The organism is Streptomyces sp. NPDC016677 (genome assembly GCF_055562815.1).
Map to the genome: position 1 here is coordinate 283,234 of NZ_JBVHEO010000001.1, position 55,133 is coordinate 338,366.

The 55,133-nt window shown below is 72.5% G+C and carries 53 protein-coding genes and 2 pseudogenes (2 of these 55 only partly in view); 29 read left to right on the forward strand and 26 right to left on the reverse strand.

Annotation, left to right across the window (positions count from 1 at the left end; genetic code table 11):
• The 3 genes from ACZ3IG_RS01215 to ACZ3IG_RS01225 all read right to left on the reverse strand — a co-directional run.
• Positions 1-390 carry the start of an ArnT family glycosyltransferase gene (locus ACZ3IG_RS01215; RefSeq protein ID WP_467427864.1) on the reverse strand. The gene continues 1,695 nt to the left of window position 1, outside the view, so 390 of the gene's 2,085 nt are visible here — the first part of the coding sequence; its start codon is at positions 388-390; its stop codon lies off the left edge, out of view.
• An 82-nt stretch (positions 391-472) separates the two neighbouring features.
• On the reverse strand, positions 473-865 hold the full coding sequence (locus ACZ3IG_RS01220; protein ID WP_467427866.1) for a hypothetical protein: 393 nt from the start codon (positions 863-865) through the stop codon (positions 473-475).
• A 127-nt stretch (positions 866-992) separates the two neighbouring features.
• Entirely contained in the window at positions 993-1,769 is a 777-nt protein-coding gene (locus tag ACZ3IG_RS01225; protein ID WP_467427867.1) for an alpha/beta fold hydrolase, read from the reverse strand.
• A gap of 112 nt (positions 1,770-1,881) precedes the next feature.
• On the opposite strand from ACZ3IG_RS01225, the gene ACZ3IG_RS01230 reads away from it, so the two are divergent.
• Both ACZ3IG_RS01230 and ACZ3IG_RS01235 read left to right on the forward strand, forming a co-directional pair.
• Entirely contained in the window at positions 1,882-2,754 is an 873-nt protein-coding gene (locus ACZ3IG_RS01230) for a helix-turn-helix domain-containing protein (RefSeq protein WP_467427869.1), read from the forward strand.
• Positions 2,685-2,963 (forward strand): annotated as a pseudogene (locus ACZ3IG_RS01235) (IS701 family transposase); the annotation flags it as partial. The gene ACZ3IG_RS01230 and the pseudogene ACZ3IG_RS01235, both read left to right, overlap by 70 nt.
• Positions 2,964-3,029: 66 nt before the next feature.
• Here ACZ3IG_RS01235 and ACZ3IG_RS01240 read toward each other — a convergent pair.
• Positions 3,030-3,758 carry an SDR family oxidoreductase gene (locus tag ACZ3IG_RS01240; protein ID WP_467427870.1) on the reverse strand — a complete coding sequence of 243 codons (729 nt, stop codon included), beginning with the start codon at positions 3,756-3,758 and terminating at the stop codon, positions 3,030-3,032.
• Between the two features lie 75 nt (positions 3,759-3,833).
• On the opposite strand from ACZ3IG_RS01240, the gene ACZ3IG_RS01245 reads away from it, so the two are divergent.
• Positions 3,834-4,211, forward strand: coding sequence for a MerR family transcriptional regulator (locus ACZ3IG_RS01245; protein WP_030584718.1), 378 nt, complete (start codon positions 3,834-3,836; stop codon positions 4,209-4,211).
• A gap of 185 nt (positions 4,212-4,396) precedes the next feature.
• Positions 4,397-4,882, forward strand: coding sequence for a GNAT family N-acetyltransferase (locus ACZ3IG_RS01250; protein ID WP_467429147.1), 486 nt, complete (start codon positions 4,397-4,399; stop codon positions 4,880-4,882).
• A 17-nt stretch (positions 4,883-4,899) separates the two neighbouring features.
• Here ACZ3IG_RS01250 and ACZ3IG_RS01255 read toward each other — a convergent pair whose 3' ends face one another.
• A complete protein-coding gene (locus tag ACZ3IG_RS01255; protein WP_467427872.1) occupies positions 4,900-5,127 on the reverse strand; it encodes a DUF397 domain-containing protein in 228 nt (75 codons plus the stop codon).
• Entirely contained in the window at positions 5,120-5,914 is a 795-nt protein-coding gene (locus tag ACZ3IG_RS01260) for a helix-turn-helix domain-containing protein (RefSeq protein ID WP_467427873.1), read from the reverse strand. Before ACZ3IG_RS01260 ends, ACZ3IG_RS01255 begins: the two co-directional genes overlap by 8 nt.
• A gap of 131 nt (positions 5,915-6,045) precedes the next feature.
• On the opposite strand from ACZ3IG_RS01260, the gene ACZ3IG_RS01265 reads away from it, so the two are divergent.
• Together ACZ3IG_RS01265 and ACZ3IG_RS01270 are read left to right on the forward strand one after the other, a co-directional pair.
• Positions 6,046-6,255: a hypothetical protein gene (locus ACZ3IG_RS01265; protein WP_467427875.1), complete on the forward strand. Its 210-nt coding sequence runs from the start codon at positions 6,046-6,048 to the stop codon at positions 6,253-6,255.
• Between the two features lie 8 nt (positions 6,256-6,263).
• Positions 6,264-6,533 carry a hypothetical protein gene (locus ACZ3IG_RS01270; RefSeq protein WP_467427878.1) on the forward strand — a complete coding sequence of 90 codons (270 nt, stop codon included), beginning with the start codon at positions 6,264-6,266 and terminating at the stop codon, positions 6,531-6,533.
• Positions 6,534-6,535: 2 nt separating this feature from the next.
• Here ACZ3IG_RS01270 and ACZ3IG_RS01275 read toward each other — a convergent pair whose 3' ends face one another.
• Positions 6,536-7,180, reverse strand: a complete 645-nt coding sequence (locus ACZ3IG_RS01275) for a dihydrofolate reductase family protein (RefSeq protein ID WP_467427880.1) — start codon at positions 7,178-7,180, stop codon at positions 6,536-6,538.
• A 160-nt stretch (positions 7,181-7,340) separates the two neighbouring features.
• On the opposite strand from ACZ3IG_RS01275, the gene ACZ3IG_RS01280 reads away from it, so the two are divergent.
• From ACZ3IG_RS01280 to ACZ3IG_RS01295, 4 genes are all read left to right on the forward strand, one after another.
• Complete coding sequence (locus ACZ3IG_RS01280) at positions 7,341-8,393, forward strand: esterase-like activity of phytase family protein (RefSeq protein ID WP_467427882.1); 1,053 nt, start codon at positions 7,341-7,343, stop codon at positions 8,391-8,393.
• An 87-nt stretch (positions 8,394-8,480) separates the two neighbouring features.
• The gene (locus ACZ3IG_RS01285) at positions 8,481-12,200 is read left to right on the forward strand and encodes an ABC transporter ATP-binding protein (protein ID WP_467427884.1); all 3,720 of its coding nucleotides are present in this window, start codon (positions 8,481-8,483) and stop codon (positions 12,198-12,200) included.
• A gap of 87 nt (positions 12,201-12,287) precedes the next feature.
• A complete protein-coding gene (locus ACZ3IG_RS01290; protein WP_467427885.1) occupies positions 12,288-12,677 on the forward strand; it encodes a hypothetical protein in 390 nt (129 codons plus the stop codon).
• Between the two features lie 53 nt (positions 12,678-12,730).
• Positions 12,731-14,161, forward strand: a complete 1,431-nt coding sequence (locus ACZ3IG_RS01295; protein ID WP_467427886.1) for a S28 family serine protease — start codon at positions 12,731-12,733, stop codon at positions 14,159-14,161.
• A 19-nt stretch (positions 14,162-14,180) separates the two neighbouring features.
• On the opposite strand, the gene ACZ3IG_RS01300 is transcribed toward ACZ3IG_RS01295, so the two are convergent.
• From ACZ3IG_RS01300 to ACZ3IG_RS01310, 3 genes are all read right to left on the reverse strand, one after another.
• A complete protein-coding gene (locus ACZ3IG_RS01300) occupies positions 14,181-14,840 on the reverse strand; it encodes a hypothetical protein (RefSeq protein ID WP_467427888.1) in 660 nt (219 codons plus the stop codon).
• 168 nt (positions 14,841-15,008) lie between these two features.
• Positions 15,009-16,856: a glycoside hydrolase family 3 protein gene (locus ACZ3IG_RS01305; protein ID WP_467427890.1), complete on the reverse strand. Its 1,848-nt coding sequence runs from the start codon at positions 16,854-16,856 to the stop codon at positions 15,009-15,011.
• 498 nt (positions 16,857-17,354) lie between these two features.
• Entirely contained in the window at positions 17,355-18,272 is a 918-nt protein-coding gene (locus ACZ3IG_RS01310; RefSeq protein WP_467427893.1) for a LysR family transcriptional regulator, read from the reverse strand.
• A gap of 89 nt (positions 18,273-18,361) precedes the next feature.
• On the opposite strand from ACZ3IG_RS01310, the gene ACZ3IG_RS01315 reads away from it, so the two are divergent.
• From ACZ3IG_RS01315 to ACZ3IG_RS01330, 4 genes and pseudogenes are all read left to right on the forward strand, one after another.
• On the forward strand, positions 18,362-19,351 hold the full coding sequence (locus ACZ3IG_RS01315) for an EamA family transporter (protein WP_467427895.1): 990 nt from the start codon (positions 18,362-18,364) through the stop codon (positions 19,349-19,351).
• Positions 19,281-19,578 (forward strand): annotated as a pseudogene (locus ACZ3IG_RS01320) (GNAT family N-acetyltransferase); the annotation flags it as partial. The gene ACZ3IG_RS01315 and the pseudogene ACZ3IG_RS01320, both read left to right, overlap by 71 nt.
• A 219-nt stretch (positions 19,579-19,797) precedes the next feature.
• Complete coding sequence (locus ACZ3IG_RS01325) at positions 19,798-19,986, forward strand: hypothetical protein (protein ID WP_467427896.1); 189 nt, start codon at positions 19,798-19,800, stop codon at positions 19,984-19,986.
• A gap of 106 nt (positions 19,987-20,092) precedes the next feature.
• On the forward strand, positions 20,093-21,169 hold the full coding sequence (locus ACZ3IG_RS01330; RefSeq protein ID WP_467427897.1) for a DUF2637 domain-containing protein: 1,077 nt from the start codon (positions 20,093-20,095) through the stop codon (positions 21,167-21,169).
• An 18-nt stretch (positions 21,170-21,187) separates the two neighbouring features.
• Here the strand turns inward: ACZ3IG_RS01330 and ACZ3IG_RS01335 are convergent, their stop codons facing one another.
• From ACZ3IG_RS01335 to ACZ3IG_RS01345, 3 genes are all read right to left on the reverse strand, one after another.
• Positions 21,188-21,988: a sugar phosphate isomerase/epimerase family protein gene (locus tag ACZ3IG_RS01335; protein WP_467427898.1), complete on the reverse strand. Its 801-nt coding sequence runs from the start codon at positions 21,986-21,988 to the stop codon at positions 21,188-21,190.
• A gap of 106 nt (positions 21,989-22,094) precedes the next feature.
• Positions 22,095-22,688 carry a dihydrofolate reductase family protein gene (locus ACZ3IG_RS01340; RefSeq protein ID WP_467427900.1) on the reverse strand — a complete coding sequence of 198 codons (594 nt, stop codon included), beginning with the start codon at positions 22,686-22,688 and terminating at the stop codon, positions 22,095-22,097.
• Positions 22,689-23,016: 328 nt separating this feature from the next.
• Positions 23,017-24,063 carry a LacI family DNA-binding transcriptional regulator gene (locus ACZ3IG_RS01345; protein WP_467427901.1) on the reverse strand — a complete coding sequence of 349 codons (1,047 nt, stop codon included), beginning with the start codon at positions 24,061-24,063 and terminating at the stop codon, positions 23,017-23,019.
• A gap of 178 nt (positions 24,064-24,241) precedes the next feature.
• On the opposite strand from ACZ3IG_RS01345, the gene ACZ3IG_RS01350 reads away from it, so the two are divergent.
• From ACZ3IG_RS01350 to ACZ3IG_RS01360, 3 genes are read left to right on the forward strand one after another with little or no spacing between them, the layout of a single operon-like run.
• Positions 24,242-25,393, forward strand: a complete 1,152-nt coding sequence (locus tag ACZ3IG_RS01350; RefSeq protein WP_467427903.1) for a Gfo/Idh/MocA family protein — start codon at positions 24,242-24,244, stop codon at positions 25,391-25,393.
• Positions 25,390-26,544 carry a dihydrodipicolinate synthase family protein gene (locus ACZ3IG_RS01355; RefSeq protein ID WP_467427905.1) on the forward strand — a complete coding sequence of 385 codons (1,155 nt, stop codon included), beginning with the start codon at positions 25,390-25,392 and terminating at the stop codon, positions 26,542-26,544. Before ACZ3IG_RS01350 ends, ACZ3IG_RS01355 begins: the two co-directional genes overlap by 4 nt.
• Positions 26,545-26,576: 32 nt before the next feature.
• Positions 26,577-27,374: a sugar phosphate isomerase/epimerase family protein gene (locus ACZ3IG_RS01360; RefSeq protein WP_467429148.1), complete on the forward strand. Its 798-nt coding sequence runs from the start codon at positions 26,577-26,579 to the stop codon at positions 27,372-27,374.
• A gap of 204 nt (positions 27,375-27,578) precedes the next feature.
• Here ACZ3IG_RS01360 and rbsD read toward each other — a convergent pair whose 3' ends face one another.
• From rbsD to ACZ3IG_RS01390, 6 genes are all read right to left on the reverse strand, one after another.
• Positions 27,579-27,965: a D-ribose pyranase gene (gene rbsD / locus ACZ3IG_RS01365; RefSeq protein ID WP_467427907.1), complete on the reverse strand. Its 387-nt coding sequence runs from the start codon at positions 27,963-27,965 to the stop codon at positions 27,579-27,581.
• Positions 27,962-28,864 carry a ribokinase gene (locus ACZ3IG_RS01370; RefSeq protein WP_467427908.1) on the reverse strand — a complete coding sequence of 301 codons (903 nt, stop codon included), beginning with the start codon at positions 28,862-28,864 and terminating at the stop codon, positions 27,962-27,964. The genes rbsD and ACZ3IG_RS01370 overlap by 4 nt, the downstream gene beginning before the upstream one ends.
• A gap of 66 nt (positions 28,865-28,930) precedes the next feature.
• Entirely contained in the window at positions 28,931-30,871 is a 1,941-nt protein-coding gene (locus tag ACZ3IG_RS01375; RefSeq protein ID WP_467427910.1) for an ABC transporter permease/substrate-binding protein, read from the reverse strand.
• On the reverse strand, positions 30,861-32,441 hold the full coding sequence (locus ACZ3IG_RS01380; RefSeq protein ID WP_467427911.1) for a sugar ABC transporter ATP-binding protein: 1,581 nt from the start codon (positions 32,439-32,441) through the stop codon (positions 30,861-30,863). The genes ACZ3IG_RS01375 and ACZ3IG_RS01380 overlap by 11 nt, the downstream gene beginning before the upstream one ends.
• Positions 32,438-33,472, reverse strand: a complete 1,035-nt coding sequence (locus tag ACZ3IG_RS01385; protein WP_467427914.1) for a LacI family DNA-binding transcriptional regulator — start codon at positions 33,470-33,472, stop codon at positions 32,438-32,440. Before ACZ3IG_RS01385 ends, ACZ3IG_RS01380 begins: the two co-directional genes overlap by 4 nt.
• Before the next feature lie 112 nt (positions 33,473-33,584).
• Positions 33,585-34,334, reverse strand: coding sequence for an SDR family NAD(P)-dependent oxidoreductase (locus ACZ3IG_RS01390; RefSeq protein WP_467429150.1), 750 nt, complete (start codon positions 34,332-34,334; stop codon positions 33,585-33,587).
• A gap of 102 nt (positions 34,335-34,436) precedes the next feature.
• Here ACZ3IG_RS01390 and ACZ3IG_RS01395 point away from each other — a divergent pair, with 102 nt between their 5' ends.
• From ACZ3IG_RS01395 to ACZ3IG_RS01405, 3 genes are all read left to right on the forward strand, one after another.
• A complete protein-coding gene (locus ACZ3IG_RS01395) occupies positions 34,437-35,051 on the forward strand; it encodes a TetR/AcrR family transcriptional regulator (protein ID WP_467427915.1) in 615 nt (204 codons plus the stop codon).
• An 84-nt stretch (positions 35,052-35,135) separates the two neighbouring features.
• Complete coding sequence (locus ACZ3IG_RS01400; protein WP_467427917.1) at positions 35,136-35,645, forward strand: pyridoxamine 5'-phosphate oxidase family protein; 510 nt, start codon at positions 35,136-35,138, stop codon at positions 35,643-35,645.
• Between the two features lie 12 nt (positions 35,646-35,657).
• Complete coding sequence (locus ACZ3IG_RS01405; RefSeq protein ID WP_467427919.1) at positions 35,658-36,530, forward strand: hypothetical protein; 873 nt, start codon at positions 35,658-35,660, stop codon at positions 36,528-36,530.
• Between the two features lie 55 nt (positions 36,531-36,585).
• Here ACZ3IG_RS01405 and ACZ3IG_RS01410 read toward each other — a convergent pair whose 3' ends face one another.
• Positions 36,586-36,903, reverse strand: coding sequence for a hypothetical protein (locus ACZ3IG_RS01410; protein ID WP_467427921.1), 318 nt, complete (start codon positions 36,901-36,903; stop codon positions 36,586-36,588).
• A 231-nt stretch (positions 36,904-37,134) separates the two neighbouring features.
• Positions 37,135-37,566 carry an ATP-binding protein gene (locus ACZ3IG_RS01415; protein WP_467427923.1) on the reverse strand — a complete coding sequence of 144 codons (432 nt, stop codon included), beginning with the start codon at positions 37,564-37,566 and terminating at the stop codon, positions 37,135-37,137.
• Positions 37,567-37,781: 215 nt separating this feature from the next.
• On the opposite strand from ACZ3IG_RS01415, the gene ACZ3IG_RS01420 reads away from it, so the two are divergent.
• On the forward strand, positions 37,782-38,618 hold the full coding sequence (locus ACZ3IG_RS01420) for a helix-turn-helix domain-containing protein (RefSeq protein ID WP_467427925.1): 837 nt from the start codon (positions 37,782-37,784) through the stop codon (positions 38,616-38,618).
• An 8-nt stretch (positions 38,619-38,626) separates the two neighbouring features.
• Positions 38,627-38,821, forward strand: coding sequence for a DUF397 domain-containing protein (locus ACZ3IG_RS01425; protein WP_467427927.1), 195 nt, complete (start codon positions 38,627-38,629; stop codon positions 38,819-38,821).
• A 30-nt stretch (positions 38,822-38,851) separates the two neighbouring features.
• On the opposite strand, the gene ACZ3IG_RS01430 is transcribed toward ACZ3IG_RS01425, so the two are convergent.
• Together ACZ3IG_RS01430 and ACZ3IG_RS01435 are read right to left on the reverse strand one after the other, a co-directional pair.
• Entirely contained in the window at positions 38,852-39,532 is a 681-nt protein-coding gene (locus ACZ3IG_RS01430) for a hypothetical protein (protein WP_467427929.1), read from the reverse strand.
• Between the two features lie 120 nt (positions 39,533-39,652).
• The gene (locus tag ACZ3IG_RS01435) at positions 39,653-40,240 is read right to left on the reverse strand and encodes a Uma2 family endonuclease (RefSeq protein WP_467427930.1); all 588 of its coding nucleotides are present in this window, start codon (positions 40,238-40,240) and stop codon (positions 39,653-39,655) included.
• Between ACZ3IG_RS01435 and recD2 the strand changes: the two genes are divergently transcribed.
• Positions 40,170-42,431, forward strand: a complete 2,262-nt coding sequence (gene recD2, locus ACZ3IG_RS01440; RefSeq protein WP_467427931.1) for an SF1B family DNA helicase RecD2 — start codon at positions 40,170-40,172, stop codon at positions 42,429-42,431. The two genes, ACZ3IG_RS01435 and recD2, sit on opposite strands and share 71 nt — an antisense overlap.
• Before the next feature lie 204 nt (positions 42,432-42,635).
• Complete coding sequence (locus ACZ3IG_RS01445; protein WP_215165928.1) at positions 42,636-43,925, forward strand: citrate synthase; 1,290 nt, start codon at positions 42,636-42,638, stop codon at positions 43,923-43,925.
• A 597-nt stretch (positions 43,926-44,522) separates the two neighbouring features.
• Here the strand turns inward: ACZ3IG_RS01445 and ACZ3IG_RS01450 are convergent.
• From ACZ3IG_RS01450 to ACZ3IG_RS01460, 3 genes are all read right to left on the reverse strand, one after another.
• A complete protein-coding gene (locus ACZ3IG_RS01450; protein WP_467427935.1) occupies positions 44,523-46,826 on the reverse strand; it encodes a heavy metal translocating P-type ATPase in 2,304 nt (767 codons plus the stop codon).
• Between the two features lie 115 nt (positions 46,827-46,941).
• Positions 46,942-47,190 carry a heavy-metal-associated domain-containing protein gene (locus ACZ3IG_RS01455; RefSeq protein ID WP_467427936.1) on the reverse strand — a complete coding sequence of 83 codons (249 nt, stop codon included), beginning with the start codon at positions 47,188-47,190 and terminating at the stop codon, positions 46,942-46,944.
• A gap of 116 nt (positions 47,191-47,306) precedes the next feature.
• Entirely contained in the window at positions 47,307-47,507 is a 201-nt protein-coding gene (locus tag ACZ3IG_RS01460) for a helix-turn-helix transcriptional regulator (protein ID WP_467427938.1), read from the reverse strand.
• 300 nt (positions 47,508-47,807) lie between these two features.
• Here ACZ3IG_RS01460 and iolC point away from each other — a divergent pair, with 300 nt between their 5' ends.
• The 5 genes from iolC to ACZ3IG_RS01485 all read left to right on the forward strand — a co-directional run.
• A complete protein-coding gene (iolC, locus tag ACZ3IG_RS01465; protein ID WP_467427940.1) occupies positions 47,808-48,758 on the forward strand; it encodes a 5-dehydro-2-deoxygluconokinase in 951 nt (316 codons plus the stop codon).
• Positions 48,759-48,932: 174 nt separating this feature from the next.
• Positions 48,933-50,435, forward strand: coding sequence for a CoA-acylating methylmalonate-semialdehyde dehydrogenase (mmsA, locus tag ACZ3IG_RS01470; RefSeq protein ID WP_467427941.1), 1,503 nt, complete (start codon positions 48,933-48,935; stop codon positions 50,433-50,435).
• A 294-nt stretch (positions 50,436-50,729) separates the two neighbouring features.
• Positions 50,730-52,145 carry an APC family permease gene (locus ACZ3IG_RS01475; protein ID WP_467427942.1) on the forward strand — a complete coding sequence of 472 codons (1,416 nt, stop codon included), beginning with the start codon at positions 50,730-50,732 and terminating at the stop codon, positions 52,143-52,145.
• A 177-nt stretch (positions 52,146-52,322) separates the two neighbouring features.
• A complete protein-coding gene (locus ACZ3IG_RS01480; RefSeq protein ID WP_467427944.1) occupies positions 52,323-54,944 on the forward strand; it encodes an alpha/beta fold hydrolase in 2,622 nt (873 codons plus the stop codon).
• A gap of 3 nt (positions 54,945-54,947) precedes the next feature.
• Positions 54,948-55,133, forward strand: partial view of an ABC transporter permease gene (locus ACZ3IG_RS01485; RefSeq protein WP_467427946.1) — the 5' portion only. Its footprint extends 678 nt past the window's final position; 186 of the gene's 864 nt are visible here — the first part of the coding sequence; it begins with the start codon at positions 54,948-54,950; its stop codon lies off the right edge, out of view.

Consider the following 55,133-nt stretch of genomic DNA (forward strand, 5'->3'; position numbering starts at 1 on the left):
CCGCTTCACGGACGCGTGCAGGATCCAGACCGTCGCCAGCGCGGCCACGATCATCGGCGCCATCATCTGCCAGGTGCCGTATCCGAAGACGCGGCACGACAGGCCCATGACCATCAGGGCCAGGGGTGGCTTGTCGACGGTGAGGAAGTTCCCCGCGTCCAGCGACCCGAAGAACCACGCCTTCCAGCTCTCCGTGCCGCTGAGCACGGCCGCGCTGTAGAAGCTGTTCAGGCCGGAGGAGGACAGGTTCCAGGAGTACAGCGCCGCCGCCAGGACGAGGATCGCCAGGAGGGCGGGCAACGGCCAACGGGGCGCGGCGGGCCCGTCGCCGGATACCGAGGCGGGGGCGGGCGTGGGGGCCGGGTGGAGTGGATCGGTGGCAGATGTCACCAGAACACCCTCCACGGACGCGATGGGCGCGGACTGTCCCCCGCCTGGGAGCAGTCTGTGAATCGCGCCGTGACCGCGGTGGTCACCCGGTGGTGTCCCACGGGGCGAGCAGGTCGCGCAGCAGTGCGCCGAAGGCTCCGTCCAGGACGCCCTCCGCCTCCTCGTCCCCCGCGGCCGCGGGGCTGAGGGCTGCGGGACGCGCGATCCAGAGAATCTTCCAGGCCCGGGACTCCAGCGCGGGGTCCCCGCCCACCCCGCCGTACCGGACCAGCGGAGACAGCAGATCGCGGACCAGACCCGTCGCCGCGTGGACCAGCGGACCGTCGGTCGCGGTGTGCGCCCGCGCGAACGCGGCGGGGGAGGACCGGGCGACCGCCGCCGTCGTCGGATGACGGCGGACGAGCCGTACGACCTGCGACAACTGCCCGGCGATACTCGGGGCAGTGCCGTCGCTGGGGTGGGTGTGGTCCGCCACGGTGAAGGCGTGCGCCAGTTCGGCCCGCAGCGCGGGTGAATGTCAGGAAGGCGCTCAAATGAGTGAGGAGAGGACGGTGGGAAGGGACTTGTTCACGTTTTTTGGCCCGGAGTAAGGAAGCCGACGCTCAGGTCGCTGGTGCGAAGGCCGTGATCGCGTCGGCGAGGTCGGCCGGAGCTTCCAGCGGGATCAGGTGACCCGTGTTCGGGATCACCGTGAAGTCGCCTTCGGACAGGTAGGGCATCAGGTTGCCGACGAGCACGTCGACGGGCTCGACACGGTCGTTCTCTCCGGCGACGACGAGGGCGGGGACGCTGATCCTGCGGGTGTGCTCGCTGATGTCCTCCGCGATGCCGCGCAGCGGCCACTCCGCGCGGGCGGCGTCGGTGCCGGCCCGCGAGTCGGCCGCGATCCGCGACTTGATCGCTTCGGGCAGCTGGGTCGCGGTGAGGACGTGGTCCCGCGCGCCGGCGACGGACTCGTCGGAGTCGTAGGCGTGGGAGAGGGTTTCCCGGTACTCGGGAGTGACCCCCGCGGCGGGCTTCGCCGGAGCGGAACCGACGAGGACGATCCCACGGAGGCCGACGGGCCGGGTCGCCGCTACGAGCTGCGCGACCTTGCCGCCCATGGAATGTCCGACGAGGACGTGGTCGGTGACGCCCGCGTCGGCGATCACGGCGAGCGTGTCGTCGGCGAGCCGGCGCAGGGTGCAGGGGCCCGCCAGGTCGCGCGAGCGGCTCCACCCGCGGAAGTCGACGGTGAGCGTGTCGCGTCCCGCGAGGCGGTCGACGACGAGGTCCCACGTGCGGGCCGATCCACCCCAGTAGTGCAGGAAGACCAGGGTCGGTCCGGTCCCCGGCCGGTGGTCATAAGCGGGCAGCGACTGCTGCTGTGCCGTGTTCATCGTGACTCTCCCTGTCGGTGTTCCGGGGCGGTTGTGCTGTGTGTTCATCGAACCTCCCCCGCCGTGCCGGGGCATTGGCGCGACTGGTCGCCCGATGGTGGAAACTGGACACATGACCGTGATCCGGCACATGACCTACCAGCCCGTCGGGCGCCGTGCCGCCACGGTCGAGACCATGACGTTCGACCGCCTTCGCGAGCTGAACGACGGCGGGACACAGCGCGCCGACTTCCATGTCCTCGCCGTCGTCGACGCCGGGCACGGATCCGTCACCGTCGACTTCCTCCGCCACCCGCTCCAGCGGCGGTCCGCCGTGTGGGTCGTTCCTGGAGCCGTGCACCGCTGGGACGACATCGCCGGTGTGGCCGGTGACGTCGTGCTGTTCGTGCCGACCGCGCCGGTCACCCGCGCCACCCGGGAACTGGTCGCGTCCCCGGACCCGGTCGCCCACTGGAGCGTTCCCGACGCCGACTGGCCGTTCGTGGACACCGCGCGCGACCATCTGCTCCTCGAAGCGTCCGCCCCACCCGGGGACGTCTCGCCGGAGCTGCCCGGGATCCTGCTCTCCGCGCTCATCGCCCGGCTCCGGCCTCCCCACGCCGAGGAACGCTCGGTCGATCCGGTGTTCCGGCTGTTCCGGACCAGCGTCGAAGCGCACTTCCGGGAGCATCACGACGCCGGCTACTACGCCCGGGCACTGGGATACGCGCCCCGCACCCTCTCCAGAGCGGTGCAGCGGGTCACCGGCCGCAGCGCGAAGGCGTACATCGTCGACCGGATCGTCCTGGAGGCCAAACGCCTCCTCGCACACGACCGCCTCACCGCCGCCGCCTGCGCCCACGCGCTCGGCTTCCCCGACGCGTCCAACTTCTCGGTGTTCTTCCGGAGGGCGACCGGCATGCGCCCGGGGGCGTGGCAGGCGACGGCGACCGTCGAGTGGACGAGCACCAGGTCCGCCGCCGTACTCCCTGGCCGCGCCGGGTGACCCTCGCGATGCTCGCCCACGCCTTCCTGGCCGTCATCCGTGCCGACGAGCACCGTGAACACCCCGCCCCCGCCGGACTCGTCCCCCTCACCCGCAACGAAATACAGCGAGTATTCGCCCTGCCCGCCGCATACCCGAACGACCAGCGCGACCACCGCCTGCGCCGGTCCCTAGGGCGTCGCCGGCACCGGGCCCGCGCCCGCGACTGCGGACGGAGTATTGATCGACCGCCCGTGAGAAGCGATACACCGAAGTCGGCGCGGCCCGAGGGCCCCTCAGGCCGCCATCAGCGCCGCCAGGGCGCGGTCCATCGCGGCGTTGAACTCTTCCGGCGTCAGCGGCAGCCGGGACTTGACGTCCCGACTCCATTGGTCGGCAAGGACCTCGGCGGAGCCCGCCTCGACACCGTCGAGCGCCGCGTCGGCCAGGTCCGGCGGAGCGATCTTGTCCACGGGCCAGCCCGCCGCCATGTCGGTGTCGGCCAGGCCGAGGTGTACCGCCGTGACGAGCGTGCCCTGCTCGGCGAGCTCCAGGCGGACGCCGTTCGTCATGGCCCAGGCGGCGGCCTTGGTCAGGTGGTAGGCATTGGCGCCCGCGCCCCCGAACCACGACATGGCGGAGAGGACATTGACGATCGCGCCCCCGCCGTTCCTGGCGAGCGCCGGCGCGAACTCCCGGATCATTCCCAGGTGGCCGAACATGTTGGTCTCCAGCTCGTGCCGCACCGCGTCCAGCGAACCGGTCACCAGGTCGGTCCCCGTATTGATGCCCGCGTTGTTGATGAGTAGCGAGACGTCCGGGGCGGCCTCGGCGGCGGCCCTCACGGATGCCGGATCGGCGATGTCGAGGGGCAGCACCTCGACCCCGGGCAGGTCTACGGTCTCCGGTCGGCGGGCCGTCGCGTAGACCTTGTGGGCGCCCCGTTCGAGCAGGCGCTGGGCGAAGGCGCGGCCCAGGCCGCGGTTGGCTCCGGTGACAAGGGCGACGGAGTTGTTGATGTCCATGCCCGGTACGCTAGAACCTGACGCTGACGTCAGAGGCAAGTGCTGGCCGTCAGGACCGGGGCGAGAGGAATCACCATGACCGTCACGGAGGCTGCGGCCGAGCGCCTGATCCGCATCGGCGAGGTGGCGCGGGGCGCCGGTGTCTCGGTACGCGCCGTGCGCTACTACGAGCAGCAGGGGCTGCTCATCGCGGAGCGCAGCCCGTCCGGCCAGCGCCTCTACCGGCAGGACACCGTCACCCTGGTGCGCTTCTTCCAGCAGATGTTCGCCGCCGGTCTGACCAGTCGAAGGATCGCGGAACTCCTTCCCTGCTGGGACACCGGGCACACCGACGCCGAGCAACGAGCCATGCTGCGCGCCGAGCGCGACCGCATCCAGGCCAAGGTCGACGACCTGCAGGCCGCCCTGGACCGCCTCGACGAGGTCATCGCGATCACGGACACGCACCCGTAGGCGCGGTCGGTCGGGGTGGGAAGTGCTCACGTTTTTCGGGGGTGGGGGCCGGGCTGCCTCGAAATAGGTGGACGCCCTACGGGTCGGTCGGCGAGCATCCGCGGGTGACAGACGACGCTGATGACCGTGGCCCGGTCGTACGGAGCCCGAAACGTGTCCGCTTCGCAGAGCTGTCCGGCGAGGCGATGTCCGCCCTGCTCGACGGCGATCTGTCCGAGGCGGGCAGGCTGGCCGGGGCCCCGCTGACCGAGTACTTCGTGACCGACAGGGCACGGTGGCTGTGGCGCTACCGGCTCGGCCAGATGGCCGCCGATCCGCGCCGTGCGCGGTGGATGGTGCGGCAGGCGGTCATCGGCGACGGGGGCCTCGTCGTCGGCCACGCCGGGTTCCACGGACCGCCCGACGGCTCCGGCATGGTCGAGATCGGCTACTCCATCGCTCCCCGCTTCCGCCGCCAGGGATACGCCCGTTCCACGCTGACCGAGCTGCTCCGCAGGGCGGCGGCCGAACCGGCGGTGACGACCGTACGGGCGACGATCAGCCCCGACAACGTGGCCTCCCTGGCCACGATCGCGGGCTTCGGCTTCGTCGAAACCGGAGAACAGTGGGACGAGGAGGACGGCCGCGAACTCGTCTTCGAGGTCCCTGCCCGCCGGTTCCGATCCGCTTGACGCCGGTGCCTGCGGCGCTACTGGGGCCTGGGCAACCGCCCGTCTGTCACGGCCCCGACGAACGCCGTCCATTCCGACGGCCGGAACACCAGGGCGGGGCCATCAGCCACCTTGGAGTCACGCACAGGGACGCCGCCGTCCCAGCCGTCCAGTACTTCGAGGCAACTCCCGGCGGTGGAATCGCTGTAGGAGGACTTCCGCCACCCCTTCAGTGCCGTTGCGTTCCGCGTCGTCTTGTCAGTCATGGCGTGCGTAATCCTTTGCAGTCGCCTTGAGCAGAGCCAGGGTTTCTCTGAACGGAAGAGCGTTGCCGAGTACACAATCGTAGCGGTGCTTCAACACCTGTACCACGGACGGGATGTCGTGCAGCCTGCTCATGAACATGCCTTCGCCGTACGCCACCGGAGGCTGGTCCGCGAACCACAGCAGCGTCAGCATGTTGGTCAGAAGCGGATGCCCGCCGCCGGCGAACGGCACCACATGAAGCCGAACCCGTCCGCTCTCCGCGAGCCGGATTAGATGCTCGACCTGTTCTGCCATGACGTCCGGACCGCCGATATGACGGCGTAGCACGGCTTCGTCGAGCAGGGCCCATACTGCGGGAGTGACGGGGTCATCAAGGACCTTCGCGCGCTCAAGGCGTGTGACTACGTTCCTGTCACGCTTCTCCTTGCTCACGCGGGGGTACTCCGGTGTCAGAACCGCACGCGCGTACCTCTCGGTCTGGAGGATGCCCGGGACGTACGACAGGGCGAACTCGCGAATGATCACCGCTTGTTGTTCGAGCACGCGCACCGCCTCGAAATATTCGGCGACCGGCGGCTCCTCACCGGGCAGAAACGTACTCAGCACATCCCCCGTGTTGAGGACCGCGTCAAGGCGCCGCGCGTCCTGCAGTGAGGGCATGCGACGGCCCGCCTCGATATGCGCGATGTGCGACCGCGTCATCAGGGCCAGATCGGCCAGTTGCTGCTGCGTCAGCCCGGCCGCCTCCCGCTGCTGCCTGAGCCAGTTGCCGTAGGTGTTGCTCATCCGTGCGACCCCCGTGTGACAAAGGAACCGGCACATCCGTACCCCTGGCGAGCCTAGCCGCCCCCGCTCCACTCTGTGAGGGCTTCGCTACACAAAGCGAACCCCTGCGACCGCTCACGGAGCCGATCAACGTGCGTCACCGAACCGCCCGCCGGGCCTGGCTGCCCCTGCTTCTGCTGCTCGACCTCCTCCTCCCCGCCACGGGACGGCGCCGCCGCCGACGCCCCGCACCCGCGAAGTACGCCCCCGCCCCCACCCCACCCCGACCCCGCCCCGCGGAACCGCTCCTGCGCGGCGAGGACAACGCCCTGGTCCGCCCCTACCTGGAGGCGCTGCGATGACTGGCACCATGCCTACGCCCCGCCGACTGCCCTGGACCGGCCCCGACGGCAAGCCCGCCTACCTGCTGACCGACGGGACCGGCCCCCTGTCCCGGCTCGTCGATGCCGTCGACGCGCAGCAACTGGACATGGCGGGGCGGTTGCTCGGCCACGCCGCCGACCTCTTGGACGACGCGGACACGACCTCCGACCAGCTCCGCTACCTGCTGACGTGCATGTACGACGCGCTGACCGACGTACACCGCATCGCGGAGAACCGGCACGCAGCGGACCGCTGACCTCACCTCCGCCAGAACAGGTGGTGCGTCACGCCGCTCGGACTCGGCACCACCTCCAGGTGGTACCGGTCGAGCAGGTCCTCGGGGGAGTCCCACAGCCGCAGGCCGGAGCCGAATTCCACCGGTGAGACGGCCACGTGCAGCGTGTCGACGAGACCGGCCGCGAGGAACTCCCGCACGGTGGTGACCCCGCCGCCGAGCCGGACGTCCTGGCCCCGCGCGGCCTCTCGTGCCCGTTCGAGGATCGCGGCCGGGTCGCCGGCCACGAAGTGGAACGTGGTGTCGGAGAGGGTGATCGAGGGGCGTTCGTGGTGGGTGAGGACGAACACCGGGGTGTGGAACGGCGGCTCGTCGCCCCACCAGCCCCGCCAGTCCAGGTCGGTCCACGGCCCGCGCTGGGGGCCGAACTTGTTGCGGCCCATGATCTCGGCGCCGATGTTCCGCGCGAAGTCCCGGGTGAAGCAGTCGTCCAGTCCGCGGCTGCCCCCGGAGTCGGTACGCATCGGCCAGCTCGCCGTGGCGCCGGCCCAGGAGAACAGCCGCTCGGCCCCGGGCAGCCCGAACGGATTCTCCAGGCTCTGCCGCTCCCCGGCGGCGATCCCGTCGGCCGAGACGTTGAAGTTCATGACTCTCAGCAGTTGGCTCATCTGTTCTCCTCCGGTTCCGCGCCCGTACGCGCGCCCTGGTGCCACCACCCGTACGTCGAACGGCGGCGCACCGGATCGACAACGGCCCACACGTTTCTTTTCGCGCACACCCGACGTCACCCGATCACCCGACGTCGCCCGATCGCCGTACCGTGCCGCCATGCACTCGAAGACTCTGCGCACCGCGCTCGCCACCGTCACCGCCGGCCTGGCCGCCGCCACCTGTCTCACGGCCGCCGGACCCGCGGCCGCATCACCCGCGGCGTCCGGCGTCGCGGCACGCAACGCCTGCTCGTCCTCCGTGTCCCTCACAGGCTTCTCCGACGCCCTCGACAAGACGACCTACGAGGGCACCTACGTCGGCAACTTCTCCGCGCTGGCCACCGACCGCCACGGCACGGTCGCCGCGCTGTCCGACCGTTCCTCCCTCTTCCGGCTGGACGCGGACACCCTCCGGCCGGAGTCCGTCGTCGCGCTCGCGGACGAGAGCGGCGCCGCGCTGGACAGCGAGGGACTCGTCGTCGACAGGGACGGCACGTACCTCGTCTCCTCCGAGACGGAGCCGTCGATCCGCCGCTACTCCCGTACCGGCGAGATCCTCGACACCCTCCCCGTGCCGGACGCGCTGCGCACGACGCCGGCGGGGCGGGGGCAGTCCAACGGGACGTTCGAGGCCCTCACCCTGCTGCCCGACGGCCGGACCCTGGTCGCGTCGATGGAGTACGCCCTCTCCGGTGACGACACGAGGCTGGTCCGGGTCCAGACCTGGCAGCGGAAGAAGGACGGCGGTTTCCGGCTGGGCGCGCAGTACGCCTACCAGGCCGACGCCGGTCTCGGCGTGCCCGAGGTGACCGCGGTGCCGGACGGGCGGCTGCTGGTGCTGGAGCGCGGCTTCACCTCCGGGGTCGGCAACACCGTCCGCCTCTACCTGGCGGACGCGCGCCGCGCCACGGACGTCGGCGGGACCGAGACGCTGACCGCCGGGCAGCGCGGCCTGCGGACGGTGAGGAAGACCCTGCTGGCCGACATCGCCGCCTGCCCCTCCCTCGGCGCCACCGCCAAGCAGCCCCAGCCCAACCCGCTCCTCGACAACATCGAGGGCATGGCGGTCACCGGCCGCACCAAGGGCCGTCTCGACGTGCTCCTGGTCAGCGACGACAACCAGAACGCCACCCAGACCACCCGCTTCTACCGGCTGCGCGTGCGGGCCTGACCGGCACGGAATTGTTACGGCGGGATGAAATCCCGCCCGGTCCGCGTTGGTGCCTTCCGGCAGATCAGGACAACCGGAAGGCACGGCGTGGACGCGCGACGGGGATGGGCACGACGACTGGCGGGCTATGCCTGGCGCTACCCCAAGGACGTCGTGCTGGCCCTCGGTGCCTCACTGGGCGGCATGGCCGTCATGGCACTGGTCCCGCTGATCACCAAGGTGATCATCGATGACGTCATCGGGGACAAGAGCAGGTCCATGGCCACCTGGGCCGGGCTGCTGGTCGGCGCGGCGGTCGTCGTCTACGGGCTGACCTTCCTGCGGCGCTACTACGGCGGGCGGCTCGCCCTGGACGTCCAGCACGACCTGCGGACGGACATGTACGACGCCATCACCCGGCTGGACGGGCGGCGGCAGGACGAGCTGTCCACCGGGCAGGTGGTCGGGCGGGCGACCAGTGACCTCCAGCTGATCCAGAGCCTGCTGTTCATGCTGCCGATGACCATCGGGAACGTGCTGCTGTTCCTGATCTCCCTGGTGATCATGGCGTGGCTGTCGCCGCCGCTCACCCTGGTCGCGCTCGCGGTGGCGCCGGCGCTGTGGTTCATCGCCCGCCGCAGCCGCTCCCGGCTGCACCCGGCCACCTGGTACGCGCAGGCCCAGGCGGCGGCCGTCGCGGGCGTGGTCGACGGCGCCGTCAGCGGCGTACGCGTGGTGAAGGGGTTCGGGCAGGAGGAGCAGGAGACCGGGAAGCTGCGGCGGATCGGGCGGAAGCTGTTCGCGGCGCGGCTGCGGACCGTCCGGCTGAACGCCGCCTACACCCCGGCCCTCCAGGCGGTGCCCGCCCTCGGCCAGGTCGCCATGCTGGCCCTCGGCGGCTGGCTGGCCGTGCACGGGCACATCACGCTGGGCACCTTCGTCGCCTTCTCCACCTACCTCGCCCAGCTCGTCGGCCCGGTCCGGATGCTCGCGATGGTCCTCACCGTCGCCCAGCAGGCCCGCGCCGGCACCGAACGCGTGCTGGAGCTGATCGACACCGAGCCGGTGATCGAGGACGGCACCCTGGAGCTGCCGGCCGACGCGCCGGCGACCGTCGAGTTCGACGGCGTGTCCTTCGGGTATGCCCCGGAGCGGCCCGTGCTCGACGGGCTCTCCTTCGAGATCCGGGCCGGCGAGACCCTCGCCGTCGTCGGCGCCTCCGGCTCCGGCAAGTCCACCGTCTCCCTCCTCCTGCCGCGCTTCTACGACGTGACCCGCGGCGCCGTCCTCGTCGGCGGGCACGACGTGCGCGAGCTGACCCTGCGGTCGCTGCGGGCCGCGATCGCGCCGGTCCCGGAGGACTCGTTCCTCTTCTCCGACACCGTCCGCGCCAACATCGCCTACGGCCGCCCCGACGCGACCGACGAGGAGGTCGAGGCCGCGGCCCGCGCCGCGCAGGCCGACGGGTTCATCCGGGAGCTGCCCGACGGGTACGACACCACCGTCGGCGAACACGGCCTGACCCTCTCCGGCGGCCAGCGCCAGCGCGTCGCGCTCGCCCGCGCGCTGCTCACCGACCCCCGGCTGCTGGTCCTGGACGACGCCACCTCCGCCGTCGACGCCCGCGTGGAGCACGAGATCCACGAGGCGCTGCGGGAGGCGATGCGCGGCCGGACCACGCTGCTGATCGCGCACCGCCGCTCCACCCTGAACCTCGCCGACCGCATCGCCGTCCTCGACGCCGGCCGCCTCGCCGACATCGGCACCCACGAGGAGCTCCAGGAGCGCTGCGCCCTCTACCGGCGGCTGCTGACCGACCCCGACGAGCTGGGCGCCGTCTCTCCCGGCCACACCGTCCGCGCCGCCGGGCCGGTCGAGGACACCTCCGTACGGGACGAACTGGACGCCGAGTTCGACGCCGAACGCGGCATCACCCCCCGCCTGTGGACGGGGGAGCGCGAGCCGCGCGACGCCGCCCTCGCCGGCACCCCGGCCACCCCCGAACTGCTCGCCCAGGTCGAGGCGCTCCCGCCCGCCACCGGCACCCCGGACATCGACGAGAAGCAGGCGGTGCGGCCCGAGGAGTCCTACGGGCTGCGCCGCCTGCTGCGCGGCTTCGGCCGCCCCCTCCTGGTCAGCCTCGCCCTGGTCGCCGTCGACGCCGGCATGGGCCTGCTGCTGCCGGTCCTCATCCGGCACGGCATCGACGACGGCGTCACCCGGCTCGCCCTCGGCGCGGTCTGGGCCGCCTCGCTGCTCGGCCTGCTCGCCGTGCTGGCGCAGTGGTGCGCGCAGAGCGCCGAGATCCGGATGACCGGACGGACGGGGGAGCGGGTCCTGTACGCGCTGCGCCTGAAGATCTTCGCCCAGCTCCAGCGCCTCGGCCTCGACTACTACGAGCGTGAGCTGACCGGGCGGATCATGACCCGGATGACGACGGACGTGGACGCGCTGTCGACGTTCCTCCAGACGGGGCTGGTCACGGCGTTCGTGTCCGTCGTCACCTTCTTCGGCATCATGGTCGTGCTGCTGGCACTCGACCTCCAGCTCGCCCTCGTCGTCTTCGCGACCCTGCCCCTGCTGGTCGTCGGCACGTACTTCTTCCGCCGGGCGAGTGTGAAGGCGTACGAGCTGGCCCGCGAGCGGGTCTCGGTGGTCAACGCCGATCTGCAGGAGACGGTGGCGGGGCTGCGGATCGTGCAGGCGTTCGGGCGGGAGCGGGACGGCGGGCGGCGGTTCGCCGAGCGCAGCCGCAGCTATCGTCAGGCGCGGGTGCGGGGGCAGTTGCTGATCTCCGTCTACTTCCCGTTCGTCCAGCTGCTGGCGTCGGCCGCCGCGGCGGCCGTGCTCGTCGTCGGCGGCGGACGGATCGACGACGCGACCCTGACCACCGGCGCGCTGGTGGCGTACCTGCTCTACATCGACCTGTTCTTCGCGCCCGTGCAGCAGCTCTCCCAGGTCTTCGACGGCTACCAGCAGGCGTCGGTCTCGCTCGGCCGCATCCAGGAACTGCTGCGCGTCCCGACCTCGACGAAGGCCGCCGAGCAGCCTCTGGACGTGCCGTCCCTGCGGGGCGAGATCGCCTTCGAGGGGGTGCGCTTCGCGTACGGCGCGGAGGAAGAGGCCATCAGCGGCGTGGACCTGCGCATCCCGGCCGGGCAGACCGTCGCCTTCGTCGGCGAGACCGGCGCCGGCAAGTCGACGCTGGTCAAGCTGGTCGCCCGGTTCTACGACCCGACCGAAGGACGGGTCACCGTCGACGGGCACGACCTGCGCGCCCTCGACCTGGCCGCCTACCGGCACCGCCTCGGCGTCGTCCCGCAGGAGGCGTACCTCTTCCCGGGCACCGTCCGGGACGCCATCGCCTACGGCCGTCCCGACGCCACCGACGCCGAGGTGGAGGCGGCGGCCCGCGCGGTCGGCGCCCACGAGATGATCGCCACCCTCGACGGCGGCTACCTCCACGAGGTCGCCGAACGCGGCCGCAACCTCTCCGCCGGGCAGCGTCAGCTGATCGCGCTGGCCCGCGCCGAACTCGTCGACCCCGACATCCTGCTCCTCGACGAGGCGACCGCCGCCCTCGACCTGGCCACCGAGGCCCAGGTCGACCAGGCCGCCGACCGGATCGCCGGACGGCGCACGACCCTCGTCGTCGCCCACCGGCTGACCACGGCCGCCCGCGCCGACCGGGTCGTGGTGATGGACGGCGGCCGGGTCGCCGAGGACGGCACCCACGAGGAACTCCTCGCCCGCGGCGGGCGGTACGCCCGGCTGTGGCGGGCCTTCGTCGGCGCCGCCGAGCCGGAGGAACCGGTCGGGGTCGCCTGAACGTCGTACACCCGTACGTCAGTGAGGGTCATACGGAGTCGTAGAAGGTCGCACAGAGTCGTACAGAGTCGTACAGAGGGGACGGCCATGGGCAAGGGCCCTGGTATACGCAGACGGCTGGCGCTCGGCACGGCGGTACTGACCGCGGCCGGGCTGCTCACCGTCGCCGCACCGCAGGAGGCCCGGGCGGCGGCCTCCTGTCCGGGCCGCAAGGTCCGCACGCTCCCGTTCGCCACCGGCTCCGCCGTCGTCTACAAGCGCGGCGGATATGTCTGCGCCGTCACCCTCCCGAAGAAACCCGGCACCAAGCGCGCGATGTCGGTGAGCCTGCGGGCGCGCGGCGGCCGGCCGGTCGTCGACGAGGGGCGGTACGCCTACCGGGCCGGGCCCGTGACGGTGTACGCCGGGCAGCGCTGTGTGTGGGTGAAGGGCAAGGTGGGGTCCAAGTCGGTCAGCTCGGGCTGGATCCTGTGCTGACACACAGGCTTCTGCTAGCTTCCGGCGGACGTCAGTTACCCAGGGGAGGGTGCATGCGCAAGGCGCTCAGATGGCTGCTGGCGCTGGCGGTGCTCATAGGCACCGTCAGCACGGCCCAGGCGGCCGCCGCCCAGCCGGGAGCCACGGCCTCCGCCGACATCAAGGACCGGCTTCTCTCCGTACCGGGGATGAGCCTGATCGAGGAGAAGCCGTACCCCGGTTACCGCTTCTTCGTCCTGAACTACACCCAGCCGGTCGACCACCGGCGTCCGTCCCGGGGCACCTTCCAGCAGCGGATCACCGTGCTGCACAAGGACACCGCCCGTCCGACGGTCTTCTACACCGGCGGCTACAGCGTCTCCACCACGCCCAGCCGCCGCGAGCCGACCCAGATCGTGGACGGCAACCAGGTCTCCATGGAGTACCGCTACTTCACCCCGTCCCGGCCCGAGCCGGCCGACTGGTCGAAGCTGGACATCTGGCAGGCCGCCAGCGACCAGCACCGCGTCTTCAAGGCCCTGAAGAAGATCTACTCCCGGAACTGGATCTCCACGGGCGGCTCCAAGGGCGGCATGACCGCCACCTACTACGAGCGTTTCTACCCGCGCGACATGGACGGCGTCGTCGCCTACGTCGCCCCCAACGACGTGGTGAACGGCGAGGATTCGGCGTACGACCGGTTCTTCGAGACGGTCGGCACGGCGGAGTGCCGGGCCCGGCTGAACGGCGTACAGCGCGAGGCACTGGTGCGCCGGGCCCCGCTGGAGGAGAAGTACGAGGCGTACGCCGCCGAGAACGGCTACACCTTCGACACCATCGGCAGCCTGGACCGGGCCTACGAGGCGGTCGTCCTGGACTACGTCTGGGGATTCTGGCAGTACAGCACCCTCGCCGACTGCGCGGACATCCCGGCGGACGCGGCGAACGCCACCGACGACGAGATCTGGACCTCCGTCGACACGATCTCCGGCTTCTCCTTCTACACCGACCAGGGCCTGGCCCCGTACACGCCGTACTACTACCAGGCGGGCACCCAGCTCGGCGCGCCCACCATCCACTTCCCGCACATCGAGAAGAAGTACATCCGCTACGGCTACCAGCCGCCGCGCAACTTCGTGCCGCGGGACATCCCGATGCGGTTCCAGCCGTTCGTGATGGACGACGTGGACGCGTGGGTGAAGCGCAACGCCGACCAGATGCTGTTCGTGTACGGCGAGAACGACCCGTGGGGTGCCGAGCCGTTCCGGCTGGGCCGCGGCGCGCGTGACTCGTACGTCTACACGGCCCCCGGCATGAACCACGGCGCCAACGTCGCCGGGCTGGTCGCCGGGGAGAAGGCGGCGGCCACGGCCCGCATCCTCGACTGGGCCGGTGTCGCCCCGGCGTCCGTGCGGGCCGACCCGTCGGTGGCGAAGCCGCTGGCGACGTTCGACGCCCGCCTCGACCGCCGGGACGTCGAACGCGAGCCCGCACTGCGCCCGTGACGCGGTAGGGCGGCACGGCTCACACCGGCCGGGCGCAGCCCACCGGACGCTCCCCGCCGAGACGGACGTACAGCGCCGTCGCGGCGGGGCAGCGGGACCGTTCGGTCACCGCGTCGACCACCTTGTACTGCGGGGCCCGCTCGCCCGTGCCGGCGCAGGCGGTCTCCCGGACCTCGTCGCCGCCGGCCTCGTAGACGCAGTCCCCGACGATAGTGCGCGGGCCGCCCCCGCCGCCGGGATCGCCGGGGTGCGGCGGCTGGAGGTTGCGCATGCAGGCGTAGCCCCGGGGCACCGCCCCGTCGCCGTCCTCGTCGGAGGAGGGCCGCTGCTCGCTGATGTGCAGCACGAAGTCGGTGGTCGCCGGGCACGGCGGACCGCCCTCCTCCCGGCCGTCGTGCCGGGCCACGACCCGCGCCGCCGCCCGCTCACTGGCGCACGCCACCTCGGTGAAGCTGGTCGTGCCGAACGAACTGCACTCGTCGACCGCGAGGAACACCGCCCCGTACCCGGACGGCCGGACCGTCGTCGCGGCCCCCGCCGTGCCGCCGCCCAGCCGCCCGTCCGCCGCGGTCGTCGCGCCGGGCGTGCTCTGGCAGGCGCTCAGCAGCACGGCGCTCAGCAGCACGGCGCACAGCGCGGAGAGCGTCACCGGCGCCCCCGCGGACCCACTCCGACGCATCGCCGCCCCCGCATTCCCCCCGTACGGCCCCGCGTTCTCCGGGACCACCGTCCAGCGTGACCCGCCGCGGCGGGCGCACGCCAGACGCGCGGGGGTGTATTGCGCCGCGTGCGGGGCCCGCGACCGGCGCGTGTCGTACGCGCGCTACGCCCGGTACGACAGCACGCGCTACGCCCGGTACGACAGCCCGTGCCCGGCCGGCAGGAGCACCGCCGTCGGGTCGTCCGCCCGTGGCACCGGCACCGGCAGCCTGCCCCGGGGCCGTACCCGCCCGGCGAGGACCCGGGCCGCCGCGCGCACCTCGACGTCGGTCCAGCCGTAGGCGGCCAGCACGGCCGCCGCGCCGGGCAGATGGGCGACGTCGTACGGGTTGCGGACGGCGACCACCGCCACCGGCTTCCCGGCCGCCGCCACCTCCCGCACCAGGACCGCCTGCCGGCTGCCCGCGGTGACGTTGTAGGTGACGGCGACCACCGCGTCGGCGTCCCCGGCCGCCGCGACCGCCCGCGCGACGACGGCCGCGGACGGGGAGGTGCCGGTGGACAGGGCGGTTGCCGTGAAGCCCAGTCCGGTGAGCGCGTCCGCGAGCACGCCGGTCGGCGGGCCGGTCGTGCCCGTGGGGGAGGCCGGGTCCGCGCCGACGACCAGGAGCCTCGGGGTGCGGCGCCGCTCCAGCGGCAGCAGCTCCCCCTCGTTGACCAGCAGGGTGGTCGTCCGCTCGGCGATCCGGTCGGCCGCCGCGCGGTGCGCGCGGACCCCGACCGTGCGGTCCACCTCCCGCCGCGAGGTGTACGGGTCCCGGAACAGCCCCAGCTTCCGTTTCAGCCGCAGCACGCGCAGGACCGATTCTTCGAGCCGTGCCTCGGTGAGTTCCCCCTCCCGTACGGCGGTCAGCACCGCGTTCCAGGCCAGGTCCAGGTCGGGCGGGTTGAGGAGCTGGTCGACGCCCGCCTTCAGCGCCAGCACCGGCACCCGCGCGTCGCCGTACTTGGTCCGTACGCCCTCCATGGCGAGGGAGTCGGTGACGACGACCCCGTCGTAGCCCAGCTCGTCGCGGAGCAGGCCGGTGAGGATCGGGCGGGAGAGGGTCGCCGGGTCACCGGAGTCGTCGAGCGCCGGGACCATGAGGTGAGCGGTCATGATCGCGTCGATGCCGGCCGCGATGGCGGCCCGGAACGGCGGCGCGTCCAGCTTCTCCCACTCCTCGCGGCTGTGCGTGATGACCGGGAAGCCGGTGTGGCTGTCGACGGAGGTGTCCCCGTGCCCCGGGAAGTGCTTGGCGCAGGCGGCGACGCCCGACCCCTGGTACCCGGCGACCTCGGCGGCGACCAGCCGGGCCACCGCCTCCGGTCCCGAACCGAAGGAGCGGACGCCGATCACCGGGTTGGCCGGGTCGACGTTGACGTCGGCGACGGGCGCGTAGTCCTGCCGGATGCCCATCGCGCGCAGCTCGGCGCCGGCGATCCGGCCCAGGGTGCGGGCGTCGGACCGCGAACCGCCGGCCCCGATCGCCATCGCCCCCGGGAAGAGCGTGGCCGGCGCTCCCACCCGGGCCACCGCGCCGTGCTCCTGGTCGGTGGAGACGAGCACGGGCAGCCCGCGTTCCAGCTCCAGGGAGGCCCGCTGGATGCCGTCGGACAGCTCGGCGATCTGGTGCGGGTCGCGGGTGTTGTGCGCCCAGGTGAAGTAGAGGACGCCGCCGACCCGGTACCTGGCGACCAGTTCGGCGGCGGTGCGCACGCCCAGTTCCTTCAGGTTGGCGTCGATGTCGGCCTGGTCGGGGGCGGTGGCGGAGTGGCCGTAGACCCGGGAGACGAAGAGCTGGCCGACCTTCTCCGCCAGGGACATCCGGGCGACGAGGGCGCGGAGCCCGTCGCCGTCGGGTACGGCGGTCCGCGCGGACGCGGGGCCGGCGGCCGCGAGGGCCGCGGTGACGCCGGCGCCGGCGGCGAGGAGGGTGCGTCTGGAGGGCTGTGCGGCGGACTGTGCGGCGCTTTCCGTGCTGCTGTCGGGCACGTGCGCTCCTTTGCGGACCGGGGACGGCTGACGGAAACTTCCGGGAAGTCAGCAATATCCGGGAAGTTTCCGCCGGTCAAGGGAGCGCACGGGCGCGGCGGGGCGGGGCCGCCGCCGGCGCTGGGAGGGAGGGCGCCGGCGGCGGCGCGGTGCCGGCCGGGGTGCGGCGGAGAGGGTGGGTCAGCGATCGCAGCCAGCAGCGAGGGCCGACACCGCACCACGGAGACTCGTCCGGCAACGCGGGCATTGGACGGGCGGGCCCGGCCCCGGGTTCCCGTCCGGGCCGGGTTGGTGCCGGTGTGCACGAGGGGGCCGACGGGCCCGGACCGCTCCGGCCGCCGAGGGGGACGTACACGCGGAAACCCGATGACACTTCGGCCTTATGTGTCATCCGTTCCGGGCGACACCTCGGGTCCGGCGCGTCGGACCGCTCCGAAGGGGCAGGGGGCGGGGCCCGCCCGGCGTCGGCGGCCCGACCCGCGGCCGACGCCGGCGGGGTCAGTCCCGCGCGTGGGCCGAGACCGCCGGCCAGTGCGCGCGCAGCGCCCGTACCGTCTCCGCGATCGCCGGACGCCGGGCCGCCCCCGTCCGCCACAGCGCGTACAGCCGCCGTACCGGCATCGGGTCGAGCGGCACCTCCACCACCCCGGCGGGCAGCGGCCCGCGCCCGAGGCGGGGGATGAGCGCGACGCCGAGCCCGGCGGCGACCAGCGCGACCAGCGTCGGGTTCTCGTCGGCCTGGTGCACGAGGTCGGGCTCGTGCCCGGCGGCGCGCAGCGTCCGCACCAGCCAGTCGTGGCAGACCCGGCCCGGCGGCTGGCAGATCCACCGCTCGCCGCCCAGCTCCTCCCGCCGTACCGCGTCCCGCCCGGCGAAGGGATGCCCCTCGGGGACGAGCAGATCGCACAGGTCGTCCCCGATGACCGCCTGCTCCACCCCGGCCGGCGCGGGCAGCGGCGCGATGTCCCAGTCGTGCGCCACCACCAGGTCGACCGCCCCCTTGGCCACCAGCCCCACCGACAGATGCGGGTCGACCTCGGTCAGGCGGGCGTCCAGCGCGGGGTGCTCCCGGGCCAGCTCCGCCAGGACGCCGGGCAGCAGCCCGCGCGCCGCCGACGCGAACGCGGCGATGGCCAGCCGCCCGGCCGGCCGCCCCCGCCGCTCCTCCAGTTCCGTCTCGGCCCGCTCCACGATGGCCATCAACTCGCGTGCGGTGTCGGCCAGTCGACGCGCCTCGGCGGTGAGCCGTACGCCTCGCCCCTCCCGTTCGAGGAGCACCGTCCGGGTCTCCCGCTCCAGCTTGGCGATCTGCTGGGAGACGGCGGACGGCGTGTAGCCCAGCGCGGTGGCGGCGGCGCCGACCGTGCCGTGCACCGAGACCGCGTGCAGGGCGCGCAGCCGCTGGAGATCGAGCACAGGCCCGCCCCTTTCATCAGAGTCGCTTCATCCAACCATGCAGTATTCATCGCTGGTGCTTCACGGTCCTCGCCGGTCATCCTCGGCGTATGCGACCGTCCCACCTCTTCCTCGCCGTCCTCGTCGCCGCCGTATGGGGCGTCAACTTCACCGTCATAGAGATCGGCCTCGCCCACTTCCCGCCGCTGCTCTTCTCCGCCCTGCGCTTCCTGGTCGCCGCACTCCCCGCGGTGTTCCTCGTGGGCCGCCCCAAGGTGGCGTGGAAGTGGATCGTGGCGGTGGGGCTGGTGCTGGGCGTGGCCAAGTTCGGCCTGCTGTTCGTGGGCATGGACGCGGGCATGCCGGCCGGGCTGTCCTCCCTGGTGCTCCAGATCCAGGCGGTGTTCACGGCCGTGATCGCCGGGGCGGTCCTGGGGGAGCGGCCCACACGCGTGCGGGCGGCGGGCATGGCGGTGGCCCTGGCCGGCATCGGCGTCGCGGCCTGGGACGAGGGCACCTCCGGCCCGCTGGGCGCCTTCGCCCTGGTGATCGCGGCGGCGGCCTGCTGGGGCGTGTCCAACGTCCTGACCCGCAAGGCGTCCCCGCCCGACTCGCTGAACTTCATGGCGTGGGTGAGCACCGTCCCGGTACTGCCCCTGCTCGCCCTGTCCCTGCTCACCGAGGGCCCCTCCGCCGACTGGGCCGCCCTGCGCGCGCTGGACTGGCGGGGCGCGGGCACGGTGGTCTACGTCGCCTGGGTCACCACCGTCTTCGGCTTCGGCGCGTGGGGCTGGCTGCTGCGCCGTCACCCGGCCTCGGCGGTCGCGCCGTTCTCGCTGCTGGTGCCGGTCTTCGGGATGTCGTCGGCGGCGCTGTTCCTGGGCGAGCCGGTCTCCCCGGCCCGCTGGTGCGCGGCGGCGCTGCTGGTGGGCGGGGTGGCACTGACCTCGTTGCCGTCCCGGCGCCGGCCGGCCGGAAAGCCGTTCGACGGTCCCGTCGGCGGTGGGGACAACGCGGCCGGTGACCTTCATGACGCGGGCGCCGGCCCTCGACGGCACGCTGGTACGGCTGGAGCCGCCGGCCCGGCGGCACGCGGCTGACCTCGCCGAGGCGGCCGAGGAGGACCGCTCCGGCTACGGCTGCGCCTGGGTGCCGAGGGCCGACGAGGGCCGACGAGGTCGACGCCTGCCTCGACACGCAGCTCGCCCGCGCCGAGTCCGGGCGCCTCGCCCCCTACGCCCAGATCTCCCGCGCCCCCGGCCGGGCCGTCGGCGCCACGGCCTACTGGGAGCCCCGGTCCTGGCGGACGCAGGACGCCCTGGACGCCGAGGCCGAACCGGGACTCCGCCGTCTACTCGATCACGGCGGCGGAGTGGCCCGAGTGGCGCGATCGGCCGGCCCGGAAGGTCGCGGACAGCGCGGCGGTACGACTATGAAACAAAGCCTCTTTTCGTTCCGTCGGCACGCTGCGAATAAATGACTTGTCCGGCTAATTGTTCACTCGTGTGCCGCGCATCCAGCGGAGTGACCCGGCGTTAGTCGGAACATGAGCAAGGTGACTGGGTGCACAGCCGCGCCGAACGGTGCTCTGTCGAAAGGCGGATTCCCTGTGCCCCTCAGGGAGACGGAGCCGATTCTGCGGGATTTCCTGGACGTGCTGGGTGAGCTGCAGGACGATTTCACCCGCCGCTTGGGCGCGATCAAAGAATGGCCAGTACTGTCGCGAGCTGAATGATCGGGCCCTATTTATCGTGTATGACGACGAACTCGTTTACGGCCGCGGATTCCCGGGACCTTACGCGGCTTCTTATCCGAATCCTTACCCGAACCGGACCACCGGCGTGTACGACGAGGCGGGCCACGGCCGGCACCGCGCTCCCGTCGACGACGCGGAACCCCTCGTACCGGACATGGCCTGGGACGAGGAACTGGCCGTCATGCTCCAGGACGCCCTGGAGGAACAGCTTCCCGGCGGGCCACCGCACCCGGACCGGCGGCGGGACGGCCTCGACGGTCTCGACGGTCACGACGGCCTCGACGAGACACCGGCCGCCGCCCCGGCACCGGGCAGCCCGCTGGGGAACCTGCGGGACATCACGGAGGAACTGCCCGCGCTGAAGGAGACCCGGCCCGGCCGCAGCCACCGCCGGGCCCGTCCGCCCCGTCCGCCCCGCGGCCCCCGTGGGGTCGAGGCCGTCAGTTACGTCACCGCCGCGCTCGCCACCGTCATCGCCTCCGCGGTGAGCCTGCTGAGCGGCATCGTGGCCTACGACCCGCTCCGGGTCGTCGCCGTGACCCGGCTGGAGTCCGGCGTGGTCGCCTGGTGGCCCCTGCTGGTCTTCGGCCCCTGGCTGGTGGCGTCGCTCTCCGTCCTGCGGGCGGCGCTGCACCAGCGCCGGGCCCTGCACGCCTGGTGCGTCGTCCTGGGGTTCTCGCTCATCGCGGTCTTCCTGTGCGTGCTCCAGGCGCCCGGCACCGTCGTCGACGTGGCCGCCGCCGCCCTGCCCGGCCTGGCCTCCCTCGCCTGTTTCCAGCAGCTGGTACGCCAGATCACCCTGACCCGGCCGCCCAGGCGCCGCGCACCGCGCCACCGCGTACGCCCCGAGCCCCGGCAGCAGGCCGAGCCGGACCGGAAGACCGGGACGGGCGGGACGCCCGACGCGCCGACGGACGCCCCCGCGCCGGCCGCGCCGGCCCCCGCCACCGCTTCCGCCCCGGCCCGGACCCCCGCTCCGGCCGCCCCCGCCGGCGCCCGGTACGACACCCGCCGGGAACCCCGCCGTCCCGCGCCCGCGCCCGCGCCGCCGCCCCGGACGCCGGAGCCCCCCGTCACCACGTACGTGATCAGCAACGGCCGCCCGCTGCGGACCCGGCAGACCGGTCAGCCCCGGTCCTTCCCGGCCCCGCGGACCGGCTGACCGCACAGCCCGCCCGGTTCAGGCCGACTCGTTGAGCAGCCGGGCCAGATGCCGCCGTCCCGCGCCCAGGATCCCGGGCAGCGGGGCGGCGTCCTCGTACCACCGCTTCTCGTACTCCCAGCACAGCCAGCCGTCCCAGCCGTGCCGGGACAGCAGGTCCACGCAGTCGGAGAGCGGCAGCACGCCCTGACCGAGCGGCAGCGGCGTGGTGTCGTCCGCCGAGGCGATGTCCTTGACCTGTACGTAGCCGAGGTGCGGGGAGAGCGCGGCGTAGGACTCCGCCGGCTGCTCACCGCCCAGCCAGGTGTGCATCACGTCCCACAGCGCACCGGCCCGGCGGTGCCCGACCAGGCCGAGGACGCGGATCGCGTCGGCGCCCGTGCGGTGCGAGTCGTGGGTCTCCAGGAGGATCCGCACCCCGGCCTCGGTGGCGTACTCGGCGGCCGTGCCCAGCCGCCGGGCGGCCGTCGCGTCCGCCTCCTCGGGGCTCTGCCCGGTGCCGCCGCCGGGGAAGACCCGCACGTACGGGGCGCCCAGGTCGCGGGCGAGGCCGAGGAGGGCGCGGAGCTCCGCGAGGACGGGGGCGTCGTCGCCGGGGGCCGCGACCCGCACGTAGCCCGCCGTACAGAGGATCTCGACGCCGGCCGCCTCGAACTCGGCCGCGACCGCGGCGCGTTCGGCGGGGGACAGGCCGGGATGCACCGGTTCCTCGGGGTGGGCGCGCAGTTCGACCCCGTGCCAGCCGTGCTCGGTGGCGAGCCGCAGCACGTCGGTCACGGGCATTCCGGGGACGCCGAGGGTGGAGAACGCCAGTTTCATGACCTTGGACAGTACCCGCTGCGGCGCGCCTCACTCCGGTGTCGCGTACGCACGTCCTCGCCGGCCGGGCCGCGGCCGGGGCACCCCGCGTCCGGCGGGGCCGCGGTCAGGTCCCGGTGGCCGCGCGGTAGACGCAGACCTGGGCGCCGGTGGGCGCGGCGGTCGTGGAGACCAGCTCGAAGCCCCGCAGCGCGCCGTCGCGCGGGAAGATCGACTTGCCGCCGCCCAGGATCACGGGCATCACGATGAGCCGCAGTTCGTCGACCAGGCCCTCGCCCAGCAGCAGCCGGACGAGCGAGGGACTGCCCATCACCAGCAGCCCGCCGCCGGCTCCCGAGCGCAGCGCGCGCAGGCGGGGGAGGGCTCCGGTGCCGGGGACGCGGGTGGTGTTCCAGGTCATGTCGGCGTCGGTGAGGCGGTCGGAGACGACGTACTTCGGCAGGGCGTTGAGCCGGTCGGCGAAGGGGTCCCCGGCCTGCGCGGGCCACGCCCTCGCCATCACCTCCCAGGTCCGCCGCCCGTACAGCAGCGCCTCCGCGTCCGCCAGCGCCGCGTCGAACGCCCCGCCGACCACCTCCGGGTCGAAGTACGGCCCCGACCAGCCGCCGTGCGCGAACCCGCCGTCGGTGTCCTCCTCCGGCCCGCCGGGCGCCTGCACGACGCCGTCGAGACTGATGAACTCGCTGATCACGATACGCATGGGGTCCGTTCCTGGAAGGGTCGTGCCGGGTGGGTACGGTCAGACAGACCGACGGAGCGTACGGAACTCATCGGTGCGGCACGCATCGGTACGCGCTGCCCGAGGGTCACCGACCGATCCCGCAGCCGCCGCCCCGGACCCCGCTTCGACACGACAGGCCACTCGCGCCGACGGCACACCTCCCCGGCGGGCGATGACCCGGCGGACGGCAGACCACCAGCGCGTCACCCGGCGGACGGCGCTCCACCCGGGCGGACGGCGAGCCACTCCCGCCGACGGCAGATCACCCGTGTCGACAGCGCGTCACCCGCGCCGCCCCCACGTCACGTCACCCCCGAGGCCGTCCGGTGGACCCCCGGACCATCAGCTCCCCCCGCACCGTGGCGATCCCCCCGGGCGGCGCCTCCTCGCGCCCCATCGCGATGCGCCCGGCCCGCGCCCCCGCCTCCGCCAGCGGCAGCCGCACCGTCGTCAGCGCGGGCACCGCGTCGATACTGAACGGCAGGTCGTCGAAGCCCGCCACCGACACGTCCGCCGGGATGCGCAGCCCCGACTCCCGCAGTGCCGCGCACGCGCCCAGCGCGACGGAGTCGTTCGCGGCGACCACCGCGGTCAGGGACGGGTCCCTGCGCAGCAGCTCCAGCGTGGCCTCGTAACCGGACCGGCGGTCATAGCGTCCGTGGACCGTCCAGCGCGGGTCCTCCGCGATGCCGTGCGCGGCGAGCGCGGCCCGGTGGCCCTCCAGCCGGTGCCGGGTGGTCGTCCGTTCCACGGGGCCCGCGATGTAGCCGACGCGCCGGTGGCCGAGCCCGATCAGGTGCTCGGTCAGCTCCCGTCCCCCGCCCCGGTTGTCGAAGGTCAGCGCGATCGCCCCGGTGTCCGGCGCCGGCGGGCGTCCGCACAGCACCACCCGGGTCCCCGCCTCCGCGAGCCTGCGCAGCTTCGCCGCCACCGCCGCCTGGTGCGGCGCGTCCTCCACCGCCCCGCCGGTCAGCACCACGGCCGCCGCCCGCTGCCGTTGCAGCAGCGTGAGGTAGGTCAGCTCGCGCTCCGGGGAGCCGCCGGTGTTGCAGACCACGGCGAGCCGCTCGCCGCCCGCCCGGCCGCCCGGCCCGCCGATCTCGGACTGGATCGCGCTCGCCATGATCCCGAAGAACGGGTCGGCGATGTCGTTCACCAGGATGCCGACCAGGTCGGAGGTGGCGGCGGCGAGCGCGCTCGCGGGACCGTTCAGTACGTAGTCCAGTTCGTCGACCGCCTTGAGCACCCGCTCCCGGGTGGACGCGGCGACGGGATAGTTCCCGTTCAGCACGCGCGACACCGTCGCGGGGGAGACCTGCGCGCGGGCCGCCACGTCCGCCAGGGTCACCGTCATGTCCTCGTCCTCCGCATCGTCGCGCCCGGAGACCCGGCGGGCGCGTCCCCCACACTCGCCCGGCCGTGGTCTTGTCCGGACCACCGTCCACAGGCTAGCTTCGTATCAGATAGAAAGCGCTTGCTATCACGCCCGTCCCGGCGGAAGCGGCGCGCGAACCGCGTACGAAGGGAATGACGTGACACGCAAGACGGTGCGTATCGCCATGAACGGTGTGACCGGGCGCATGGGCTACCGCCAGCACCTCGTCCGCTCCATCCTGGCCCTGCGCGAACAGGGCGGCCTCGACCTGGGCGACGGCACCACGCTGTGGCCGGAGCCGGTCCTGGTCGGCCGCCGCGAGCACGCGCTCACGGCGCTGGCCGAACGGCACGGCCTGGAGCACGTCTCCACGGACCTGGACGCCGTCCTCGCCGACGACAGCGTCGACATCTACTTCGACGCGCAGGTGACCTCGGCCCGCGAGGAGGCGATCAGGAAGGCGATCGCCGCCGGCAAGCACGTCTACACCGAGAAGCCCACCGCCACCGGCCTCGACGGCGCCCTGGAACTGGCCCGCCTGGCCCGGGCGGCCGGCGTCAAGCACGGCGTCGTCCAGGACAAGCTGTTCCTCCCGGGCCTGCTCAAGCTCAAGCGCCTCATCGACGGCGGCTTCTTCGGCCGGATCCTCTCGGTGCGCGGCGAGTTCGGCTACTGGGTCTTCGAGGGCGACTGGCAGGAGGCCCAGCGCCCGTCCTGGAACTACCGCGCGGAGGACGGCGGCGGCATCGTCGTCGACATGTTCCCGCACTGGGAGTACGTCCTGCACGAGCTGTTCGGCCGGGTGACGTCCGTCCAGGCGCTCACCGCCACCCACATCCCGCAGCGCTGGGACGAGAACGGCAAGCCCTACGACGCCACCGCCGACGACGCCGCCTACGGCGTCTTCGAACTCGACGGCGGCGCCATCGCGCAGATCAACTCCTCCTGGGCGGTCCGCGTCAACCGCGACGAACTGGTCGAGTTCCAGGTCGACGGCACCGAGGGCTCGGCCGTCGCCGGCCTGCGCGACTGCCGCGTCCAGCACCGCTCCGCCACCCCCAAGCCGGTCTGGAACCCCGACATCCCCGCCACCTACGCCTTCCGTGACCAGTGGCAGGAGGTCCCCGACAACGGAGAGTTCGACAACGGCTTCAAGGCGCAGTGGGAGCTGTTCCTGCGCCACGTGTACGCCGACGCCCCCTACCACTGGGACCTGCTGGCCGGCGCCCGCGGCGTCCAGCTCGCCGAGCTGGGCCTGAAGTCCTCCGCCGAGGGCCGCCGCCTGGACGTACCGGAGATCGCGCTGTGACCCTCCACCTCCCGCAGGCCGACGGCACCCTGCGCGCCTACACGCCCCGCACCGGGCCGGCCGCGCGGACGACGCCGGGAAGCGCTTTCACCTCCCGTACGGTCTTCTCGGCCGCGCACGTCGTCGCCGACCCGTACGCCGACACCACGCCCGACGGCCCCGCCGCCGTCGACTGGGACGCCACCCTCGCCTTCCGCCGCCACCTGTGGTCCCACGGGCTCGGCGTCGCCGAGGCGATGGACACCGCCCAGCGCGGCATGGGCCTGGACTGGGCGGGCGCCGCCGAACTGATCCGCCGCTCCGCCGCCGAGGCGAAGGCGTGCGGCGGCCGGATCGCCTGCGGCGTCGGCACCGACCAGCTCACCTCCGGGACCCTGGCGGACATCCGGGCCGCCTACGAGGAGCAGCTCGCCGTCACCGAGGAAGCGGGCGCCCAGGCCATCCTGATGGCCTCCCGCGCCCTGGCCGCGACGGCGCGGGGCCCGGAGGACTATCTGGAGGTCTACGGCCACCTGCTCCGCCAGGCCGCCGAACCGGTGATCCTGCACTGGCTCGGCCCGATGTTCGACCCGGCCCTGGAGGGCTACTGGGGCTCGTCCGACCTCGACACGGCGACCGGCACCTTCCTGGAGGTCATCGCCGCCCACCCCGACAAGGTCGACGGCATCAAGGTCTCCCTCCTCGACGCCCAGCGCGAGATCGACCTGCGCCGCCGCCTCCCGCAGGGCGTGCGCTGCTACACCGGCGACGACTTCCATTACCCCGAGCTGATCGCCGGCGACGACCAGGGCTTCAGCCACGCCCTGCTCGGCATCTTCGACCCGCTGGGACCGCTGGCGGCCGAGGCGGTCCACGTCCTGGACACCGGGGACACGGACGGCTTCCGCGCCCTGCTCGACCCGACCGTCGACCTCTCCCGCCACCTCTTCCAGGCCCCGACCCGCTACTACAAGACGGGCGTGGTGTTCCTGGCCTGGCTGGCCGGCCACCAGTCGCACTTCACCATGGTCGGCGGCCTCCAGTCGGCCCGCTCCCTGCCCCATCTCGCCCGCGCCTACGAACTCGCCGACGGGATCGGCCTGTTCCCCGACCCGAAGCCGGCCGAGGAACGGATGCGGACCCTGCTCTCCCTGTACGGAGTCACCCAGTGAGCGACGACCTCTCCCGCTTCTCCATCAACCAGATGACCGTCAGGCAGCTCACGCTGCCCGAACTGACCGCCGCCTGCCGCGACCTGGGCGTCGGCAACGTCGGCCTGTGGCGCGAACCGGTCCAGGAGTACGGCGTCGAGGCCGCCGCCAAGCTGGTCCGGGACGCGGGCCTGCGCGTCACCACCCTGTGCCGCGGCGGCTTCCTCACCGCGACCGACCCGGACGCCCGGCGGGCCGCCCTGGCCGACAACCGCCGCGCCGTCGACGAGGCCGCCGCCCTCGGCACCGACACCCTGGTGCTCGTCTCCGGCGGCCTGCCGCCCGGCGACAAGGACCTCACCGCCGCCCGCGAGCGCATCGCGGACGCCCTCGCCGAACTCGGCCCCTACGCCGAGGAGCACGGCGTCCGCCTCGCCATCGAGCCGCTGCACCCGATGTACGCGGCCGACCGCTGCGTGGTCTCCACCCTCGCCCAGGCCCTGGACCTCGCCGAACGCTTCCCCGCCCACCAGGTCGGCGTCACGGTGGACACGTACCACATCTGGTGGGACGACCGGGCGCCCGAGCAGATCGCGCGGGCGGGCGCGGGCGGCCGTGTCCACACCTTCCAGCTCGCCGACTGGACCACCCCGCTGCCCGAGGGCGTCCTCAACGGCCGCGGCCAGCTCGGGGACGGCTCGGTCGACATGCGGGAGTGGAAGGGCCACGTCGAGGCGGCCGGGTACACCGGCCCCATCGAGGTGGAACTGTTCAACGAGGGGCTGTGGGCCCGCGACGGCCGGGAGGTGCTGGCGGAGACGGCCCGGCGGTTCGCGCAGCACGCGCTCTGACGGCCCGTGCCCCCGCGCACCGCCGCGGGAAAATCTTCGTGTCCCCGTGCAACCCTCCGCCCACCCGGTGTGTCGTACAAGGCGTCAGGACACCCGCAGGGGGAGATCTGGGGGGATCGCGGAGTCCTGAGGGAGGGGAGACGCGAGGGGGCCCGGTCGGTGAACCGGGCCCCCGAAGTGTCGCTCGGGGCAGGCGGGTCAGGGTCAGAAGAAGACCCCGCAGCGCAGCAGCACATTGGCGTACGGCCGCGCCTCCCCGGTCCGCACCACCAGCCGGGCCCCCGCGGACAGCTCCTTCAGCCGTTCGTGCGGGACGAGCGCGAGGGCGGGCAGCGTGTCCAGGAGCCGGGCCGCCTCGGGGTTGGCCGCCCGTACCTCCTGCGCCCCCGTGGCGCCCTCCACCACCAGCTCCGCCAGCAGCCCGTCCAGCACCTCGGCGAAGGACGGCACCCCGGCCCGGAACGCCAGGTCGACGACGCGCGGCCCGTCGGGGACCGGCATCCCCGCGTCGCACACCAGCACGCCGTCGCCGTGGCCCAGCTCGGCCAGCGCGCCGGCGAGATGCCGGTTGAGGATCCCGGCCTTCTTCACAGCGCCGCCACCTCCTCGGCGGTCGGGTACGACTCCTGCGCCCCCGCCCTGGTCACGGCCGCCGCGCCGACCCGGGCCGCGTACGCCGCCGCCTCGGCCAGCGGGGCGCCCGCGCCGAGCCGGCAGGCCAGCGCCGCGGTGAACGCGTCGCCCGCGCCCGTGGTGTCCACGACGTCCACCGCCACCGACGGCACCCGCGCCACGCCCTCCTTCGAGGCCACCAGCGCGCCCTTCGCCCCCAGGGTCACCACCACCGAGCGCGGCCCCTTCGCCAGCAGGATGCGGGCCCAGTCCTCGGGGTCGTCGCTCACACAGGCGGCTCCCAGGATCACCTTCGCCTCGTGCTCGTTGACGATCAGCGGGTCGCAGGCGTCCAGCACCTCGCGCGGCAGCGGGCGCGGCGGCGACGGGTTGAGGACGAAACGGCTGTCCGGCGTCAGACTCCGCACCACCTCCACCACCGTCTCCAGTGGGATCTCCAGCATCACCGAGACCACCCGGGAGGCGTGGAAGAGACTGTTGGCGGCCCGCACGTCACCCGGGGTGAGCCGGCCGTTGGCGCCCGGCGAGACGACGATGCTGTTGTCCCCGGACGGGTCCACGGTGATCAGCGCGACGCCGGTCGGCACGTCGCCCACCAGGACGCCCACCGTGTCGACGCCGGCCGCCCGCTGCGCGTCCAGCAGCAGCCGGCCGTGCCCGTCGTCACCGACCTTGGCCAGCAGGGCCGTACGGGCCCCGAGCCGGGCGGCGGCCACCGCCTGGTTGGCACCCTTGCCGCCCGGGTGGACGGCCAGGTCGGAGCCGAGCACCGTCTCCCCGGGCCCCGGCCGCCGCTCGACACCGATCACCAGGTCGGCGTTGGCCGACCCCACGACCAGCAGGTCGTAGTCGTACATGGTCCATCTCCCCGCATCCGCGTCCGCGTCCGTGAGCCTGTGCCGCCGTCGGTCAGCCGTCAGCCGTCAGCCGTCGAAGCCGGCCACATTCTCCTCGGTGACCACCTTCACCGGCACCTTGACCGTCTCCTCGGTCTTCTTCCCCTCGGCCGCCCGCAGCGCGTTGTCCACGGCGATCCGGCCGAGCTGCCTGGGCTGCTGCGCCACCGACGCGTACAGCGTGCCGTCCTGGACCGCCTTCAGCCCGTCCGGCGTGCCGTCGAACCCGACGACCTGCACCGACGTCCCGGCCTTCGCGCCCAGCGCCTTGATCGCGCCGAGCGCCATCTCGTCGTTCTCCGCGAAGACACCCTTGATGTCGGGGTGGGCCTGGAGCAGGTTCGTCATCACGTCCAGCCCCTTGGTGCGGTCGAAGTCGGCGGGCTGCTCGGCGACCACCTTGATGCCCGGGTACGCCTTCAGTCCCTCGGCGAACCCGGCGCCGCGCTCCCGGCTGGCGGAGGTGCCGGCCTGCCCCTGGAGGATGACAATGGTGCCCTCGCCGCCGAGCTTCTCGGCCAGCGCCTTCGCGCCCAGCGCGCCGCCCTCGACGTTGTCGGAGGCGACCAGCGCGGCGGTGTCCGCCTTGTTGACGCCGCGGTCCACGGCGACGACGGGGATGCCGGCCTTGCCGGCCGAGCGCACGGAGGGACCGGCCGCGTCGGAGTCGACGGGGTTGACGATGACCGACGACAGCCCCTCACTGGTGAAGTTCTGCACCTGGTTGGCCTGCTGCGAGGCGTCGTTCTGCGCGTCGGTGACGGTGAGTTCGACGCCCAGTTTCTTGGCCTCCTCCTCGGCGCCCGCCCGGATCTGTACGAAGAAGGGGTTGTTCAGCGTCGACAGCGACAGCCCGATCTTCCGCTTGCCGCCCGCGTCGGACCCGCCGTGCAGCAGCGAGGTCGCGCCGACGACGGCCACCGCGACGACCGCCGCGATCAGATAGGTGACGGCCTGCCTGCCCTTGCCGCCGGGCGTACCGGCCCCCGCAGGCGCCGGGGTCGCCCCCGCCTTGCGCCGCACGGTGTCGAGCAGTACCGCCAGCGCGATGACGACACCGATGACGACCTGCTGCCAGAACGCCGACACCGACAGCAGGTTGAGCCCGTTGCGCAGCACCGCGAGGATCAGCGCGCCGATGAGCGTCCCCGACGCCTTGCCGGTGCCGCCGGCCAGCGAGGCCCCGCCGATCACCACGGCCGCGATGGCGTCCAGCTCGTACCCCTGCGCGGCCTGCGGCTGCGCGGAGGAGAGCCGGGAGGCCAGCACGATGCCGGCCGCGGCGGCGAACAGCCCGGAGAAGGCGTAGATGGCGAGCTTCTGCCGCTTGACCCGCAGCCCGGACAGCCGCGCGGCCTCCTCGTTGCCGCCGATGGCGTACATGGACCGCCCGATGTACGTCCGACCCAGCACGAAGGCCGTGATCAGCCCCATCACGACCATCACCAGCACGGGCACCGGCAGCCAGCCGCCGAGCGTGTCGCCGAGGTGCGAGACGGAGTCCGGGAACGGGATCGGCGACCCCTGCGAGATGACCAGCGACAGCCCGCGCCCCACCGACAGCATGGCCAGCGTCGCGATGAACGGCGGGAGTTTCCCGTACGAGACGAGGAAACCGTTGACGAGTCCGCACGCGACGCCGGTCGCGACCGCCAGCACCACCGCTATCGGCACCGGCACCCCGCCCTCGGCGGCGCTCCACGCCAGCACGGTGGCCGACAGCGCGGCGACCGAACCGACCGACAGGTCGATGCCGGCCGCGACGATCACGAAGGTGACACCGAAGGCGAGGATGGCGGTGACGGCCGCCTGCACTCCCACGTTGAGCAGGTTGTCCGTCGTCAGGAAGTCCCCCGACAGCGCCGACATGGCGACGACGAGGACGATCAGCGCGGTCAGCGCGCCGTTGTCGAGCAGCAGCCGGCGCAGACCGCCGCCGGACGTGTTCTTGAGGGTGTCAGCGGCCACCGTCGGCCTCCGTTCCATGGTTCTGCGCGTTCTGAGTGTTCTGAGCGTTCTGAGCACTCTGGGCGCTCTGCGGGTTGCTGACGGCGAGCGCCATCACGGCGTCCTGGGTGGCCTCCCCGGCGGCGAGTTCGCCGGCGATCCGGCCCTGCGCCATGACCAGCACCCGGTCGCTCATGCCGAGCACCTCGGGCAGGTCACTGGAGATCATCAGGACGGCGGCGCCGGCGGCCGTCAGTTCGTTGATCAGCTGGTAGATCTCGACCTTGGCGCCGACGTCGATCCCGCGCGTCGGCTCGTCGAGGATCAGCACCTTGGTGTCGGCGAGCAGCCACTTGCCGATGACGACTTTCTGCTGGTTGCCGCCGGAGAGCGTGCGCACCCGCTGCCCGAGGCCCGCCATCCGCACGCCGAGCTGCTCGGCGATCCGGGCCGCGGCGGCGCGCTGCCCCTTCAGATCGACGAGCCCCGCGCGGGAGGTGGACCTGAGCGTGACCAGCCCGAGGTTCTCCTCGACGGAGGCGTCGAGCACCAGCCCCTGCCCCTTGCGGTCCTCGGGCACCAGCCCGATCCCGGCGGCCATCGCGGCGTTGACGTCGTGCCCCCGCAGCCGGGCGCCCCCGACCAGGACACTGCCCCGGTCATAGGGGTCGGCCCCGAAGACGGCCCGTACGACCTCGGTCCGCCCGGCCCCGACCAGCCCCGCGATCCCGACGACCTCCCCGGCCCGCACCTCGAAACTCACGTCGTGGAACACCCCGCCCCGGGTGAGCCCTTCCACCCTGAGCAGCGCCTCACCGGCGGCCGCCCGCTCCCGCGGGTACTGCTGCTCGATGGAGCGCCCGACCATGAGCCGTACGAGTTCGTCCTCGGCGGTGGAGGCGGGCACCTGCCCGACGCTCGCACCGTCCCGGATGACGGTGACCCGGTCCCCGAGGGCGGCGATCTCCTCCAGGTGGTGGGTGATGAAGACGATCCCGACCCCGTCCGCCCGCAGCCGCCGCACGATGGCGAAGAGCTTCTCCACCTCCTCGGAGGTGAGCACGGCGGTCGGCTCGTCCATGATCAGTACCCGCGCGTCGAGGCTCAGCGCCTTGGCGATCTCGACCATCTGGAGCCGCGCGATCCCCAGTTCACGCACCCGGGTGCGCGGCGACACGTCGACCCCCACCCGCTCCAGCAGCACGGCGGCGTCGGCGTCCATCCGCTTCCGGTCGATCATGCCGAGCCGCCGCGGCTGCCGCCCGAGGAAGATGTTCTCGGCGACGGTCAGGTCGGGAACGAGGTTGAACTCCTGGTAGATGGTGGCGATCCCGAGCCGCTCGCTGTCCTGCGCCCCGTTGATCCGCACCTCCTTGCCGCCGACGAGAATCCGCCCGGCGTCGGGCGTGTGCGCGCCGGAGAGCGTCTTGATGAGGGTGCTCTTGCCGGCGCCGTTCTCACCGAGCAGCACATGCACCTCGCCCCGGCGCAGATCGAAGTCCACACCGTCCAGCGCCACCACGCCGGGGAAGGTCTTGCGGATGCCCTCGATGCGCAGCAACTCGTCGTCCCGCACGTCCTGGCTGCTCACGTCGTACTCCTTCGTACGGAATTCGGGGTCCGGCCGGGGCCGGGCTCGCCGCACGACCGCCGCACGACGAGCCGCGCGGGCAGGGTCACGGACGCGCCGGCCCGCCCCTCGACCCGGTCGACCAGCGCGCGCACGGCGGCCCGCCCCAGTTCCCCCGTCGGCTGGGCGATCGCGGTGACCGGCGGATCGGTGTGCACGAACCAGCGGATGTCGTCGAACGCGGCGAGCGCGATGTCCTCGGGCACCCGCAGACCGCGCGCCCGTACGGCGTCCAGGGCGCCGAGCGCCATCAGGTTGTCGGCGGCGAAGACGACGTCGGGCGGCTCGGGCAGGTCGAGGAACCCCTCGGTGACCCGCCGCCCGCTCTCCGCCTGGAAGTCGCCCTGCCCGATGTAGTGGCCGGGCAGCGGAAGCCCGTACGCGCCGAGCGCCTCCCGGAAGGCGTCCACCCGCTCCTGTCCGGTGGTGGTGGCCGCGGGACCCGCGATGATGGCGAGCCGCCGGTGCCCGAGCCCGTGCAGATGCGCCACCAGGTCCCGTACGGCGGCCCGCCCGTCCGACCGCACCACGGGCACGTCGACCCCCGGTATCCACCGGTCCACGAACACCATCGGCGTCCCGGCCCGCGCCGCCTCCAGCATCCGGGGCGAGCCGCCGTCGGTCGGGGACACGAGCAGCCCGTCGATCCGCCGGTCCAGCAGCGTCGTCACATGATGATCCTGCAACTCGGGCCGCTCGTCGGCGTTGCCGATGATGACGCTGTACCCGAGCGCGCGGGCCTCCTCCTCGACGGAGCGGGCCAGTTCGGTGAAGTACGGGTTCAGTACGTCGCTGATGACCAGGCCGAGCGTGCGGGTCTGGTCGGTGCGCAGGGACCGGGCGACGGCGTTGGGCCGGTAGCCGAGGGCCTCGACGGCCGCCAGCACCCGGTCGCGCGCGCCCTCGCTGACGGACGGGTGCCCGTTGAGCACCCGCGACACCGTGGCGACGGAGACGCCGGCCTCGGCGGCGACGTCCTTGATGCTCGCCATCGCGTTCCACCTCCTCGTGGAATCGATTACACGAGGAGGATTGGAATCGATTACACGACGGCCTGGCAAGGGGGTGGGCGCGGCCGAGACCGGATCGTGACCGGTGGTGCGGTCAGATCTGGTTCTCACCGCCGTCCACGTAGAGGTTGGCGCCGAGCATGTAGCTGCTCTCCGCGGAGGCGAGGAAGGCCACGGCCGCGGCGATCTCCTCCGGGCGTCCCATCCGTCCCATCGCCACCCCCGCGGCGAGCTTCTCCCGCGCGGCCGGGGCGCTCTCCTCGCCGAAGAGTTCCGTGATCCCGGTGGTGTCGACCGGTCCCGGTGAGACGGCGTTGACCCGGACGCCGCGGCCCGTGAGCTCGTTGGCCCAGGTCCTGGCGAACGACCGGACGGCGGCCTTGGAGGCCGCGTACACGCCGAACGCCTCGGTGCCGTTGCCGGCGGCGGTGGAGGCGTTGAGTATCACCGAGGCGCCGTCGTTGAGCAGCGGCAGCGCCTTCTGGACGGTGAACAGGGTGCCGCGCACGTTGACGGCGAAGGTCTGGTCGAAGTGCTCCTCGGTGACCTGTTCCAGTGCCGCGAACGACGCGGTCGCCGCGTTGGCGAAGACGATGTCCAGGCCCCGGCCGCGGGCGCGGACCGCGTCGTAGAGCCGGTCCAGGTCGGCGAGGTCGGTGATGTCGCCCGGCACGGCGGTGACGCGCCCCTCGCCGATGATCCCGGCGGTCGCCTTCAGCGCCGCCTCGCGCCGTCCGATGACGAACACGTGCGCGCCCTCGTCCGCCAGCCGTACGGCGGTGGCGCGGCCGATCCCGGTGTGGCCGCCGGTGACGACGGCGGTCTTGCCCTCGAACTGCCCCATGTGCATGCCCACTTCCTGGCTCGCCTGTTTGTGTACCGACCGGTACTGAAGTGGACCGTAACACATCTGCACCGACCGGTACGGAAGAGGTAGGGTGGGGGCATGGAGACGCGACCGAAGGGGAGAGGCCAGCTCGGCCGGCCGAGGGGCTTCGACGCCGAGGAGGCCCTGGAGCGCGCCATGCGGGTCTTCTGGGAACAGGGCTACGAAGGCGCCAGCCTCACCGACCTGACCGCCGCGATGGGCATCACCCGCACCAGCATGTACGCGGCCTTCGGCAACAAGGAGGACCTGTTCCGCAAGGCGCTGGAGCGCTACGCCGAGGGCCCCGCCTCGTACGTCGCCCGTGCCCTGCGGGAGCCGACCGCCCGCGCGGTGGCCACCGCGTTCCTGAACGGCTCCGTCCGCGCCACCACCCAGCCCGACTGCCCCGCCGGCTGCCTGGGTGTCCAGGCGTCCCTCGCCGCCGGCGAGGCCGGCCGCACCACGCGGGACGCGCTCGTCGCCTGGCGCAACGAGGGCACGGAGCACCTCCGCCTCCGGCTCCAGCGGGCGGTCGACGAAGGCGACCTCCCCGCCGACGCCGACCCCGGAGCCCTCGCCCGCTACCTCATGACCGTCGCCAACGGCATCGCCGTCCAGGCGTCGAGCGGCGCGACCCGCGACGACCTCCAGCGGGTGGCCGACATGGCACTGGGCGGCTGGCCCGCCGCCTGAGACCCTGGCCCCGGTCCCTCGGCCGCCGGTCGTAGGTCCCGCGCCCCAGGCGCGCCGCGCCCCGCCTGGCTAGGGTCGTTCCTCATGGACACCACGGGAACCGCCGGTCGCCGGACGCTGCCGGAACGTACGCGCGACACCCTGCGGCGGCTCACCACCGAGCGGGACGCGTGGGTGTCGACGGCTCACCCGGATCACGGACCCCACCAGGTGCCGCTGTGGTTCCTGTGGGACGGGCGGGCCGTGTGGATGTGCACCAGCGCCACGTCCGTGACCGCGCGCAACGTCCGCGCGGAGCCGCGGGTACGCCTGTCGCTGCCGGACACCTTCGACGTGGTGCTCGTCCAGGGCGAGGCGGAGTACTTCACCGAACACGAGGTGCCCGGACCCGCCGCGGAGGCGTTCGCCGGCAAGTTCGGCTGGGACCCCCGCGGGGAAGAGGGCTCCTTCCTGTACCTGCGCGTCACCCCGAGAACCGTGCGCGCCTGGCGTGGCGAACCGGAGCTGCGCGGAAGGGTCGTCATGCGCGACGGGAAGTGGCTGGAACAGCAGCCGTCATCGACGATCACGCCCCGGACACCGGACGGCCGATGACAGGATCGCCGGATGCACAGCGAACTCATCCGCACCCCCTACGTGGCCATGGGCTCCGACGGGCTGTCCACGATCGTGGGAGCCGTGTGCACGCTCCTGGGGGTGGCGGTCGGCGCCCTGGGCGCCCTGGCCGCCGCCCGGGTGCAGTTGCGCGGGGCGATCGCGCAGGCGGACGCGGTGCTGGCGCAGGCCGACATGACGTACCGGGCGGCCCTCGACCAGACGCACGCCGCGCAACGCGCCGCGCATGAGCAGTGGCGCCGGGAGATCAGACGGGACGCCTACGCGGCGTTCGTCACCGCGCTCGACGAGGTCAAGGAACTGGTCGCCCGCCCCGAACTCCTCGCTGCCGACGCCCTGTCGGCCGCCTTCCGCGCGGTGACGGCGGCCTTCGCGGTGGTGGAGCTGGAAGGCCCGCCCTCTCTCACGGCCCTGGCGCGGACGGCACACCGGCGTTGCCTCGCGGCCGACGAGCACGCCCGGCGGCTGGCACCCCGCGCCACCGCCATGCGCGTCCTGAGTACGGCGACCAGTGCCGCGACGGACCAGGCCGACAGCGGCTCCCCGTCCGCCCTCGCACGTGCGGCCCACCGGGCACTGACGCAACTGCGCGAAGCCGCCTTCCGCCACGAAACCGGCCGAGCGGACCGGTCCGCCTACGAATCCGCGCGCCACCGCGCGGCCGAGGCCCTGGACGCGTCCGGCCTGTTCACGGCCGAGCAGCGGCACGCCCTGCTGGCCGACCCCTCATGGGAGGCGGCCCTGCGCATGGGCAGCGAACACGCCGAAGCCATCCGGCAGTTCGACGCGGCCCGCACCGACTTCGTCTCCGCCGCCCGCGAACTCCTCGACACCGCCACCGACACCGCCACCGACCGCCGATGAGACGGCGGTGCCGTGCGACCGGCCGAAGCGCCGGGCGCACGGCACGCCACTGCCCTTACCGTACGAGCACGACCGAGTTGATCGGCGTGAAGTCGTACGGCGCGTAGGCGCCGGTGGCGCGCTGCACGGGGTAGCAGTCGGCGCCGTTGTACCCCTTGCAGATCTGGAAGCCGGCGCCACCCGTCTGGTTGTTCACGATCACCCGGGTGCCAGTCACGTTGGACAGGTTGTGGGCGCCGTAGCTGTAGAAGATGTTCTTGCTCAGGATGCTGCCGTTCGCCTCGCGGATGCAGACCGCGCCGGACGGGCAGGGCGTTGCGGCCGAGGCGCTCGGCGCCAGGGTGACCCCGAGGGCACCCAGGGCGAGAGTCATGCCGGCGACCGTTGCAGCGAGCTTGCGCAATGTTCCCCCTATGTCGGGATGCCCCGGTATGGGCATCTCGTACGTCGAAAGTAGCCGGACCGGTGAGGGCATGCCAGAGCACCGGGGCAACTCACGCGCTGTGGTGCGAGTGGGATTCAAGAGGCGGACGCGCCATCGGCGTTGCGACAGATGTCCGGGGTGCCGCCCCCCCCGGACCGCCACCCGCCAACGCCGGCCGGGTCACCGTTTCCCCACGCCTCCCACCCCCTGAGCCACCCCCACCTCGCACCACACGTACTTCCCCCGACTCCCCTCCCTGGGCAGCGGATACCATCCCCACGCGTCGGCGCACGCCCGTACGAGGGTCAGCCCTCGGCCTTCCTCCGCATCGGTCGTGCGGTCGCATGACGCCGGCGGTTCCGGTGGCTCCGGATCGGTGTCCCAGGCCCCGATCCGCAACGGTCCGGGCGGAGTCCACCGCACCCGCAAGGCGGCGGGGCCTTTCGTGTGCCGTACGGCGTTGGATACCAGCTCGGTGGCGAGCAACTCCGCTGTGTCCACGAGGCTGATGAGGCCGTGCATGGTGAGGATGAGGCGCAGGGTGCGGCGGCAGACAGTGACCGCTCTGAGGTCGTTCGGGATGTGGAGGGTGTAGTTCCAGGCTTCGGGCATACGTCATCGACTCCGATCGGTGGCGAGCGAGGAGAGGGAGCGGATGGATGAATGAGAGGGAGGACGCCGCGCACGGTGGCAGTGCCGCAGCCGTCACGACAGGACGGAGCGGTGCGCTTCCGCACTGTGTTCTCCTCGTCACAGACGGTATGGGTATTCTGCTACCCGTGACAAGCCGATCGCGTGATCGGCCCCTCAAAAGAGGAGAGTGACCTATGGTCCAAAGGCGCGACCCGACAGCGCGTCAGGTGCGGCTGGGTGCCGAGCTGCGCAGGCTTCGTGAGGCGGCCGGCCTGACCGTCGTCCAGGCGGCGGCGCTCCTGGGCGCGAGCAGGGCGCAGATCAGTCATATCGAACTGGGTCTCACGGGCGTGAGCGAGGAGCGCCTGCGTCGACTCGTATCCCATTACGCCTGCACGGACACGGAGTACGTCGAAGCGCTGGTGGACATGGCCACGGACCGGACGCGCGGCTGGTGGGAGGCGTACCGGGGGCGACTGCCCACGTCGTTCCTGGACTTGTCCGAGCTGGAACACCACGCCCGCTTCCTGCGTAACGTGGCGATCCTGTACGTGCCGGGCCTGTTGCAGACGGAGGACTACTCGCGAGCGGTCTTCTCCTCCAGGCTGCCGGAACTGACCGCTGAGGAACTTGAGTTGCGCATCGAACACCGAAAAGCGCGCCAGAGGTCCACCACTCCGTACGAAGCGTTGGTCCACGAGGCGGCGCTACGGATCAGAGTCAGCGACCGTGCCGCCTCCAGGGCCCAGCTGGCCCGTCTTCTCGACCTGTCCGAAGCGAGCCATGTCACCTTGCGCGTCATCCCGTTCGACCTGGACGGCTTCGCCAGGGCGTCGAGCACGATGACGTACGCGGGCGGTCCCGTGCCCAGGCTGGACACCGTATTGCGCGACGCGCCTCATGGCTCGGTCCTCCTCGACTCCGAGGCACAGCTCGGCGCCTACCGGACCCGGTTTCATAAGATGCGGGCCGTGTCACTGGACCCCGTCCCCTCGCGTGATGTCATCAACCGGCTGGCGAAAGAACTGTGAGGTCTCATATGGACCGTTGGCGCAAGTCCTCCTACTCCGGTGAAGGCGACGGCAACGACTGCGTGGAAGTCGCGGACGCACCCCCCCGCATAGCCGTCCGCGACTCGAAGACCCCCCACGCCCCCACCCTCACCTTCCCGTCCCCCTCCTTCTCCGCCTTCGTCGAGTTCCTCAAGCAGACAGCGAGCGAGACGGGAACGTAGGCCCTCCCGACGCCACCCCCACCGAACCGCTCACGACTTCCGCGCCTTGCGCAGCGCCGCGCCGACCGCCTCCTCGTTCCGGCCGAAGACCGCCTTCTCCAGGCTCTTGTCGTCCTCCCGTGAGAACCGCTCCCCGAGCGACACGTCCTCCTTGCTCAGCACCCGCCCGCACCACTCACCCTGCCCGGCGACATGGTCGTCGAACGGCACGGCCGCGCCCTCCCCGAGCACGACCCACGCGTCGTCGACCCAGCGCAGCGCGAGCAGATAGGTGTGCCCGGTCTCCAGCCGGGGCGCCGCCGCGGCCGTCCGCTTGATGCGCGTACCGCTCTCGTAGACCCGCCACCCGGGGGCGACCATGTCGAAGCTGTCGCCCAGTTCCCGCCGGGGCGACCCCGCGGACCACAGGACGTCGTCCGCCCGGAAGGTCACGTCCCGGTCCGCCGTGTACTTCACCGAACCCTCGGTGAAGTCCTCCCGGTTGATCTCCTTCTCCCCGGTGGGCGTCGCCACGACGACGTGGTCGGCGTTGGTGACCCAGTCCGACGCGGTCTGCGACGCGTACGCGTCCTGCGGGATCCCGCACCCGACCACGGTGTCCAGGCCGCCCTGGCCGACCATGACCCCGGCGAGCACCCCGGCGGCGGCCAGGACCGCGGCGATGGGCCGGCCGGGCAGACGGTCGAACAGGGCGGGACGCGCGGATCTCATAAGGGCACACCATTCCGGAAGACTCTTGGTGCAGGACAAGACGATCAACAGGCCCGAACGGTTACCTGAAAGATCAACGTCCGTGTAACAGCCGCCCCGCACCCCGTCCCCAGGGCCTCCTCAAGACCTGCTGTCCTTCCCGTACCGCCGGAACTCCGACGTCTCCACGGTCCACGGCCCGAACGGCACCGAGTCACCGAAGATGTACGGCTCCTTGTTGCTGTAACGGCCCTTGCAGGGCTCGGAGTGCACTTCGATCGTGCCGGTGCGCGGGTCGACGATCAGGTGGAGCGGGATGCCCATGGCGGGACAGTCCGCGAGCTTCGCGTCGTGGTCGTTGCCCGGGTTGGACGGGGAGACGATCTCGATGGCGGCCAGTACGCGCGTCGCGTCGACGGCGAGCCCCTCCTCGTCGAGGACTTCCTCGGGGATGACGACGGCGTCGGGCCGGCGCATACGGCCCAGCGCCGGATGCTCGATCTCGGGGCCGTTCGCGCAGATGTGACCGGGGTGGGTGTCGAGGAGTTGTGTGTCCAGTTGCTTGCAGATGCGTCGGACCGTGCCTCCATGTGTCAAGACTACTGAGCGACTCCCTGCCGGACCGCCCGCTGTCACAGCCCCCCGGTACCGTCGGATCATGACCGACCAGTCCGCAGCGGCCCCCGGCGAACGGCGGCTCGCCGTGCTCGAAGGCGTCCTGGAGCGCATCACGTACGCCAATGAGGAGAACGGCTACACGGTCGCCCGCGTCGACACCGGCAGAGGCGCCGGCGACCTGCTCACCGTCGTCGGCGCGCTGCTCGGCGCGCAGGTGGGGGAGTCGCTGCGGATGGAGGGCCGCTGGGGGAGCCACCCCCAGTACGGCAAGCAGTTCCACGTCGAGAACTACACCACCGTCCTGCCCGCCACCGTCCAGGGCATCCGGCGCTACCTCGGTTCCGGTCTGGTCAAGGGCATCGGGCCGGTCTTCGCCGACCGCATCACCCAGCACTTCGGCCTCGACACCCTCACCGTCATCGAGGAGGAGCCCAAGCGGCTGATCGAGGTCCCGGGCCTGGGCCCCAAACGCACCAGGAAGATCGCCGACGCCTGGGAGGAGCAGAAGGCGATCAAGGAGGTCATGCTCTTCCTCCAGACGGTGGAGGTGTCCACCTCCATCGCCGTCCGCATCTACAAGAAGTACGGCGACGCCTCGATCTCCGTCGTCAAGAACCAGCCGTACCGGCTCGCCGCCGACGTCTGGGGCATCGGCTTCCTCACCGCCGACAAGATCGCCCAGTCCGTCGGCATCCCGCACGACAGCCCGGACCGGGTGAAGGCGGGGCTGCAGTACGCGCTCAGCCAGGCCACCGACCAGGGGCACTGCTATCTCCCGGAGGAGAAGCTGATCGCCGACGCGGTGAAGCTGCTCCAGGTCGACACCGGGCTCGTCATCGAGTGCCTCGCCGAACTGGCCGCCGAGCCGGAGGAGGACGGCGCGGACCCCGGCGTCGTACGGGAGAAGGTGCCCGACCCGGAGGGCGGGGAGCCCGTCACCGCCGTGTATCTGGTGCCCTTCCACCGGGCCGAGCTGTCGCTGGCGGGGCAGTTGCGGCGGCTGCTGCGGGCCGACGAGGACCGGATGCCGGGCTTCCAGGACGTCCCGTGGGACAAGGCGCTCGGGTGGCTGAAGGGGCGCACGGGGACCGAGCTGGCGCCCGAGCAGGAGGCCGCCGTGAAGCTGGCGCTCACCGAGAAGGTCGCCGTGCTCACCGGCGGGCCGGGGTGCGGCAAGTCGTTCACGGTGCGGTCGGTCGTGGAGCTGGCCCGCGCGAAGAAGGCCAAGGTCGTGCTCGCCGCGCCGACCGGGCGGGCCGCCAAGCGGCTGGCGGAGCTGACCGGCGCCGAGGCGTCCACCGTCCACCGGCTCCTCGAACTGAAGCCGGGCGGCGACGCTGCCTACGACCGGGACCGGCCGCTCGACGCCGACCTGGTGGTGGTCGACGAGGCGTCGATGCTGGACCTGCTGCTCGCCAACAAGCTGGTGAAGGCCGTACCGCCGGGTGCGCATCTGCTGTTCGTCGGGGACGTGGACCAGCTGCCGTCCGTCGGCGCCGGCGAGGTGCTGCGTGACCTCCTCGCCGACGGCAGTCCCGTCCCCGCCGTCCGCCTCACCCGGGTCTTCCGCCAGGCCCAGCAGTCGGGCGTGGTGACCAACGCGCACCGGATCAACTCCGGTCAGCACCCGGTCACCGACGGCATGAAGGACTTCTTCCTCTTCGTCGAGGACGACACGGAGGAGGCGGGCCGGCTCACCGTCGACGTGGCGGCGCGGCGCATCCCGGCCCGCTTCGGACTCGACCCGCGCCGGGACGTGCAGGTCCTCGCGCCGATGCACCGGGGACCGGCCGGCGCGGGCACGCTGAACGGGCTCCTCCAGCAGGCCGTCACCCCGGGCCGCCCCGACGTCCCCGAGAAGCGGTTCGGCGGACGCGTTTTCAGAGTCGGCGACAAGGTCACCCAGATCAGGAACAACTACGAGAAAGGGGAGAACGGCGTCTTCAACGGCACGGTGGGGGTCGTCACCTCCCTCGACCCGGTGGAGCAGCGGCTGACCGTACTGACCGACGAGGACGAGGAGGTCCCGTACGAATTCGACGAACTGGACGAACTCGCCCACGCCTATGCCGTCACCATTCACCGCTCGCAGGGCAGTGAGTACCCGGCGGTGGTGATCCCGGTGACCACGGGGGCCTGGATGATGCTCCAGCGAAACCTGTTGTATACGGCGGTCACCCGGGCGAAGCGGCTGGTCGTCCTGGTCGGTTCGCGCAAGGCGATCGGTCAGGCGGTCCGCACGGTCTCCGCCGGACGGCGCTGTACGGCGCTGGATTTCCGGCTCGGGGCCCCCACCGCGTAACAAATGATCGATCAAATGAGTCGCGAAGGTCACAGACCACTTCCCGAAGGGGAGCGGAGGGGGCAGTATGAGCAAGTTGGCGGCACTCAGTGCCGCCGATAGGCCCGATGGTCGACCCCGAGTGCACTCTCCTGAGCCAAGTGGGGGATGGTAGAGACAGTCAGGGCACCTCGAAGATGAGGCACTACGTCGGTGAGGGAAGACGTGAGCGACAACTCAGTAGTACTGCGGTACGGCGACGGCGAGTACACCTACCCGGTGATCGACAGCACCGTCGGCGACAAGGGCTTCGACATCGGGAAGCTCCGCGCCCAGACCGGTCTGGTCACGCTGGACAGTGGTTACGGCAACACCGCCGCCTACAAATCCGCCATCACCTATCTGGACGGCGAAGCGGGCATCCTCCGCTACCGCGGCTACCCGATCGAGCAGCTGGCCGAGCGCTCCACCTTCCTGGAGGTCGCCTACCTGCTGATCAACGGCGAGCTGCCGACGGTCGACGAACTCACGGCGTTCCAGAACGAGATCACGCAGCACACCCTGCTGCACGAGGACGTCAAGAACTTCTACAAGGGCTTCCCGCGCGACGCCCACCCGATGGCCATGCTGTCGTCGGTGGTCTCGGCGCTGTCGACGTTCTACCAGGACAGCCACAACCCGTTCGACGAGCAGCAGCGCAACCTCTCCACGATCCGGCTGCTCGCCAAGCTCCCGACGATCGCGGCGTACGCGTACAAGAAGTCGGTCGGCCACCCCTTCGTCTACCCGCGCAACGACCTCGGCTACGTCGAGAACTTCCTGCGCATGACGTTCTCGGTGCCGGCCCAGGAGTACGACCTGGACCCGACGGTCGTCGCGGCCCTGGACAAGCTGCTGATCCTGCACGCGGACCACGAGCAGAACTGTTCGACCTCCACGGTCCGCCTGGTGGGTTCGTCCCAGGCCAACATGTTCGCGTCGATCTCGGCCGGCATCAACGCGCTGTGGGGCCCGCTGCACGGCGGCGCCAACCAGTCGGTGCTGGAGATGCTGGAAGGCATCCGTGACGCCGGCGGCGACGTCGACTCCTTCATCCGCAAGGTGAAGAACAAGGAGGACGGCGTCCGCCTGATGGGCTTCGGCCACCGGGTCTACAAGAACTTCGACCCGCGCGCCAAAATCATCAAGGCCGCCGCGCACGACGTCCTCTCCGCCCTCGGCAAGTCCGACGAGCTGCTGGACATCGCCCTGAAGCTGGAGGAGCACGCGCTCTCCGACGACTACTTCGTCTCGCGCAGCCTCTACCCGAACGTCGACTTCTACACCGGTCTGATCTACCGGGCCATGGGCTTCCCGACCGAGATGTTCACGGTCCTGTTCGCGCTGGGCCGGCTGCCGGGCTGGATCGCCCAGTGGCACGAGATGATCAAGGAGCCGGGCTCCCGCATCGGCCGCCCGCGCCAGATCTACACCGGCGTGGTCGAGCGCGACTTCGTCCCCGTCGAGGAGCGCTGAGGGTTCACGAACGGTCCCGTACCGCCCGGCGGTACGGGACCCACGCGTATCCGGACAAGCGAAAGGCGCCCCGGCGCCGGTCCCCCCACGGGCCGACGACCAGGGCGCCTTCCCATGTCCCGGTGCGGATTCCCCCCACGGGATCCGGCCGGGCGTCTGAGAGAACAGCGCCTGAATCGCTGTACTGCTGTGCCGTCTGGCTGTGCCGTCTGGCGTACTGCTGCGGTCTGCCGGGACAGTGCACCTCCGGGAGGGCCGCTCAAAGCTTCCCGGTGTACGTACTGCCCCGGCAACGCTCCCCCAGCTCTCACCTGCGTTCGAGCCGGGAGGTACCCCCACCCGGGAAAGTCCCCCAAGACATCCCCGGATGCCAGTTCGCGCCCCCCAAGACGCTCCCTGACATTGTCAACTTAGACCTTCGAATCCCTTCGATGGTTACGTTCGGATCACTGTGAGCTGCGTCTCCTCCCCTGTCCGCCAGGTGGGCGGGAGACCGGTATGCCGAACGAGACCCCAGCGTAAGGAAGATGCGCGAGCCTTGTGAAGAGCTTATGGGAGAGAGGTGCCGGACTCCAGAGGCGCCAGAGGTTCGAGACCTCAGTGAAATGTGCGGAGCCGGAGGCTGTTGGTGACGACGAAGACGGAGGAGAAGGCCATCGCCGCGCCCGCGATCATCGGGTTGAGCAGTCCGGCGGCGGCGAGCGGGAGGGCGGCGACGTTGTAGCCGAAGGCCCAGACGAGGTTCCCCTTGATCGTCGCGAGGGTGCGGCGGGAGAGCCGGATGGCGTCGGCGGCGACCCGCAGGTCACCGCGGACCAGGGTCAGATCGCTCGCCTCGATGGCGACGTCGGTGCCGGTCCCCATCGCCAGCCCCAGGTCGGCGGTGGCGAGCGCGGCGGCGTCGTTGACCCCGTCGCCGACCATGGCGACCGTACGGCCCTCGGCGCGGAGGCGTTCGACGACGGCGACCTTGTCCTCGGGCAGCACGTCGGCGATCACCTCGTCGATGCCGACCTCGCGGGCGACGGACTCGGCGACGGTGCGGTTGTCGCCGGTGAGCAGGACCGGGCGCAGCCCGAGCGCCCGTAGCCGGGTGACCGCTTCGGCGCTGGTCTCCTTCACCGCGTCGGCCACGGCGACCATCCCGCGCACCGCGCCGTCCCAGCCGACCAGGACGGCCGTACGGCCCTCCCGCTCGGCCTCCTCGGCGGCCCCCGCGATCTCGTCCGGGACCCGCTCGAAGAGGCGCCCCACGGTGACCTCGCGGCCCTCCACGCGCCCGCGTACGCCCCGTCCGGGCACGTTCGTGAAGCCCTCGACCGGGGGCAGTGTGCCGACGCGCTCCTCGGCGCCCGCGGCGACGGCCCGGCCGACGGGGTGCTCGGAGGCGTGCTCCACGGCACCGGCGAGGCGCAGCAGTTCCCGCTCGTCGGTGCCCTGGGCGGCGTGGACGGTGTGCAGGGTCATGCGGCCGGTGGTGACAGTGCCGGTCTTGTCCAGGACGACGGTGTCGACGCGGCGGGTGGACTCCAGGACCTCGGGGCCCTTGATGAGGATGCCGAGCTGGGCGCCGCGCCCGGTGCCGACCAGAAGGGCGGTGGGGGTGGCCAGGCCCAGCGCGCAGGGGCAGGCGATGATCAGGACCGCGACGGCCGCGGTGAACGCGGCCACCGTGTCGCCGGTCGCGCCCAGCCACCCCCCGAAGGTGCCCACCGCGATCAGCAGCACCACGGGCACGAATATCCCGGAGACCCGGTCGGCGAGGCGCTGGACGCGGGCCTTGCCGTTCTGGGCGTCCTCCACCATGCGGGCCATCCGGGCGAGCCGGGTGTCGGCGCCGACCCGGGTGGCCTCGATCACCAGCCGGCCGCCGGCGTTGACCGTGGCGCCGGTGACGGTGTCCCCGGGCGTGACGTCCACCGGTACGGACTCGCCGGTCAGCAGCGAGGCGTCCACCGCCGAGCTGCCCTCGACCACCGTGCCGTCGGTGGCGATCTTCTCGCCGGGGCGGACGACGAACAGGTCGCCGGCCGCCAGCCGGTCCGCCGGGACGCGCACCTCGCGCCCGTCGCGCAGGACGGTGACGTCCTTGGCGCCCAGTTCCATCAGGGCCCTGAGCGCCGCGCCCGCGCGCCGCTTGGAGCGGGCCTCCAGATAGCGGCCGAGGAGCAGGAAGACGGTGACGCCGGCGGCCACCTCCAGGTAGATGGCCGAGGAGCCGTCGGCGGGGGAGGCGGTCAGGTCGAAGGGGTGGCGCATGCCCGGCATGCCCGCGTCGCCGAAGAACAGGGCCCACAGCGACCAGCCGAACGCCGCGAGGGTGCCGAGCGTCACCAGGGTGTCCATGGTGGCGGCGCCGTGCCGCAGGTTGGTCCAGGTGGCGCGGTGGAAGGGGAGGCCGCCCCAGACGACGACGGGCGCGGCCAGGGTCAGGGAGAGCCACTGCCAGTTGTCGAACTGCGCGGCCGGGACCATGGCCAGCAGCACGACGGGGAGGGCGAGCAGCGCGGCGACGGACAGGCGGCGGCCCAGCGCCGACAGTTCCGGGTCGTGGTCCGCCGGCCGGGCCTCCTCGGCCGCGGAGGCCGGCGCGGGCTCGGGCGGGGGCGGTTCCTCCGCCGTGTAGCCGGTGCGCTCCACGGTGGCGATCAGGTCGGCGACCTCGATGCCCGGCGGGTAGGAGATCCGGGCCTTCTCGGTCGCGTAGTTCACCGTGGCGGTGACGCCGTCCATGCGGTTGAGCTTCTTCTCGACGCGGGCCGCGCAGGAGGCACAGGTCATGCCCCCGATGCGCAGTTCGGTCCGCGAGCGGCCGGGCGCGTCGTCCGCCGGGGACGGCGCGGAAGGGGACGGCGCGGACGGGCGTGGCGCGGACGGGGTGCGGGCGGTGGTGGTGGTCATGCTCCGGCTCCAGACGGCCGACCGGGCGGCATGCGACGCGGCCCGGTCGCGAGGGGTGGGCTCCGTGTGCGGCGCGCGCGCAGGCGCGCGCCAGGAGGAGGGGCGGGCGGGCCGCTCAGGCGCGGCCGACGAGCTCGAAGCCCGCCTCGTCCACGGCGGCGCGCACCGCGTCCTCGTCCAGCGCCGCCTCGGAGACGACGGTGACCTCGCCGGTGGAGGCGACGGCCTTCACCGAGCTGACGCCGGGGATCTCGCCGATCTCGCCGGAGACGGCGCCCTCGCAGTGTCCGCAGCTCATCCCGCTGACCTTGTAGACGGTGGTGACGGTGGTGACGGAATCCGAGGTGCCGGTAGGGGCGGTCATGTCTACTCCTCGTCGGGGTGTGTGGGTGGGGTACCCGTGACCCGTGGTGGGGTCACCTACCTCCACCATACCCCTAGGGGGTACGGGTGTCGCGTGTCGGGTGCGGGCCGCCGGGGTCAGCGCTGCCGGCGCCCCCCTTTGCCCGGCCGGGCCGCCACCCAGGCGCGGACCGTGTCGGCGTACCAGTAGGGCTTGCCGGCCTCCACGTGGTCGGGCGGGGGCAGCAGCCCGTGCTTGCGGTACGACCGTACGGTGTCCGGCTGCACCCTGATGTGGGCCGCGATGTCCTTGTAGGACCAGAGGGTTCGGTCGGTCATACGTCACACCTCCCCGCGCGCGCCTCGGGGGCGGCCGGAAACGGCCGTCGGGGGAGCCGGGCGCCGCGCTGGCGATCATCAACCTGTGACCGTTCAACGACCGGGCGTGAGGAGGGAAGGGGGGGACGTACACGGGTGTGACGGAATACCGGCGTACCCGCGACAGCCGTGACACGACCGAGGCGTTCGTGACAGAAGTGCCGCACGGGAGCGGGGCGGACGGCGGGCGTGGCGCGTTGACGCCGGGGGAAGGGTTCAGGTACGGCAGGGCCGGGACCGACCGACACCGAGGGGCCGCGCATGGCGTACGACGTGATCACCATGGGACGGATCGGGGTGGACCTCTACCCGCTGCAGACGGGCGTCCCGCTGGCGCGGGTCACGTCCTTCGGGAAGTTCCTCGGCGGCTCGGCCAGCAACGTCGCGGTCGCCGCCGCCCGCCTCGGCCGCCGTACTGCGGTGATCACCCGTACCGGCGACGACCCCTTCGGCGCCTACCTCCACCAGGCCCTGCGCGACTTCGGCGTCGACGACCGCTGGGTCACCCCGGTGCCCGGACTGCCCACCCCGGTCACCTTCTGCGAGGTCTTCCCGCCGGACCACTTCCCGCTCTACTTCTACCGGCAGCCCAAGGCCCCCGACCTGGAGCTGGACGCCCACGACCTCGACCTGGACGCCGTCCGCGACGCCCGCGTCTTCTGGGTGACCGGCACCGGCCTGTGCGCGGAACCCAGCCGCACGGCGACCCTCGCCGCCCTCGCGCACCGCGCCGGGACCGGCGCGACCGTCTTCGACCTGGACTGGCGCCCCATGTTCTGGGACGCGCCGGACGCGGCCCGCCCCTTCTACCGGGAGGCACTGCGGCACGCCACCGTCGCCGTCGGCAACCTCGACGAGGTGGAGGTCGCCACCGGCGTCCGCGAACCGCGCGCCGCCGCCCGCGCCCTCCTCGACGCGGGCGTGCGGCTCGCGGTCGTCAAACAGGGCCCCCGGGGCGTCCTCGCCGTCGACGACCGGGGCGTCGGCGTCCAGGTCCCGCCGCTGCCGGTCGACGTCCTCAACGGCCTCGGCGCGGGCGACGCCTTCGGCGGCTCCCTCTGCCACGGCCTGCTGGCCGGCTGGGAGCTGGAGCGGACCATGCGGTACGCCAACGCCGCGGGCGCCATCGTCGCCTCCCGCCTGGAGTGCTCCTCCGCCATGCCGACCGCCGACGAGGTGGCGGCGGCGCTCGCGGCGGGGGCCGTACGGTGACCGCGCCGCGCCGGCCTGGGAACGCCGCCGGCGCGGCGGCACCCCCGCACCTGTCTACGCCGGGTCCGCAACCGCAGACACTGTGTCGGGCCCGCTGCCGGGTCCCCGCCTGATGGGATGTCCTCCGTACCGACCCCCGACCCCGCCCCCTGGTCTGCGAAGGAGTTCACGGCCATGACGGACATCGTCAACCACTGGATCGGCGGCAGGACCGTCGAAGGCGCCTCCGGCAGGTCCGGCCCGGTGACCGACCCGGCCACCGGCGCGGTCACCGCCCACGTCGCCTTCGCCTCGGCCGAGGAGGTGGACGCCGCGGTCGCCGCCGCCAAGGAGGCGTACGCGACCTGGGGCCGGTCCTCGCTCGCCCAGCGCACGGAGATCCTCTTCCGCTTCCGCGCCCTGCTCGACGCCCACCGCGACGAACTGGCCGCGCTGATCACCGCCGAGCACGGCAAGGTGCACTCCGACGCCCTCGGCGAGGTCGCCCGCGGCCTGGAGATCGTCGACCTGGCCTGCGGCATCACCGTGCAGCTGAAGGGCGAGCTGTCCACCCAGGTCGCCACCCGCGTCGACGTGGCCGCCATCCGGCAGCCGCTGGGCGTGGTCGCGGGCATCACGCCGTTCAACTTCCCGGCGATGGTGCCGATGTGGATGTTCCCCGTCGCCATCGCCTGCGGCAACACCTTCGTGCTCAAGCCGAGCGAGAAGGACCCCTCGGCCTCGCTCAAGCTCGCCGGACTGCTCACCGAGGCCGGCCTGCCCGACGGCGTCCTCAACGTCGTCCACGGCGACCGCACGGCCGTCGACCGGCTGCTGGAGCACCCCGACGTCAAGGCGGTGTCGTTCGTCGGCTCGACGCCGATCGCCCGCCACATCCACACCACCGCCTCCGCCCACGGCAAGCGCGTGCAGGCGCTCGGCGGCGCCAAGAACCACATGCTCGTGCTGCCCGACGCCGACCTGGACGCGGCGGCCGACGCGGCCGTGAGCGCCGCCTACGGCTCCGCCGGCGAGCGCTGCATGGCCGTCTCCGCGGTCGTCGCCGTCGGCGCCACCGGCGACGTACTCGTCGACAAGATCCGCGAACGCGCCGAGAAGATCAAGATCGGCCCCGGCGACGACCCGACGAGCGAGATGGGCCCGCTCATCACCAAGGCCCACCGCGACAAGGTCGCCTCCTACGTCGCGGGCGCGGCGGCCGAGGGCTGCGAGGTCGTCCTCGACGGCACCGGCTTCACCGTCGACGGCCACGAGGACGGCCACTGGATCGGCATCTCCCTGCTCGACAAGGTGCCCACCTCGGCGAAGGCGTACCAGGACGAGATCTTCGGCCCGGTGCTGTGCGTGCTGCGCGCGGAGACCTACGAGGAGGGCGTGGCCCTCATCAACGCCTCCCCGTTCGGCAACGGCACCGCGATCTTCACCCGGGACGGCGGCGCCGCCCGCCGCTTCCAGCTGGAGGCGGAGGCCGGCATGGTCGGCGTCAACGTGCCGATCCCGGTCCCCGTCGGCTACCACTCCTTCGGCGGCTGGAAGGACTCCCTCTTCGGCGACCACCACGTCTACGGCAACGACGGCACCCACTTCTACACCCGAGGCAAGGTCGTCACCACCCGCTGGCCGGACCCGTCCGAGGCCCCGTCCGGGGTCGACCTGGGCTTCCCGCGCCACCACTGACAGCGGGCTCCGGGGCCCTTCCGCACCGCGGACGGGCCCTTTTTTCACGCCCGGCCGCTGCGGTTCCCGCAGTGCGGCAATGCGCGCTCCCCACGGCCCTGTTGTGTCCTGATGGCCATCCGTTACCCATTTGAGCTGCGGATTCCGTAGGTGATCACCCATTGACGACACGCTTTTCGTCGGGGTTAATGCTGCGCAACCGGGAGCGGACCACGAGGAGAACCACCTGAGCCGCCGGAGGCGATAGCGCTCCCGTCCGTCACCCTCTGCCGCACGAGTCGATCGGACCGCCGCATGACCGACACGCTCCGCCCTGCCGAACCCCTCGTCCCCCCGGCACCGGATGCCGGCACCGGCAGCCCCCGGACCCTGAAGCGCTCCATAGGCGTCGTCGGCGGCACCCTGCTGACGCTCTCCTGCGTGACCCCCGCCTCCACCCTCTTCGTCGTCGTCCCCGACCTGTTCGGCTCCCTGGGCACCGCCACCGCCCTCACCATCGCCGTCGGCTCGCTGCTCTGTATCGCCGTGGCGTTCTGCTACGCCGAGCTGGGCACCCTCATCCCCAGCGCGGGCGGCGAGTACGCCATGGTCTCGACGATGGCCGGACGGCTGGCCGGCTGGCTGGTGTTCGTCCTCTCCCTGCTGGTCGTCGTGATCGTCCCGCCGGTCATCGCGATGGGCACCGCCGACTACCTCGCCCCCGTCGTCGACCTCGACCCGTCGGTCGCGGGCGCCGGCGTCATGCTGCTCGCCACCCTGGCCGGCCTGCTCGACCTGCGGGCCAACGCCTGGATCACCGGCGTCTTCCTGGTCCTGGAGGTCATCGCGGCGGCCCTGGTCGCGGTGCTGGGCTTCGCCCACGCCGAGCGCGGCCCCGGCGCCCTCGCCTCGATGGAGGTGGCCGGCGCGGACGGCCACGCGGACCCCGTCACCGCCCTGCTGGTCGTCTCCGGCCTCGCCATCGCCCTCTTCGTCACCCAGGGCTTCTCCACGGCCGTCTACCTCTCCGAGGAACTGGAGAACCCGCGCCGCAACGTCGCCCGGACGGTCCTGGCCACCCTCGCCCTCTCCACCGCGGTCATCCTGGTCCCGGTCGTCGCCATCACCCTGGGCGCCGCCGACCTGGCCGAGCTGACCGGCGGCGACCTCGGCGCCATGGTCACCGCCTGGTCCAACTCCGCCACCGGCACCTTCGTCAGCCTCTGCGTCGCCCTGGCGATCATCAACGCCGGCATCGTGATGGTCATCCAGAACTCCCGCGTCCTGTTCGCCTCCGCCCGCGACAAGGCGTGGCCCGGCCCGGTCAACACCGTCCTCGCCAAGCTCGGCCGCTTCGGCTCCCCCTGGGTCGCCACCCTCGCCGTCGGCGTCCCCGGCGCGGTCCTGTGCTTCGTCGACCTGGACACCCTGTACGGCGTGACGGGCGTGTCCGTCACCGGCATGTATCTGCTGGTCGCGATCGCCGCCCTGTTCGCCCGGCGGGGCGGCCACCGGGAGACGCCCGCCTGGCGCATGCCCCTGTGGCCGGCGGTCCCGGTCCTGCTCATCGCCGTACTCGCGTACATCCTGACCCGGCAGGAGACGGAGTACCTGCTGTGGACGGGCGGCATCACGGCAGCGGCGACGCTCTACTGGGCCTTCTACCTCCGCCCGCGACGCGAGACCCGCTGGCTGGTCTCGATCCCCGAGGACGCGGAGACCAACGCTTAGGGGCGCGGGGCCGTACAGATCCGCGGCTCCGCCGCGCGGGCGCGACCAGCCGCATACAGCCCGCACCCGCCTACCGCACCCGCAGTACCCGCCCCCTCCGCGTACCCCCAGCGGAGGGGGCCCGTCTCACCCCCCGGTCGATAACAACCCGACAGCTTCACCCCGTACCGTTACCGCATGGATCTTCGACTGCGCGGCAAGCGCCGTTGGCTGGCCGCCACGGCCACCGTGGCGGTGCTGGCCGGCGCCGGCACCTGGACCGCCGCGGCCGACGACGACCCACCGCGGGTGACCCGCACCGACACCACCCTCACCACCGCCCCCGGCATCCGCGTCGACACCTCGTACTTCACCGCGGATGCCGCCGGCGACGGCGACCGCCCCGCCGTCCTCCTCGGCCACGGCTTCGGCGGCTCCAAGGACGACGTCCGCGACCAGGCCGAGCAACTGGCCCAGGACGGCTACGCCGTCCTCACCTGGTCCGCCCGCGGCTTCGGCGAGTCCACCGGCAAGATCGCCCTGAACGCCCCCGACGCCGAGGTCGCCGACGTCTCCAAGCTCATCGACTGGCTCGCGAAGCAGCCGCAGGTGCAGTTGGACAAGGCCGGTGACCCCCGCGTCGGCATGGCAGGCGCCTCCTACGGCGGCGCCATCGCCCTGCTGACCGCCGGGCACGACGACCGCGTCGACGCGATCGCCCCCGCCATCACCTACTGGAACCTCGCGGACGCCCTGTTCCCGAACGGCGTCTTCAAGAAGCTGTGGGCCGGCATCTTCGTCAACTCCGGCGGCGGCTGCGCCCGTTTCGAGGACACCCTCTGCGCGATGTACGAGCGCGTCGCCGAGTCCGGAAAGCCGGACACCAAGGCCCGCGAACTGCTGGAAGAACGCAGCCCGCAGGCGGTCGGCGACCGCATCGACGTGCCCACCCTCCTCATGCAGGGCCAGACCGACTCGCTCTTCCCGCTCGGCCAGGCCGACGCCGCCGCCGAGGCGATCAAGGCGAACGGCGCCCCCGTCGACGTCGACTGGATCTCCGGCGGACACGACGGCGGCGACCTGGAGGGCGACCGCCTCCAGGCCCGTACGAAGGCGTGGTTCGACCGCTACCTGAAGGACGACGAGAGCGCCGCCACCGGCCCCGCCTTCCGTGTCACCCGCACCATCGGCACCGGCAGCGGCGACGGCGAACCCCGCCTCAGCGGCGTCGACTCCGACACCTACCCCGGTCTGACCGCCGACCCCCGCTCCATCGAACTCTCCGGACGCGAGCAGTCCTTCGAGAACCCGGCCGGCGCCAACCCGCCCTCCGTCTCCGCCCTCCCCGGCCTCGGCGGCGCCGGCGGTCTCTCCCAGCTCTCCTCCCTCGGCATCGGCATCTCCCTGGACTTCCCCGGCCAGTACGCGGCGTTCGAGTCCCGGCCGGTGCGCGGCGACCTCCAGATCACCGGCTCACCCACCGTCACCGTCCACGTCGAGTCCACCTCCGACGAGGCCGTCCTCTTCGCCAAGATGTACGACGTCGCCCCCGGCGGCGGCGCGCAGGTCCTCCCCTCCCAGCTGGTCACCCCGCTGACAGCCGAGGACGGCGAGGACGTCACGGTCACCCTCCCGGCGATCGACCACGACCTGGCCGACGGTCACCGCCTGCGGGTGGTGTTCTCCTCCACCGACCTCGGCTACGCCTCCCCGGCGTCCCCCGCCACGTACACGGTCTCCGTGAAGAGCGCCCTGAAGGTGCCGACCGCCCTCGGGGCCACCGGCCAGGCGGCCGGGCTGCCCGCCTGGGTCTGGTGGGCGCCGCTGGCCGGCGCGGCCGTCGCCGCCGCGCTGCTGCTGACGGCCCGCCGCCGCACCGCGGCCCCGCCGCCCGACCCCGCTCTCGCCGAGGTCCCCCTCCAGATCACCGGCCTCACCAAGAAGTACGCCAGGAACAGCGACCGGTACGCCGTCCGCGACCTCTCCTTCCGGGTCGAGCAGGGCCAGGTCCTCGGCCTGCTCGGCCCCAACGGCGCCGGCAAGACCACCACCCTGCGCATGCTGATGGGCCTGATCACCCCGGACGGCGGCGAGATCCGGGTCTTCGGACACGCCATCGCGCCCGGCGCCTCCGTCCTCTCCCGGGTCGGCGCGTTCGTCGAGGGCGCGGGCTTCCTGCCGCACCTGTCCGGGCGGGAGAACCTGGAGCTGTACTGGAAGGCCACCGGCCGCCCGCCCGAGGACGCCCACCTGGACGAGGCCCTGGAGATCGCCGGCCTCGGCGAGGCGCTCGCCCGCGCGGTGCGCACGTACTCCCAGGGCATGCGCCAGCGCCTGGCCATCGCCCAGGCCATGCTGGGCCTGCCGGACCTGCTCATCCTGGACGAGCCGACCAACGGCCTGGACCCGCCGCAGATCCGCGAGATGCGCGAGGTGATGATCCGCTACGCGGCGGCCGGCCGCACGGTCATCGTCTCCAGCCATCTCCTCGCCGAGGTCGAACAGTCCTGCACCCACCTGGTGGTGATGGACCACGGCCGCCTCGTCCAGGCCGGCCCGGTCCAGGAGATCATCGGCTCCGGCGACACCCTGCTGGTCGGCACCGACGGCCCCCTCCAGGAACCGGTGCTGGAGAAGGTCGCCGCCCTGCCCGGCGTGGCCTCCGCCGTACCGGTCGACGACGGCCTGCTGGTCCGCCTGGACTCCGGCGCCACCGCCCGCCGGCTCGTCGCCGACCTGGTGCGCCTGGACGTCCCCGTCGCGTCGGTCGGCCCGCACCGCCGCCTCGAAGACGCCTTCCTCACCCTGATCGGAGACTGACGCATGCCCACGCTGATGGAGCGAGCCGAGGTCGCCGAGGGCTACCGCGCGGGCCGCACCCTGCCCGTACGGGTCGAACTGGTCCGCCAGCTCAAGCGGCGCCGCACGATGGTGATGGGCGGCATCCTGTTCGCCCTGCCCTTCGTGCTGCTGGTCGCCTTCGCGGTCGGCGGCGAACCGGAGGGCCGG

What these genes read in the sequence shown, in the direction of transcription:
- ACZ3IG_RS01225 (WP_467427867.1), bottom strand. Translation starts at nt 1,769, where the DNA reads ATGAACACGGCACAGCAGCAGTCGCTGCCCGCTTATGACCACCGGCCG.
- ACZ3IG_RS01230 (WP_467427869.1), top strand. Translation starts at nt 1,882, where the DNA reads ATGACCGTGATCCGGCACATGACCTACCAGCCCGTCGGGCGCCGTGCC.
- ACZ3IG_RS01240 (WP_467427870.1), bottom strand. Translation starts at nt 3,758, where the DNA reads ATGGACATCAACAACTCCGTCGCCCTTGTCACCGGAGCCAACCGCGGC.
- ACZ3IG_RS01245 (WP_030584718.1), top strand. Translation starts at nt 3,834, where the DNA reads ATGACCGTCACGGAGGCTGCGGCCGAGCGCCTGATCCGCATCGGCGAG.
- ACZ3IG_RS01250 (WP_467429147.1), top strand. Translation starts at nt 4,397, where the DNA reads ATGTCCGCCCTGCTCGACGGCGATCTGTCCGAGGCGGGCAGGCTGGCC.
- ACZ3IG_RS01255 (WP_467427872.1), bottom strand. Translation starts at nt 5,127, where the DNA reads ATGACTGACAAGACGACGCGGAACGCAACGGCACTGAAGGGGTGGCGG.
- ACZ3IG_RS01260 (WP_467427873.1), bottom strand. Translation starts at nt 5,914, where the DNA reads ATGAGCAACACCTACGGCAACTGGCTCAGGCAGCAGCGGGAGGCGGCC.
- ACZ3IG_RS01270 (WP_467427878.1), top strand. Translation starts at nt 6,264, where the DNA reads ATGCCTACGCCCCGCCGACTGCCCTGGACCGGCCCCGACGGCAAGCCC.
- ACZ3IG_RS01275 (WP_467427880.1), bottom strand. Translation starts at nt 7,180, where the DNA reads ATGAGCCAACTGCTGAGAGTCATGAACTTCAACGTCTCGGCCGACGGG.
- ACZ3IG_RS01280 (WP_467427882.1), top strand. Translation starts at nt 7,341, where the DNA reads ATGCACTCGAAGACTCTGCGCACCGCGCTCGCCACCGTCACCGCCGGC.
- ACZ3IG_RS01290 (WP_467427885.1), top strand. Translation starts at nt 12,288, where the DNA reads ATGGGCAAGGGCCCTGGTATACGCAGACGGCTGGCGCTCGGCACGGCG.
- ACZ3IG_RS01295 (WP_467427886.1), top strand. Translation starts at nt 12,731, where the DNA reads ATGCGCAAGGCGCTCAGATGGCTGCTGGCGCTGGCGGTGCTCATAGGC.
- ACZ3IG_RS01300 (WP_467427888.1), bottom strand. Translation starts at nt 14,840, where the DNA reads ATGCGTCGGAGTGGGTCCGCGGGGGCGCCGGTGACGCTCTCCGCGCTG.
- ACZ3IG_RS01315 (WP_467427895.1), top strand. Translation starts at nt 18,362, where the DNA reads ATGCGACCGTCCCACCTCTTCCTCGCCGTCCTCGTCGCCGCCGTATGG.
- ACZ3IG_RS01325 (WP_467427896.1), top strand. Translation starts at nt 19,798, where the DNA reads ATGAGCAAGGTGACTGGGTGCACAGCCGCGCCGAACGGTGCTCTGTCG.
- ACZ3IG_RS01335 (WP_467427898.1), bottom strand. Translation starts at nt 21,988, where the DNA reads ATGAAACTGGCGTTCTCCACCCTCGGCGTCCCCGGAATGCCCGTGACC.
- ACZ3IG_RS01340 (WP_467427900.1), bottom strand. Translation starts at nt 22,688, where the DNA reads ATGCGTATCGTGATCAGCGAGTTCATCAGTCTCGACGGCGTCGTGCAG.
- ACZ3IG_RS01345 (WP_467427901.1), bottom strand. Translation starts at nt 24,063, where the DNA reads ATGACGGTGACCCTGGCGGACGTGGCGGCCCGCGCGCAGGTCTCCCCC.
- ACZ3IG_RS01360 (WP_467429148.1), top strand. Translation starts at nt 26,577, where the DNA reads ATGACCGTCAGGCAGCTCACGCTGCCCGAACTGACCGCCGCCTGCCGC.
- ACZ3IG_RS01370 (WP_467427908.1), bottom strand. Translation starts at nt 28,864, where the DNA reads ATGTACGACTACGACCTGCTGGTCGTGGGGTCGGCCAACGCCGACCTG.
- ACZ3IG_RS01385 (WP_467427914.1), bottom strand. Translation starts at nt 33,472, where the DNA reads ATGGCGAGCATCAAGGACGTCGCCGCCGAGGCCGGCGTCTCCGTCGCC.
- ACZ3IG_RS01390 (WP_467429150.1), bottom strand. Translation starts at nt 34,334, where the DNA reads ATGGGGCAGTTCGAGGGCAAGACCGCCGTCGTCACCGGCGGCCACACC.
- ACZ3IG_RS01395 (WP_467427915.1), top strand. Translation starts at nt 34,437, where the DNA reads ATGGAGACGCGACCGAAGGGGAGAGGCCAGCTCGGCCGGCCGAGGGGC.
- ACZ3IG_RS01400 (WP_467427917.1), top strand. Translation starts at nt 35,136, where the DNA reads ATGGACACCACGGGAACCGCCGGTCGCCGGACGCTGCCGGAACGTACG.
- ACZ3IG_RS01405 (WP_467427919.1), top strand. Translation starts at nt 35,658, where the DNA reads ATGCACAGCGAACTCATCCGCACCCCCTACGTGGCCATGGGCTCCGAC.
- ACZ3IG_RS01410 (WP_467427921.1), bottom strand. Translation starts at nt 36,903, where the DNA reads ATGACTCTCGCCCTGGGTGCCCTCGGGGTCACCCTGGCGCCGAGCGCC.
- ACZ3IG_RS01415 (WP_467427923.1), bottom strand. Translation starts at nt 37,566, where the DNA reads ATGCCCGAAGCCTGGAACTACACCCTCCACATCCCGAACGACCTCAGA.
- ACZ3IG_RS01420 (WP_467427925.1), top strand. Translation starts at nt 37,782, where the DNA reads ATGGTCCAAAGGCGCGACCCGACAGCGCGTCAGGTGCGGCTGGGTGCC.
- ACZ3IG_RS01425 (WP_467427927.1), top strand. Translation starts at nt 38,627, where the DNA reads ATGGACCGTTGGCGCAAGTCCTCCTACTCCGGTGAAGGCGACGGCAAC.
- ACZ3IG_RS01430 (WP_467427929.1), bottom strand. Translation starts at nt 39,532, where the DNA reads ATGAGATCCGCGCGTCCCGCCCTGTTCGACCGTCTGCCCGGCCGGCCC.
- recD2 (WP_467427931.1), top strand. Translation starts at nt 40,170, where the DNA reads ATGACCGACCAGTCCGCAGCGGCCCCCGGCGAACGGCGGCTCGCCGTG.
- ACZ3IG_RS01435 (WP_467427930.1), bottom strand. Translation starts at nt 40,240, where the DNA reads ATGCGCTCCAGGACGCCTTCGAGCACGGCGAGCCGCCGTTCGCCGGGG.
- ACZ3IG_RS01450 (WP_467427935.1), bottom strand. Translation starts at nt 46,826, where the DNA reads ATGACCACCACCACCGCCCGCACCCCGTCCGCGCCACGCCCGTCCGCG.
- ACZ3IG_RS01455 (WP_467427936.1), bottom strand. Translation starts at nt 47,190, where the DNA reads ATGACCGCCCCTACCGGCACCTCGGATTCCGTCACCACCGTCACCACC.
- ACZ3IG_RS01460 (WP_467427938.1), bottom strand. Translation starts at nt 47,507, where the DNA reads ATGACCGACCGAACCCTCTGGTCCTACAAGGACATCGCGGCCCACATC.
- iolC (WP_467427940.1), top strand. Translation starts at nt 47,808, where the DNA reads ATGGCGTACGACGTGATCACCATGGGACGGATCGGGGTGGACCTCTAC.
- mmsA (WP_467427941.1), top strand. Translation starts at nt 48,933, where the DNA reads ATGACGGACATCGTCAACCACTGGATCGGCGGCAGGACCGTCGAAGGC.
- ACZ3IG_RS01475 (WP_467427942.1), top strand. Translation starts at nt 50,730, where the DNA reads ATGACCGACACGCTCCGCCCTGCCGAACCCCTCGTCCCCCCGGCACCG.
- ACZ3IG_RS01480 (WP_467427944.1), top strand. Translation starts at nt 52,323, where the DNA reads ATGGATCTTCGACTGCGCGGCAAGCGCCGTTGGCTGGCCGCCACGGCC.